The 57671-nt window shown below is 64.7% G+C and carries 46 protein-coding genes; 21 read left to right on the top strand and 25 right to left on the bottom strand.

All coding sequences use genetic code 11. The annotated features are described in order from the left end of the window. The coding region (locus tag ACX17K_RS19910) for a hypothetical protein (protein WP_493776120.1) at positions 1 to 186 on the top strand (186 nt) is incomplete at its 5' end. A 138-nt stretch (positions 187 to 324) separates the two neighbouring features. On the opposite strand, the gene ACX17K_RS19915 is transcribed toward ACX17K_RS19910, so the two are convergent. The 5 genes from ACX17K_RS19915 to ACX17K_RS19935 all read right to left on the bottom strand — a co-directional run bounded on the left by ACX17K_RS19915 (position 325) and on the right by ACX17K_RS19935 (position 5720). Next, on the bottom strand, positions 325 to 2637 hold the full coding sequence (locus ACX17K_RS19915) for a Tex family protein (RefSeq protein ID WP_493776121.1): 2313 nt from the start codon (positions 2635 to 2637) through the stop codon (positions 325 to 327). 59 nt (positions 2638 to 2696) lie between these two features. Then, the gene (locus ACX17K_RS19920) at positions 2697 to 3053 is read right to left on the bottom strand and encodes a SpoIIAA family protein (RefSeq protein ID WP_021478352.1); all 357 of its coding nucleotides are present in this window, start codon (positions 3051 to 3053) and stop codon (positions 2697 to 2699) included. Positions 3054 to 3100: 47 nt separating this feature from the next. Further along, complete coding sequence (locus ACX17K_RS19925; RefSeq protein WP_493776224.1) at positions 3101 to 3913, bottom strand: DMT family transporter; 813 nt, start codon at positions 3911 to 3913, stop codon at positions 3101 to 3103. A 96-nt stretch (positions 3914 to 4009) separates the two neighbouring features. Further along, positions 4010 to 4534: a hypothetical protein gene (locus ACX17K_RS19930; protein ID WP_493776122.1), complete on the bottom strand. Its 525-nt coding sequence runs from the start codon at positions 4532 to 4534 to the stop codon at positions 4010 to 4012. A gap of 76 nt (positions 4535 to 4610) precedes the next feature. Beyond that, positions 4611 to 5720, bottom strand: a complete 1110-nt coding sequence (locus tag ACX17K_RS19935; protein ID WP_493776123.1) for an aromatic ring-hydroxylating oxygenase subunit alpha — start codon at positions 5718 to 5720, stop codon at positions 4611 to 4613. 622 nt (positions 5721 to 6342) lie between these two features. Between ACX17K_RS19935 and ACX17K_RS19940 the strand changes: the two genes are divergently transcribed. Next, positions 6343 to 7536, top strand: a complete 1194-nt coding sequence (locus ACX17K_RS19940) for an acetate kinase (protein ID WP_493776124.1) — start codon at positions 6343 to 6345, stop codon at positions 7534 to 7536. A gap of 15 nt (positions 7537 to 7551) precedes the next feature. Next, entirely contained in the window at positions 7552 to 9633 is a 2082-nt protein-coding gene (pta, locus tag ACX17K_RS19945) for a phosphate acetyltransferase (protein ID WP_493776125.1), read from the top strand. A 117-nt stretch (positions 9634 to 9750) separates the two neighbouring features. Here the strand turns inward: pta and ACX17K_RS19950 are convergent, their stop codons facing one another. Continuing rightward, on the bottom strand, positions 9751 to 10515 hold the full coding sequence (locus ACX17K_RS19950; protein ID WP_493776126.1) for a hypothetical protein: 765 nt from the start codon (positions 10513 to 10515) through the stop codon (positions 9751 to 9753). A gap of 320 nt (positions 10516 to 10835) precedes the next feature. After that, complete coding sequence (locus ACX17K_RS19955; protein WP_493776127.1) at positions 10836 to 11615, bottom strand: Cof-type HAD-IIB family hydrolase; 780 nt, start codon at positions 11613 to 11615, stop codon at positions 10836 to 10838. Between the two features lie 155 nt (positions 11616 to 11770). Here ACX17K_RS19955 and ACX17K_RS19960 point away from each other — a divergent pair, with 155 nt between their 5' ends. Both ACX17K_RS19960 and ACX17K_RS19965 read left to right on the top strand, forming a co-directional pair. Beyond that, on the top strand, positions 11771 to 12553 hold the full coding sequence (locus ACX17K_RS19960) for a DeoR/GlpR family DNA-binding transcription regulator (protein WP_343481586.1): 783 nt from the start codon (positions 11771 to 11773) through the stop codon (positions 12551 to 12553). 132 nt (positions 12554 to 12685) lie between these two features. Further along, the gene (locus tag ACX17K_RS19965) at positions 12686 to 14191 is read left to right on the top strand and encodes a methyl-accepting chemotaxis protein (RefSeq protein WP_493776128.1); all 1506 of its coding nucleotides are present in this window, start codon (positions 12686 to 12688) and stop codon (positions 14189 to 14191) included. Between the two features lie 215 nt (positions 14192 to 14406). On the opposite strand, the gene ACX17K_RS19970 is transcribed toward ACX17K_RS19965, so the two are convergent. Next, positions 14407 to 14871: a carboxymuconolactone decarboxylase family protein gene (locus tag ACX17K_RS19970; protein WP_493776129.1), complete on the bottom strand. Its 465-nt coding sequence runs from the start codon at positions 14869 to 14871 to the stop codon at positions 14407 to 14409. Between the two features lie 39 nt (positions 14872 to 14910). Further along, positions 14911 to 15759 (bottom strand): isocitrate lyase/PEP mutase family protein, encoded by an 849-nt coding sequence (locus tag ACX17K_RS19975; RefSeq protein ID WP_493776130.1) that lies wholly within the window; start codon positions 15757 to 15759, stop codon positions 14911 to 14913. 95 nt (positions 15760 to 15854) lie between these two features. On the opposite strand from ACX17K_RS19975, the gene pdxR reads away from it, so the two are divergent. The 6 genes from pdxR to ACX17K_RS20005 all read left to right on the top strand — a co-directional run bounded on the left by pdxR (position 15855) and on the right by ACX17K_RS20005 (position 26130). After that, positions 15855 to 17288, top strand: coding sequence for a MocR-like pyridoxine biosynthesis transcription factor PdxR (gene pdxR / locus ACX17K_RS19980; protein WP_493776131.1), 1434 nt, complete (start codon positions 15855 to 15857; stop codon positions 17286 to 17288). A gap of 67 nt (positions 17289 to 17355) precedes the next feature. Continuing rightward, entirely contained in the window at positions 17356 to 21291 is a 3936-nt protein-coding gene (gene hrpA, locus ACX17K_RS19985; RefSeq protein ID WP_493776132.1) for an ATP-dependent RNA helicase HrpA, read from the top strand. Positions 21292 to 21365: 74 nt separating this feature from the next. Continuing rightward, positions 21366 to 22505, top strand: coding sequence for an HD-GYP domain-containing protein (locus tag ACX17K_RS19990; protein ID WP_493776133.1), 1140 nt, complete (start codon positions 21366 to 21368; stop codon positions 22503 to 22505). Positions 22506 to 22602: 97 nt separating this feature from the next. Further along, on the top strand, positions 22603 to 24063 hold the full coding sequence (locus ACX17K_RS19995; RefSeq protein WP_493776134.1) for an alkaline phosphatase: 1461 nt from the start codon (positions 22603 to 22605) through the stop codon (positions 24061 to 24063). 14 nt (positions 24064 to 24077) lie between these two features. After that, complete coding sequence (locus ACX17K_RS20000) at positions 24078 to 25436, top strand: alkaline phosphatase (protein WP_493776135.1); 1359 nt, start codon at positions 24078 to 24080, stop codon at positions 25434 to 25436. A gap of 52 nt (positions 25437 to 25488) precedes the next feature. Beyond that, on the top strand, positions 25489 to 26130 hold the full coding sequence (locus tag ACX17K_RS20005; protein ID WP_493776136.1) for a hypothetical protein: 642 nt from the start codon (positions 25489 to 25491) through the stop codon (positions 26128 to 26130). Here the strand turns inward: ACX17K_RS20005 and ACX17K_RS20010 are convergent. Then, positions 26127 to 26891 (bottom strand): AraC family transcriptional regulator, encoded by a 765-nt coding sequence (locus ACX17K_RS20010; RefSeq protein ID WP_046168464.1) that lies wholly within the window; start codon positions 26889 to 26891, stop codon positions 26127 to 26129. The two genes, ACX17K_RS20005 and ACX17K_RS20010, sit on opposite strands and share 4 nt — an antisense overlap. A gap of 95 nt (positions 26892 to 26986) precedes the next feature. Here ACX17K_RS20010 and ACX17K_RS20015 point away from each other — a divergent pair, with 95 nt between their 5' ends. Then, positions 26987 to 28111 (top strand): multidrug effflux MFS transporter, encoded by a 1125-nt coding sequence (locus ACX17K_RS20015; RefSeq protein WP_493776137.1) that lies wholly within the window; start codon positions 26987 to 26989, stop codon positions 28109 to 28111. A 203-nt stretch (positions 28112 to 28314) separates the two neighbouring features. Then, the gene (locus ACX17K_RS20020) at positions 28315 to 28575 is read left to right on the top strand and encodes a hypothetical protein (RefSeq protein ID WP_493776138.1); all 261 of its coding nucleotides are present in this window, start codon (positions 28315 to 28317) and stop codon (positions 28573 to 28575) included. A 122-nt stretch (positions 28576 to 28697) separates the two neighbouring features. On the opposite strand, the gene ACX17K_RS20025 is transcribed toward ACX17K_RS20020, so the two are convergent. Then, a complete protein-coding gene (locus tag ACX17K_RS20025; RefSeq protein WP_493776139.1) occupies positions 28698 to 29456 on the bottom strand; it encodes a YdcF family protein in 759 nt (252 codons plus the stop codon). Between the two features lie 53 nt (positions 29457 to 29509). Then, positions 29510 to 30280: a substrate-binding periplasmic protein gene (locus tag ACX17K_RS20030; RefSeq protein WP_021478330.1), complete on the bottom strand. Its 771-nt coding sequence runs from the start codon at positions 30278 to 30280 to the stop codon at positions 29510 to 29512. 445 nt (positions 30281 to 30725) lie between these two features. Between ACX17K_RS20030 and ACX17K_RS20035 the strand changes: the two genes are divergently transcribed. After that, complete coding sequence (locus tag ACX17K_RS20035; RefSeq protein WP_493776140.1) at positions 30726 to 31442, top strand: substrate-binding periplasmic protein; 717 nt, start codon at positions 30726 to 30728, stop codon at positions 31440 to 31442. Positions 31443 to 31563: 121 nt separating this feature from the next. On the opposite strand, the gene ACX17K_RS20040 is transcribed toward ACX17K_RS20035, so the two are convergent. The 9 genes from ACX17K_RS20040 to ACX17K_RS20080 form a co-directional block, all read right to left on the bottom strand. After that, positions 31564 to 32274: an ABC transporter ATP-binding protein gene (locus tag ACX17K_RS20040; protein ID WP_493776141.1), complete on the bottom strand. Its 711-nt coding sequence runs from the start codon at positions 32272 to 32274 to the stop codon at positions 31564 to 31566. Continuing rightward, positions 32271 to 33041: an ABC transporter ATP-binding protein gene (locus tag ACX17K_RS20045; RefSeq protein WP_493776142.1), complete on the bottom strand. Its 771-nt coding sequence runs from the start codon at positions 33039 to 33041 to the stop codon at positions 32271 to 32273. The genes ACX17K_RS20040 and ACX17K_RS20045 overlap by 4 nt, the downstream gene beginning before the upstream one ends. A 2-nt stretch (positions 33042 to 33043) precedes the next feature. Next, positions 33044 to 34135 (bottom strand): ABC transporter permease subunit, encoded by a 1092-nt coding sequence (locus ACX17K_RS20050; RefSeq protein WP_493776143.1) that lies wholly within the window; start codon positions 34133 to 34135, stop codon positions 33044 to 33046. A 16-nt stretch (positions 34136 to 34151) separates the two neighbouring features. Beyond that, complete coding sequence (locus ACX17K_RS20055; protein WP_493776144.1) at positions 34152 to 35081, bottom strand: branched-chain amino acid ABC transporter permease; 930 nt, start codon at positions 35079 to 35081, stop codon at positions 34152 to 34154. A gap of 661 nt (positions 35082 to 35742) precedes the next feature. Beyond that, positions 35743 to 37089: an N-succinylarginine dihydrolase gene (gene astB, locus ACX17K_RS20060; protein WP_493776145.1), complete on the bottom strand. Its 1347-nt coding sequence runs from the start codon at positions 37087 to 37089 to the stop codon at positions 35743 to 35745. Positions 37090 to 37099: 10 nt separating this feature from the next. After that, positions 37100 to 38560: a succinylglutamate-semialdehyde dehydrogenase gene (gene astD, locus ACX17K_RS20065; protein WP_493776146.1), complete on the bottom strand. Its 1461-nt coding sequence runs from the start codon at positions 38558 to 38560 to the stop codon at positions 37100 to 37102. After that, positions 38557 to 39603 (bottom strand): arginine N-succinyltransferase, encoded by a 1047-nt coding sequence (gene astA, locus ACX17K_RS20070; RefSeq protein WP_221665093.1) that lies wholly within the window; start codon positions 39601 to 39603, stop codon positions 38557 to 38559. Before astA ends, astD begins: the two co-directional genes overlap by 4 nt. Before the next feature lie 12 nt (positions 39604 to 39615). Then, positions 39616 to 40635: an arginine/ornithine succinyltransferase subunit alpha gene (gene aruF, locus ACX17K_RS20075; protein ID WP_493776147.1), complete on the bottom strand. Its 1020-nt coding sequence runs from the start codon at positions 40633 to 40635 to the stop codon at positions 39616 to 39618. 141 nt (positions 40636 to 40776) lie between these two features. Further along, the gene (locus tag ACX17K_RS20080) at positions 40777 to 41991 is read right to left on the bottom strand and encodes an aspartate aminotransferase family protein (RefSeq protein ID WP_493776148.1); all 1215 of its coding nucleotides are present in this window, start codon (positions 41989 to 41991) and stop codon (positions 40777 to 40779) included. Positions 41992 to 42399: 408 nt separating this feature from the next. On the opposite strand from ACX17K_RS20080, the gene ACX17K_RS20085 reads away from it, so the two are divergent. Genes ACX17K_RS20085 through ACX17K_RS20110 form a run of 6 tightly spaced genes read left to right on the top strand, consistent with a single transcriptional unit; the run spans position 42400 to position 50090 of the window. Continuing rightward, positions 42400 to 43893 (top strand): carbohydrate porin, encoded by a 1494-nt coding sequence (locus ACX17K_RS20085; protein WP_493776149.1) that lies wholly within the window; start codon positions 42400 to 42402, stop codon positions 43891 to 43893. A gap of 33 nt (positions 43894 to 43926) precedes the next feature. Then, positions 43927 to 45048 (top strand): NHL repeat-containing protein, encoded by a 1122-nt coding sequence (locus ACX17K_RS20090; RefSeq protein ID WP_493776150.1) that lies wholly within the window; start codon positions 43927 to 43929, stop codon positions 45046 to 45048. Then, complete coding sequence (gene efeB / locus ACX17K_RS20095; protein ID WP_493776151.1) at positions 45045 to 46343, top strand: iron uptake transporter deferrochelatase/peroxidase subunit; 1299 nt, start codon at positions 45045 to 45047, stop codon at positions 46341 to 46343. Before ACX17K_RS20090 ends, efeB begins: the two co-directional genes overlap by 4 nt. Positions 46344 to 46368: 25 nt before the next feature. Beyond that, entirely contained in the window at positions 46369 to 47373 is a 1005-nt protein-coding gene (locus ACX17K_RS20100; RefSeq protein WP_493776152.1) for an iron ABC transporter substrate-binding protein, read from the top strand. Continuing rightward, positions 47374 to 48993, top strand: coding sequence for an ABC transporter permease (locus ACX17K_RS20105; RefSeq protein WP_493776153.1), 1620 nt, complete (start codon positions 47374 to 47376; stop codon positions 48991 to 48993). Then, positions 48981 to 50090: an ABC transporter ATP-binding protein gene (locus ACX17K_RS20110; RefSeq protein ID WP_493776154.1), complete on the top strand. Its 1110-nt coding sequence runs from the start codon at positions 48981 to 48983 to the stop codon at positions 50088 to 50090. Before ACX17K_RS20105 ends, ACX17K_RS20110 begins: the two co-directional genes overlap by 13 nt. Positions 50091 to 50194: 104 nt before the next feature. On the opposite strand, the gene ACX17K_RS20115 is transcribed toward ACX17K_RS20110, so the two are convergent. The 4 genes from ACX17K_RS20115 to ACX17K_RS20130 all read right to left on the bottom strand — a co-directional run bounded on the left by ACX17K_RS20115 (position 50195) and on the right by ACX17K_RS20130 (position 55010). Further along, a complete protein-coding gene (locus ACX17K_RS20115) occupies positions 50195 to 50926 on the bottom strand; it encodes a substrate-binding periplasmic protein (RefSeq protein WP_347369633.1) in 732 nt (243 codons plus the stop codon). A 180-nt stretch (positions 50927 to 51106) separates the two neighbouring features. Beyond that, entirely contained in the window at positions 51107 to 51532 is a 426-nt protein-coding gene (locus ACX17K_RS20120) for a lipocalin-like domain-containing protein (RefSeq protein WP_493776155.1), read from the bottom strand. Positions 51533 to 51663: 131 nt separating this feature from the next. Next, positions 51664 to 52140 (bottom strand): c-type cytochrome, encoded by a 477-nt coding sequence (locus tag ACX17K_RS20125; protein WP_493776156.1) that lies wholly within the window; start codon positions 52138 to 52140, stop codon positions 51664 to 51666. A 233-nt stretch (positions 52141 to 52373) separates the two neighbouring features. After that, positions 52374 to 55010, bottom strand: coding sequence for a family 20 glycosylhydrolase (locus ACX17K_RS20130; RefSeq protein ID WP_493776157.1), 2637 nt, complete (start codon positions 55008 to 55010; stop codon positions 52374 to 52376). A 487-nt stretch (positions 55011 to 55497) separates the two neighbouring features. On the opposite strand from ACX17K_RS20130, the gene ACX17K_RS20135 reads away from it, so the two are divergent. Beyond that, a complete protein-coding gene (locus ACX17K_RS20135) occupies positions 55498 to 57600 on the top strand; it encodes a TonB-dependent receptor domain-containing protein (protein ID WP_493776158.1) in 2103 nt (700 codons plus the stop codon). Positions 57601 to 57671: the final 71 nt, after the last annotated feature.

Raw genomic sequence — 57671 nt, forward strand, 5'->3', positions numbered from 1 at the left:
TTAAAGAGCAGTGCCATCCGCTGCGTCGTCTTCACCGGAACCGTTTCGTTTCCGCTGTTTCGTTCGCTGCGTCAGCTGAGGAGGCGAACTATACGCCCGGGCCCCACACCCGTCAACACCTTTTGCGAGAAAAAGCAGGAAAATTCATCTCCAAACCACCCAGCCGCAGACAAGCCCATGATCTGACAGAAGATATGAACAAAGGGTATTTGAACCTGCCTGTAAAAAAGCGCATGCCTGCCCGCTTCCGCCGCGCTGGAGCACCGCAAAACAAACAGGCCGGCGTTCCCGCCGGCCTGTTCAAACACATCTATATAGTCAAACTCAGTTCTTGCGCAGCTTGGCGAAGGCCGCGGCCATCGCGGTATCGCCCTGCGGCGCGGAAGACTGGCCGCGCTGCTGGCGCGGACGGTTGTCAGCGCGGCTGTCGTTGCGGCCGCCGCGGCTATTGCCGGAGCCGATCTCGTCATCCAGCCGCATCGTCAACGCGATGCGCTTGCGCGCCACATCCACCTCCAGCACTTTCACCTTGACCACATCCCCGGCCTTGACCACCTTGCGCGGATCGTCGATGAACTTATTGGACAGCGCCGAGATGTGGACCAGGCCATCCTGGTGCACGCCGATGTCGACGAAAGCGCCGAAGTTGGCGACGTTGGTGACTACCCCCTCCAGCACCATGCCCGGCTGCAGGTGCTTGATGTCCTCGACGCCGTCCTGGAAGGTGGCGGTCTTGAATTCCGGACGCGGGTCGCGGCCCGGCTTGTCCAGTTCCTTGAGGATATCCATCACCGTTGGCAGGCCGAAGCGCTCGTCGGTGTAATCGGTGGCGCGAACCGACTTCAGGAAGGCGGAATCGCCGATCAGCGTTTTCACCTCGCGACCGGCCTTGGCCACGATCTTCTCCACCACCGGATAGGCCTCCGGGTGCACCGACGACGCGTCCAGCGGGTTGTCGCCGCCCGCGATGCGCAGGAAGCCGGCTGCCTGCTCGAAGGTCTTGTCGCCCAGGCGCGGCACTTTCAGCAGTTCCTTGCGGGTGCGGAAGGCGCCGTTCTGGTCGCGATAGGAAACGATATTTGACGCCAACGTGGCGTTAAGGCCGGAGATGCGGGTCAGCAGCGGCACCGAGGCGGTATTCACGTCGACGCCCACCGCATTCACGCAATCCTCCACCACGCCGTCCAGCGCGCGCGCCAGCTGGCTCTGATTGACGTCATGCTGGTACTGGCCGACGCCGATGGACTTCGGGTCGATCTTCACCAGCTCGGCCAGCGGATCTTGCAGGCGGCGGGCGATGGACACCGCGCCGCGCAGCGACACGTCCATGTCCGGGAATTCCCTGGCCGCCAGCTCGGACGCCGAATACACCGACGCGCCGGCTTCCGACACCACGATCTTGGTCATGCCCAATTGCGGGAAGGCCTTGATCAGGTCCTGGGCCAGCTTGTCGGTTTCGCGGCTGGCGGTGCCGTTGCCGATGGAAATCAGGTCCACCTTGTGGCGCACGCACAGCGCGCCGAGGATGGCGATGGACTTGTCCCATTCGCGGCGCGGCTCATGCGGATAGATGGCGGTGGTATCCAGCACCTTGCCGGTATCGTCGACCACGGCCACCTTGCAGCCGGTGCGCAGGCCCGGGTCCAGGCCCAGCGTCGCGCGACGGCCGGCCGGCGCGGCCAGCAGCAAGTCATGCAGGTTGGCGGCGAAAACCTTGATCGCCTCGCCGTCGGCGGCGTCCTTCAGCCTCGACACCAGTTCCAGCTCCAGCGACAGGAAGATCTTGGCGCGCCAGCACAGGCGCACGCCATCCAGCAGCCATTTGTCGGCGGCGCGGCCGGCATCCTTGACGCCGAAGCGGGCGGCGATCAGTTGTTCATAAGCCGAACGCTCGGTGATCGGCGTCTCGTCCGGCTGGTATTTCAGCGCGACGCTCAGCACGCCTTCGTTGCGGCCGCGCAAGAGCGCCAGCGCCCGGTGCGACGGCATCGCCTTGATATGTTCGCGATGGTCGAAGTAGTCGGAGAACTTGGCGCCCTCGTTCTCCTTGCCCGCCACCACGGCGGCGGCCAGCTCGCCCTCGTTCCACAGCTTTTCGCGCAACTGGCCCAGCAGCTCCGCGTCCTCGGCGAAGCGCTCGATCAGGATGGCGCGCGCGCCGTCCAACGCCGCCTTGGCGTCGGCGATGCCGGCTTCGGCATTGATATAGGTTTCGGCCAGCGCGTTCGGGTCTTGCGACGGATCGGCCAACAGGCTGTCGGCCAGCGGCTCCAGGCCGGCTTCGCGGGCGATCTGCGCCTTGGTGCGGCGCTTGGGCTTGTAGGGGAGATACAGGTCTTCCAGCGTGGTCTTGTTGTCGCTGGCGTAGAGCGCCGCTTCCAGTTCCGGGGTGAGCTTGCCTTGCTCGGCGATGCTCTTGAGGATGCTGTCGCGGCGCTCGTCCATCTCGCGCAGATAGACCAGACGCTCGGCCAGCATGCGCAGTTGGGTATCGTCCAGACCGCCGGTGACTTCCTTGCGGTAACGGGCGATGAAGGGAACGGTGGCGCCGCCGTCGATCAGTTCGATGGTGGACGCCACCTGGGATTCGCGGACGGCAAGCTCAGCCGCCAGGCGGCTGGAAAGGCTTTTCAGCATCGGCTTTTATTCTTTCGCGTCGAACAAAAACCGCTACTGTACCGCCATCCGCCGCAAAATCAAGCCGCGACCGGACGCGCCAGCCAGGCCTGCGCTTCTTCTATCAGGTCGAAATACTGGACATGAGTATGGGACAGCAGGCCGGCGATGTGGGTGGCCAAGCGTATCCATACGTCGCCGACGACGATGGCGACGCGGCCCAGCTTCTCCTCATGCGCGCGCATGAAGCGCACCTCCTCCATCGCCATGTCCAGCGTGAAGTCTTTCAGTTCGGTCAGGTCCAGCAACATGTCCGGTTTGTCGCGCTCCTCCAGCCGCTTGAGCAAGGCCTGCTCCAGCAGCTGGAAATCAGCCAGCGTGAACTCGTTGAACAAGGCCACGTCCAGGCCATAATCCTGCTCACGGATCGAGATCATTTGCTTCTCCACTCCTGTTTGATTGTCGCAAGCGCTTTGACTGTATTCTAGCGCCGCCCAGCCAACATGCCGCTGACCACGATCAAGCCCATCGCCAGCAACGAATCCGCCGTCAGCGCATCGCCCCACACCAGCGCGCCCAGCAGGCAGGAAAACACCACGGTCAGATAGGACAGATTGGCCGCGGTCAGCTTGCGCCCCACCTTGTAGGCGCGGGTCATCGCCAGTTGCGCCAGCGTGGCGGTGGCGCCGACGCCCAGCAGCAGGCCCACGGTGTCCAGCGTCACCGGGTGCCAGCGCTCGAAACACATCAGCAACAGGCCGCCGACGGTGGAAATCAGCGCGAAATAGAACACCACCCGCCATTCAGCCTCGCCCTGCCGCCCCAGTTCCCGCACATGCAGATAGGACCAGCCGGCCAGAAAACCGGAAGCCAGCCCCAGCAGACCCGCGAACCAGACGTCGCCGGACAAGGTCGGCTTCAGCAGCAACACCACGCCGACGAAGCCCAGCGCCAGCCCGCCCAGCGCCTGCGCCGGCAGCCGCTCGCGCAACAGCGCGACGGACAGCAAGGCCAGAAACATCGGCGAGGTGTAGGTCAACGTCGACGCCGTCGCCAACGGCAGGTGAGCGATGGCGTAAAACGACATCAGCAGCGAGCTGTAGCCGATCAGGCCGCGCTGCAGGTGGTAGCGCAGCAAGGGCGTGGCGAAACGCTCCCGCCGCCACAAGGCCGCGCCGCCCAGCGTCAGCACGCCGATCAAGGTGCGCCAGAACACCAGCTCCGTCGACGAGAAATGCTCAGCGCCCAGTTTGACGAACAAGCCCATCAGGGCAAAGAACACTGCGGCCACCACCATCCAGCCGGAACCCAGGCGGAAACCCGCCAACCTGCCACGCACAAGCACTTTCTTGCCTTCCCTGCCAAGCGGCCCTCGGGCCGCGATTGCATACTCTTATTTCTTGGCCAAAGCCACACTCAGACAAATCGACTCCATCTGCCGGCGATAGGTCTTGAACTCCGACGCGTTGGCGGTGCAGCGCGCCTCCAGCAGCCGATTCTTGTCCACCAACTGGATCACATGCAGATTATGGCGCACGATCCACAGCCGGTTGGACACGAAGCGGCCATCGCGATACTCGGTGATCAGGCGGCCCGTCTTCTGATTGACGCGGACGAAGTTGGCCGCCTCGCGGTCGCCATCCTCCTGGCGGAACATCGCCGCCAATCGCGGCAGCGTATCGCTGCGTCCCGGCTTGCGCACGCCGATCTGCACCTCGATAGCGGCGCGCTCGCGCTGGTCGGCCTTGGGCGGAATCACCTTCAACACCCGGATCCGATTGGCGACGCTGGCGCGCACCTTCCAGCCAGGTGGCAGCGTGAAGCGCGCCTTGCTCACCGGATCGGCGTAAGTAGCCGCCAGCGCGAGCGGGCTGGCCAGCAGCGCGCCCAGCACCAGCATGCGGAAAATTGCGGACATGATCTTGGCCGATGGAAGGATAAAAAAAGGCGCGGAATATCCCGCGCCCCTGCATTATGGCATTTAACTTGCCTATTCAGCCAGCCAATGCCGCCCCCATCAGGCGTCGATAATACTCGTGGAAGTGCAGCATGCCTTCCTCGGTCGGGGACTGGTACGGGCCCACCTCGTTGACGCCGACCATCCACAGCGCCTTGCGGCCTTCGTGCATGCGGATGCAGATCTCGTCGTCCTCCTTGGCGGTTTCGAAGTAGGCGGCCTGCTCGGCCTCGATGAACTCCGGCTCGAACCACACCACGTCTTCCGGGTAGTAGAACTCGGTGATCACCGTGCACTTCTCCGGACCGCGCGGAATCACCACGCTGACCACCAGCACGTGCGGATACCACTCCACCATGATGTTGGGGTAGTAGGTCAGCCAGATGGCGCCGAACTCGGGTTGCTGCTCCTCGTAGCGGCGGCGCACTTCCTCGTGCCACTTGCCGTACACCCTGGAGCCGGCGCGCGCCAGGCGGTTCTTCACGCCCACGGTCTGCACGTGGTAGCTGTCGCCCCACTCCCATTTCAGGTCGCCGCAATCAACGAAATTGCCGAGGCCCGGATGGAAGGGATCAACGTGGTAGTCCTCCGAATACACCTCAATGAAGGTTTTCCAGTTGAAGTCGTAATCGGTGCTGTGCATCGAGTGGAAAGCATAACCGTCGAAGGTCATGTGCTTGGCGACGCCCAGCGTTTCCAGATCTGCAGCCACATTGCGGCGCGCGTCGAACAGCAGGCCGTTCCAGCGGGCCAGCTCGGTCTGGCCCAGATTCAGGCATGGCGTTTCCGGAAAATGCGGCGCGCCCACCAGCTTGCCGCCGGCGTCGTAGGTCCAGCCGTGCAGATTGCAGACGATGTGATTGCCATTGCCGCGGCCTTTATAGATGACGGCTTGGCGATGGCGGCAGACGTTGGAGATCAGCTTGATCTCGCCGTCCACGTTCTTGAGCATCTTGCCGTGGCCCAGCCACTCCAGCGTGTGATAGTCGCCGGGATTGGGCGCCATCAGCTCATGGCCATAGTACTGCGGAGCGTCTGCGAACAGCAGTTCCTGCTCCTTGGCGTAGAACGCGGGATCGAAATAGGTATAAACGGGTAGCTGGGCTGCGGATGCTTGAAGCAGTTGAGCAGAAGCCAGATCAGACATTATTCCCACACCTCCGTGGAAGAAGATATAAGACCAGCCGAATCTCGCTCGGGACGAGTTTGCGGGACTATCAAAAACAATCAATCAAAACAAGGGGAACCCTGTCTTACGAGGGCGGAATTATGCCCTCCCCCCTCCCCCGGGGCAAGCGTTAATTCTTTGTGACAATTCTGTTCAGACACGGACTTGTCGAGGGATATGCCTCTCCCCCCCTTCAGCGGCAAACAATCTGCATGGCGGTTAATTAAAATCAAAGACTTGCCAATTTTCGTGCGCCGCAACATTAGAAGCCGTTAATTTATAGTGATATACTAGCCCCGACTTTGTTGCCACATCGACTGTCTGATTTTCGCCTCCGCCAGGCCCGGCCGCTTGCCGACCTGCCGCCCGGCCAAGCTAAAGCCTTGATATGGCGAAGCGGATGGATCGATCCGCCCCGGGATGCCCGGGCGCAACAACAGGCTGGCTAAACCGCCCGCCATGCGCTACCACACGGTAAGGAAACCGGCCGCGCGGCCCACCGGCCGCCGCCTCCGCTCCGGCAGCAAATTGGCTGCAAGCGCATCGCAGTGGATTATTTCACCGATTTCATCCTTTTTTTTCAAATTACATGTTCAAAGCTATGAATTCCAGCATCCTCGTCATCAATTGCGGCAGCTCCTCCCTGAAATTCGCGCTGATCGACAGCGCCACCCATGAAGCGGTCATGACCGGCCTGGCCGAGAAGCTGGGCCTGGCCGACGCCTGCATCACCTTCAAGCACGACGGCGGCAAGCAGACCGCCCAGCTGTCGGCCCCGGACCACGCCGCGGCCATGCACGCCATCATCGAGAAACTGCAGCAAGTGTCGCTGCTGGACAGCGTGAAGGCCATCGGCCACCGCGTGGTGCACGGCGGCGAGCACTTCAAGCAATCCGCGCTGCTGGACGAAAACGCCATCGACGAAATCGAGCGCTGCATCAAGCTGGCGCCGCTGCACAACCCGGCGCACATCCTGGGCATCCGCACCGCGATCAAGGAATTCCCGAGCCTGCCGCAAGTGGCCGTGTTCGACACCTCCTTCCACCAGACCATGCCGGAGAAGGCCTACCTGTACGCGGTGCCGATGAAGCTGTACCGCGAAAACAGCCTGCGCCGCTACGGCATGCACGGCACCAGCTACCGCTTCGTGGCCGAAGAAGCCGCCAAGATGCTGGGCAAGCCGGCCGATGAAACCAGCCTGGTGATCGCCCACCTGGGCAACGGCGCGTCCATCTCCGCCATCCGCAACGGCAAGTGCGCCGACACCTCGATGGGCCTGACCCCGCTGGAAGGCCTGGTGATGGGCACCCGCTCCGGCGACATCGACCCCAGCGTGTTCGGCTACCTGGCCACCGAGCGCGGCATGGACATCACGTCCATCACCAATATGCTGAACAAGGAATCGGGCCTGTTGGGCCTGTCCGAGCTGTCCAACGACTGCCGCGAACTGGAAGAAGCCGCCGCCAAGGGCCACGAAGGCGCCAAGCGAGCGCTGGAAGTGTTCGCCTACCGCCTGGCCAAGTACGTGGCCTCGATGAGCGTGGGCGCGGGCCGCCTGGACGCCGTGGTGTTCACCGGCGGCATCGGCGAGAACTCGTCCTTCCTGCGCGCCGAAGTGATCAACCAGCTGGGCTTCCTGGGCCTGAAACTGGACGTCGCCGCCAACGAAGCGTGCATCCGCGGCAACGCCGGCCGCATCACCGCCGCCGATTCCGTGCCGGCGCTGGTGATCAACACCAACGAAGAACTGATGATCGCCATGGACACCGCCGAACTGGCCGGTCTGGCCAAGTAAGGAAGGCAAGCGATCATGCAGACATTCTTTCTTGCCCCCACCGGCTTCAACGCCGGCCTGACCTCGGTCACGCTGGGCGCGATCCGCTCGCTGGAGCAGGCCGGCCTGCGCGTCGGCTTCGTCAAGCCCATCGCCCAGGACACCAAGGACGGCGAAGCCGAGCGCTCCACCCACTTCGCCCAGGCCATCTGCCGCCTGAACCCGCCGCAGCCGATCAGCATGGACCGCGTCGAGCACCTGCTGTCGCAAGGCCAGGTTGACCAGTTGATGGAAGAGGTGGTGAGCCTGTTCCAGCAAGCCTCGCAAAACGTGGACGTGGTGATCGTGGAAGGCCTGGTGCCCGACCAGAAGCAGGTGTTCTCCACCTTCCTCAACACCAAGATCGCCCGCAACCTGCAGGCCCAGACCATTCTGGTGAGCTCGGTCAAGGCGCTGAACGCGACCGAAATCGCCGAACAGCTGGAAATGAACATCCAGGCCTTCGGCGCGCAAACCGTGTCCGGCTACATCCTCAACCACGTGCTGCCCGGCGCCGACCGCGCCGAGCTGGCGCGCGAAGTGCAGGAGTCCGGCAATCTGAAGAAAGCCGGCCTGCCGCTGCTGGGCGTGATCCCGTACCAGCAGGAACTGCTGGCGCCGCGCACCCAGGATGTGGCCCGCTATCTGAACGCCAATGTGGTGCACGCCGGCCAGCAGGCCAACCGCCGCGTGCGCAATATGGTGGTGGCCGCCCGCACCGCGCCGAACATCGTCAACCTGCTGAAGCCGGGCGCGCTGATCATCACCCCGGGCGAGCGCGAAGACGTGGTGATGGCCACCTCGATGGCCGCGATGAACGGCGTGCCGCTGGCCGGCCTGCTGCTGACCTGCGACTCCGAGCCCGATCCGCGCATCCAGCAGCTGTGCCAGCAAGCCTTCACCGGCGGCCTGCCGGTGCTGGCCACCTCGCTGAACTCGATGGAAACCGCCAGCGCGCTGAACGCGATGAGCCACCAGGTGCCGTCCGACGACCTGGAGCGGATGGAAAAGGTGATCGAGCACGTCGCCGAATTCCTGGACGTGTCCACGCTGAAGCAAAGCGTCGGCGAGCCGCGCGAAATCCGCCTGCCGCCGCCGGCCTTCCGCTTCCAGCTGATGGAAAAGGCCCGCAAAGCCAACAAGCGCATCGTGCTGCCGGAAGGCAACGAGCCGCGCACCATCCAGGCCGCCGCCATCTGCCAGGAAAAAGGCATCGCCCGCTGCGTGCTGCTGGGCAACCGCGCCGAGATCCTGCAAGTGGCCGAAACCCAGGGCGTGTCGCTGCCGGCATCGGTCGAGATCCTGGATCCGAACGAAATCCGCGGCCAGTACGTGGGACCGATGGTCGAGCTGCGCAAGGGCAAGGGCCTGAACGAGCCGATGGCGCTAGCCCAGCTGGAAGACACCGTGGTGCTGGGCACCATGATGCTGGCGATGAACGAAGTGGACGGCCTGGTTTCCGGCGCCGTGCACACCACCGCCAACACCATCCGTCCGGCGCTGCAGCTGATCAAGACCGCTCCGGGCTCCAGCATCGTTTCGTCCGTCTTCTTCATGCTGATGCCGGAACAAGTCTACGTGTACGGCGACTGCGCGGTGAATCCGGACCCGACCGCCGAACAGCTGGCCGACATCGCCATCCAGTCCGCCGACTCGGCAGTGGCCTTCGGCATCACCCCGCGCGTGGCGATGATCTCCTACTCCACCGGCTCGTCCGGCAGCGGCACCGACGTGGAGAAGGTGCGCGAAGCCACCCGCATCGCCCAGGAAAAACGCCCTGACCTGCTGATCGACGGCCCGATGCAGTACGACGCCGCCTCGGTGGAGTCCGTCGGCCGCCAGAAGGCCCCGGACAGCCAGGTCGCCGGCCGCGCCACCGTGTTCGTGTTCCCGGACCTGAACACCGGCAACACCACCTACAAGGCGGTGCAGCGCTCCGCCAACGTGGTGTCGGTGGGTCCGATGCTGCAAGGCCTGCGCAAGCCGGTCAACGATCTGTCCCGCGGCGCGCTGGTGGACGACATCGTCTACACCATCGCCCTGACCGCACTTCAGGCGGAGCAGACGCCGGCGAATTGATCTAAAACTTGATCACGCAAAAAAATGCCGCGTACCTTTACAGGTGCGCGGCATTTTCTGAATCAAGACAACAACCGTCAGCAAAACAATCCTTCAGCAAACCATAAAACGACAAGATCACATTGCATCAAACGCATTCTTGAATTTGCTATTCAAAATAAGCGCAGTCGATCTGAACCCAACAATTTCGCCATCATGCTGCTTGATGAATGTCGACACATCCCCATACTCGCCATCATCAACAAGCTCCGCATATTCAGCATAAAAAACCGAATTATTCTTGCTCAGCAAAATCATTGACAAAAGGTAATTATCCCTTCCACCATAGCTGCCGCCTAAATACTTCAAGCCAACTTTTCCGCTGTTCACCAAGAAATCATTCCATGAAAAAATCTTGGCATAACTAATAGCCCTACAATCAAGAGACCTTTGATCCAGACTTAGAAGCTCCCTATCAATTATACTTTTCCCACCCCAGTCAGGATTACATAAATTAGGAACCGATGCCAACCAGGTTCTGTTCTTAAAGCCTCCCAAAGGCATTCTCAAAATCAATAATTTCCTTGGCCGATTCTCTCCAATTATATCAGCCGAAACCAGCATCACTCGCCCATGAGGCACTGATTCAGATTTACTATCTTTGGATAAATCATTCAGAACGGGAATATCAGCAGATGCCGCAACAAACACCCATTCACCAGCGGGCAAAGGTATATTCATACTGCCAATAGACATTGCTTCAGAAAAGCGAGAACCAACAGGAAAAGACGACTTGAACTTCTCCACTCGTTGCGATGGAGATTCAAAAAAACCAAACTTGACTTCAGCGGCCATCGAAGACAAAGAGAATAGGCTTAGAAAAATGATTACGATAACATTCATGATTTAATCCTCAATATAGATTAATTTATACATGAAGAAATTTTCGCACCATTTAAGCACACACTACCGACCTTAAGGATCACCGTCAACAAACAGCAAATCAGATGACCCATAACATTGAGCACTGCCAGCAGCGCCACTCAAAAGTTCAACATAGCCCATCATCATCAAACAGTCATCCAAGACACATCGCTCGGATCACTCCCTATTTTCCACATTTAACTTTTAGAAATTTTAATTAGTATTTTCATTGAGCAATTTCCAAATCCGTGAACAAACCCAAGATACCAGCCTAATTGATATAAAGGAGTCACACGCCTCTATTCCAATAGGGCTCTCAACTGCCGCGCCACGCCGGCCTGATCGTGGTCGCCGATCACCGGCGCGTCCGGCAAGCGGCGCTTCAGCTCCGGATGCGCGTTGGCCATCACGTGCGGCAGGCCGGCCAGCGCCAGCATTTCCGCGTCGTTGAGATTGTCGCCGAAGGCGGCGCAGTCTTCCGCCGCGATGTCCAGGTGATCAAGCAGGCGGCGCAGCGCGCTGCCCTTGTGCACGCCGGGCGCCATCACTTCCAGATAACAGATGTGGGAATAGGTCATGGACACTTCGTCGCCCAGCTCGCGGGCGATGTCGGCCTCCACCTCCTTCAGCTGCGCCGGCGCGCCGCAGAAGATCACCTTGGACACGTCGTCGGCCTTGAAACCCGCCAGGTCCTCGATTTCCGTCACCTCACCGGTGTAATGGCTGAACTCGCGCTTGCTGTGGTAGGCCATGATGCAGTCGTCGCGGTAGACGCCCAGCTCGGTTTCCCGGATCAGCTCCGGCCGCAGCAGCCTGGCCAGCAAGGCCGGCGACAACCGGCTTTGATAGAGAAGCTCGCCGTCCGCCAGGTGAATGCGCGCGCCGTTGGCGCTGATCACCGGCACCGACGGCAGATCCCGCGGCCACAGTTTCCGCACCTGGCGCTCGTGCCGGCCAGTGGCGACGGCCAGGGCGATGCCGCGTTCCACCGCCGCCTGCAAAGCGGCGCGCGTCTCGTCGGCCAGCCTAGAATCCTTGTCCAGCAGGGTGCCGTCCAGATCGGAAACAATCAGTCGCATATCGGAATCTCCGTGTTCGCATCGCTGAATTGTGCACGATCACGCAAAAACAGGCAAATAATCATGCACGATTCCGCGTAAATCCTGCCATTTCTTTGACTGGGCCTGCACGATCGTGCAACACTTCCGCCATTCCGTCTGACTTCAACTCCGCCATGTCCAAAGAACGCGCAAGCGCCAGCCAGCCCTCCGGCCGCCATCAATACATCCGCGAGCAGCTGCGGCTGCACGGCCGGGTTTACGCCGGCGAGCTGGCGGCATCGCTCGGCGTGTCCGAGGACTCGATACGCCGCGACCTGCGTGAACTGGCGGCGGACGGCGCCTGCCAACGCGTGTACGGCGGCGCCATCGCGCTGACGCCGAATCGCCACGGCTTCCTGCAACGCCGCCACGAGAACACCGAGCGCAAGGCCAGACTGGCCGCGGCGGCGGTGCGGCTGCTCAAGCCCGGCCAATTCGTGTTTCTGGACGGCGGCACCACCAATCTGGAAATCGCCCGCGCGCTGCCGGAACAGCTGCCGCTGACGGTGGCCACCAATTCCATCCCGATCGCCGCCGCGCTGTTCGGCCAGAAACAGCTGTCGGTGCTGGTGCTGGGCGGCAGCCTCAATCATCAGAGCGGCGACGCGCTGGGCACCACCGCCACCCGGATGCTGGACACGATGCGGCCGGACATCTGCTTTCTCGGCACGTGCTCGGTGGACGGCGAACTGGGCGTGGGCACGGTGATGGCCGACGAAGCCGCATTCAAGCGCCATCTGGTCGAGCAATGCGGCCACACCGTGCTGGCCGTCACCAACGAGAAGCTGGACACCGCCTCGCCCTTCATCGTCGCCCCGCTGTCCGACATCGGCACCCTGATCATCGAACCCGACGCCGACCCCATCCGCCGCGCCCACCTGGAAGCGGGCGGCGCGCCTTTGCTGATCGCCGGCTGACGCCAGCCAGCCCATCGGCATATTGCCTCCAATCAAACATTTGTTTTAAAGTTCTGCACGGCGCGCGTCCTCGATAAAACCATTACAAATCAGCGTGCTTTTGCAAACGGAACATCCTTTGGAGGGGAATCCATGTCGATACAGGCCATCACCGAATGGTTCATCCCGGACCACGTCCGGCAGATTCCGGAACAGGCGATACGCGCGCGCACCGTGGTCGGCGTCGGCCTGCTGGCCGGCCTGATGGCGCCGCTGTTCGCCGTCGAATACCTGATGCTGGGCCACTATCCGATGGCCGAGGGCATCGCGCTGGGCGGATTGGGCCTGCTATGCGGCCCGCTATTGCTGCGGCTCAGCGGCGCGGTGCGCGCCACCGCCGAATTCATCACCAGCTGCATGTACGCGATGGTGTGCTGGATGGTGTTCGTCAATGGCGGCATCCTGTCCACCAGCCTGATGTGGTTCGCCGCCATCCCGTTCACCGCCGTCTTCATCGCCACCCGCCGCTCCGGCATGTTCTGGCTGGCGATGTCGCTGGCCGCCGTCGGCGTCATCATGTGGCTGTCCGGCATCGACGCGCTGCCCAAGAGCCCGCTGCCGCATGAGGAGCTGCCCAAGCTGCAGGCCAAGTCGCTGGCCGGCCTGTCGCTGGTGGTGCTGGTGCTGGCGCTGGCCTTCGACAAGGCCAAGAGCAAGAGCTTCGAGAAGCTGGAAACCGCGCGCGCCGAAGCCGAGCGCGCCGGCGAAGCGCTGGCGCGGATGATGGAGCAGATCGGCCACTCGATCCGCGACGCCTCCGGCGCCAGCCGCCAGATCGCCGACAGCACCGGCAGCATGGCGCGCACCATGGCCGAGCAACGCGAACGTTCCGAAGACATGGTCGTCGTCGCCCAGCAGATGGCGGTGGTCACCAGCCAGAACGCCGAACAATCAACCACCGCCACGCTGCTGGCGCAAAACTCCGGCGAAGCCGCGCGCGAGGGCGGCAAGGCGATGAACCAGGCGGTGGAGCAGCTTGGCCGCGCCGGCGAAGTGATAGGCCACGCCTCGAACCGGCTGGAAGACTTGGGCCAGCGTAGCGCCGAAGTCAGCGGCATCGTGCAGCTGATACGTGACATCGCCGACCAGACCAATCTGCTGGCGCTGAACGCCGCGATCGAGGCGGCGCGCGCCGGCGAAACCGGCCGCGGCTTCGCCGTGGTGGCGGACGAGGTGAGAAAACTGGCCGAGCGCACCCAGAACGCCACCAAGGACATCGAAAGCAAGATCCGGGTGATCGTCGACGGCACCAATGAGGCGCTGGTGGCGATGCGCGACGGCAACCAGCAGATGCAGGCGGGACGCGGGCACGCCAAGGAAGCCCAACTCAAGCTGTCCGGCATCATAGACGGCGCCGGCGAGCTGGCCGGCCTGCTGCAGCAGGTGTCCCAGGCCGAAGCCAGCCAGAACCAGGGCTTCTCGCAGTTCGCCGGCGACATCGTCGCCGTCGGCGAGTCCAGCCGCAGCCTGTCCGGCGAAACCCACAATATCGCCGAAGCGGTGCGCCGGCTCGACGAGCAAATGGACAAGCTGCACCAGGCGGTGAGCCGGCAGGAGACGCCTTCGGCCGACGCCAGGCCCGAACCCGCCTGGCGCTGAGACGGGCTCGGCTCAGCGCCTGTTTACGATCCAAGGCGGACTAGGCGCGGGCTGGGATTTCATGCTGCCGGAGGCGCCACGCTGGCGCGCCGCCACCAGCCTGGGCGGCACCCGCTTCCAACTCGGCGGGGCGTGGGCCTGAGCTACGCGTTCTGACGCGGAAAAGGCCTGCGCCGCCGATGGCGCAGGCCTCTTTAACTCCGGACAGACGGGCTTTAGAGCGCGTACTGGCCCGGCTGATACCCTCCCGCCGGCGTGCTGCAGCCGATGGACACGCGGTTCCAGCCGTTGATCGCGACGATGGCCCAGGTCAGATCGACGGCTTCCTTGTCGTCGAAGTGCCGCGCCAGCTCGGTACGCAACGCTTCTTCCGGATGCCCCGACGCCACCCGCGTCAGCGCCTCGGCCCAGGCCAGCGCGGCACGCTCGCGTTCGGTGTAGCACGGCGCTTCGCGCCAGGCCGACAGCAGGTACAAGCGCTGCTCGGTCTCGCCTGCGGCGCGCGCGTCCTTGGTATGCATGTCGATGCAGAAGGCGCAGCCGTTCAGCTGCGACACGCGGGTCTTCACCAGCTCGAGCAAGGCGTGGTCGAGGCCGCAGCCACGGATGTAGCGCTCCAGCCCCGCCTGGGCCTGGTAGCCTTGCGGCGCGAGCGTCGGGTAATCGATGAAACGGGACATATTCAAGGCTCCTGTAAAAATCTTGAGTGACAGTTGTCTTTATCCGCGCGGCGCGAACAGCATCTGGGCGTCTGCATAAGAAAGCGAAGTGCTCAACGCCGACAGGTCGCCCGCGTCCCGCAGCGCCGCCGCTGTCCGGCCCAAGGCTTGCATCGCCACCAGCGCCGGGCCGATGGCGGTGCTGACGCGCGCCACGCCCAGCGCGGAAAGCTCGGCCAGGCCGGGCAAACCGGGCATCGCGGCGGCATTGACCGGCGCCGGCACCGCCGCGCACAGCTTCGCCAGCAGCGCGGGATCGGACAGACCGATGGGAAAGACGCCGTCGGCCCCGCTGCCCAGATACAGCCGCGCCCGCGCCAGCGTCTCGTCGAAACGGGCTTCAGCCGGACCCTCGCCATGCAGGAACAGATCGCTGCGGGCATTAATGAAGATGGGGACGTCCAGCGCATCCGCGGCGGCGCGCGCGGCCTGCAGACGCTCGCGCATCTCGTCCGCGCCGCGCAGCGAGAAGCGGCCTGCGGCGTCATAGCGGCCATCTTCCAAATTAATGCCGGCCGCGCCGGCGCGGATCACCGCGGCGACGGTGTCCGCCACCTTGTCCGGCGTATCGCCGAAACCGTCTTCCAGGTCCACGCTCAGCGGCGCCTTCAGCACCCTGGCGATGCGGGAGACGGCGGCCAGCAGCTCCTCGCGCGGCAGTTCGCCGCCGTCGCGGTAGCCAAGCGACCACGCCACGGCGGCGCTGCTGGTGGCCAAGGCGGGAAAGCCGGCCTGTTCGAACACGCGGGCGCTCAAGGCGTCCCAGACATTGGGCAGCAGCAGCGGCCGCGGGCCTTGATGCAGGCGGCGGAACGCCTGGGCGCGGGATGCGGCGTCTTGATGATTCATCGTCATTCCTTGTCGGTCGGCGTTTTGGCTTCCCGACAAGATACTGTCGCCATGGCACAATGATGAGTGCCAAAACTCGTCAAAACCAATAGGCCATGATTCCCGCTGCCTTCCAGTTCGAACTGCTGCGCGGCCACGCGTCGCCGCTGCATCGCCAGCTCTATCTGCGCATCCGCGAGGCCATCCTGGCCGGCCAGCTGCCGCCGGGCGCCCGCCTGCCGGCCACGCGGGTGCTGGCCGCCGACCTCGGCATCTCGCGCGGCACCGTCGACCAGGCCTACGGCCAATTGCTGGCGGAAGGCTTTTTGCTCAGCCGCGCCGCCGCCGGCACGGTGGTCCACCCCTTGTTGGAGGCGCGCCGCCCCGATCCATCGCCCCCCTCGGCCGCCGGTCCGAAGCCTGTCCTGGCCAACTCGCCCGAGCCCGCCCCGCCGCTGCCCTTCCAGCTAGGGCTGCCCGCGCTGGACGCCTTCCCGCGCAAGCTGTGGGCGCGGCTTGCCGGCCGCCGCGCCAGGGCCTTGTCGCTGGCGCGGCTGAATTATCCCGACCCCGCAGGCTATCCGCCGCTGCGCGAGGCCATCGCCCGCCATCTGGCCCTGTTCCGCGGCATCCATTGCTCCGCAGATCAGATATTCATCACCAGCGGCTTCCAGGCCGCGCTGGGGTTGGCGGTGCATACCCTGCTGCGTCCCGGCGACCCGGTCTGGATGGAAGATCCCGGCTACTTCCGCGCCAGCGGCGCGCTGAGGCTGGCCGGCGCCAGGCTTGCGCCTGCGCCGGTGGATAGCGATGGATTACAAGTGGACGAGGCCATCCGACGCGAACCCAGCGCGCGGATGGCCTACTGCACGCCGTCGCACCATGCGCCGCTGGGCGTCACGCTGTCGCTGCCGCGCCGGCTGGAGCTGCTGGCCTGGGCCGAGCGGCAACAAGCCTGGATCGTCGAGGACGACTACGACGGCGAATTCCGCTACGACGGCCCGCCGCTTCCCGCGCTCAGCAGCCTGGACCGCTCCGGCCGGGCGCTCTACATCGGCAGCTTCAGCAAGACCCTGTTTCCCGGTCTGCGTCTGGGTTATCTGGTGGCGCCGCCCGCCGAGGCGGCGCGTTTCGCCGAGGCCTGCAATCTGCTCTCCCCCGCGCCGTCCATCCTGGATCAGGCGACAACCGCCGACTTCCTGGATCAGGGCCACTTCGCCCGCCACATCAAGCGGATGCGCGCGCTCTACGCCCAGCGCCGCGCCGCGCTGGCAGCCGCCTTGCAAGCCGAATGCGGCGCGCGGCTGCGATTGGATGGCCAAGCCGTCGGCCTGCAATTGACCGCCTGGCTGCCCGACGGCGAAGACGACCGCGCCGCGGCGGCGCGCCTGAGCGCCAGCGGATTGGCGGGCCAGCCGCTGTCCGCCTTCAGCCTGGAAGGCGGCCAACCGCCGGCGCTGCTGCTGGGCTTCGCCAACGTGCCGGCCGAGCGCTCGCCCGAACTGACGCGGCGGCTGCGGGAGGCGCTGGACCGCCCGCAGCCGAAATAAGCGCCCCGGCGTTTGAGGTCCGCTCTGTTATAATCCGCGGTTTACGCAATCCTCCGTTCTTTAGCCGATGACACCTGCCGCCAGCCTCGCCGACCTGAAATCCGCCCTGTCCTCCTGCCTGATCCGCGACCGCCACATCCTGCGCCGCAAGCTCGCCGACGCTGGCGACCGGCTGAAGAAGAACCAGCCCGCCGACAAGCTGCTGGCTGACATCGCCGGCCAGGTGGAACGCTCGCGCAGCCGCGCCGACGCGCGCCGCGCGCATCTGCCCAAACCCCAGTTCGACGACGCGCTGCCGGTCAACCAGAAGCTCCCCGACATCAAGAGCGCGATCGACAAGAACCAGGTGGTGATCATCTGCGGCGAGACCGGCTCCGGCAAAACCACCCAGTTGCCCAAGATCTGCCTGGAGCTGGGCCGCGGCGTGTTCGGCCTGATCGGCCACACCCAGCCGCGCCGGCTGGCCGCGCGCTCGGTGGCGACGCGGATCGCGCAAGAGCTGGGTTCGCAGCTGGGCGAACACGTCGGCTTCAAGGTGCGCTTCACCGACAAGCTGTCGGAAAAGTCGGTGATCAAGCTGATGACCGACGGCATCATGCTGGCGGAGACGCAGACCGACCGTTACCTGGAAGCGTACGACACCATCATCATCGATGAGGCGCACGAGCGCAGCCTGAACATCGACTTTCTGCTCGGCTACCTGAAACAGCTGCTGCCGCGCCGGCCAGACCTGAAGATCATCATCACCTCCGCCACCATCGACGCCGACCGCTTCTCCAAGCACTTCGACGGCGCGCCGGTGATCGAGGTGTCCGGCCGCACTTACCCGGTGGAAGTGCGTTACCGGCCGCTGAAACAGCGCGACGAGGACGAGCGCGAGATGGAGATGGAGGACGCCATCGTCGACGCGGCCGACGAGCTGTCGCGCCAAGGGCCCGGCGACATGCTGGTCTTCCTGCCCGGCGAGCGCGAAATCCGCGAAACCGCGGAAAAACTGCGCAAGTCCGGCATCCGCGGCTACGAGATCCTGCCGCTGTTCGCCCGGCTGTCCAATGAGGACCAGCAGAAGATCTTCAAGCCGTCCGGCGGCCGCCGCATCGTGCTGGCAACCAACGTGGCCGAGACTTCGCTGACCGTTCCCGGCATCAAATACGTGATCGACACCGGCCTGGCGCGCATCAACCGCTACAGCCCGCGCGCCAAGGTCGAGCAGCTGCAGGTGGAAAAAGTGTCGCAGGCCGCCGCCCGCCAGCGCGCCGGCCGTTGCGGCCGCGTCGAGTCCGGCATTTGCGTGCGCCTGTACGCCGAGGACGACTTCAACGCCCGCCCGGCCTTCACCGACCCGGAAATCGTCCGCTCCAATCTGGCGGCGGTGATCCTGCGCATGGCGGCGCTGCGGCTGGGCAAGGTGGACGAATTCCCCTTCCTGGAGGCGCCGTCCAGCCGCCTGGTGGCCGACGGCTACCAGGTGTTGACCGAGCTGGGCGCCGTCAATGAGCTGGGCGAGCTCACTCCGGTGGGCAAGGAGCTGGCGCGCATCCCGGTGGACCCGAAAGTGGGCCGCCTGCTGCTCGCCGGCCGCGACTTCCACTGCGCGCGCGAAGTGCTGATCATCGCCGCCGCGCTGTCGATACAGGACCCGCGCGAGCGGCCGTTCGAAGCCCGCGATGCCGCCGAAAAAGCCCAGGCGCGCTTCAATGACGAAAAGTCGGACTTCCTGTCCTTCCTGCACCTGTGGGACTTCTTCGCCGACGCGCTGAAGAACAAGAAGACCAACCGCCAGCTGGTCAACGCCTGCCACGACCACTTCCTGTCGTATATGCGGATGCGCGAGTGGCGCGAGCTGCACGCGCAGTTGGCCGAAATCGCCAGCGAGCTGGGCCTGATCACCCGCGACGAAGCCCATGCCGACGCCGAACAGCCGGACGCGCAGATGTCGGTCAAGAAACGCCAGCAAGTGGACGCCGTCGCCTATGAAAACCTGCACAAGGCGCTGGTGACCGGCCTGATCGGCAATATCGGCATGAAAAACCAGGAAGGCGACGACTACCAGGGCGCGCGCGGCGTCGCCTTCCACGTCTTCCCCGGCTCCGGCCTGAAGAAAGCCAAGCCCAAGTGGCTGGTGGCGGCCGAGCTGGTGGAAACCACCCGCCTCTACGCCCGCTGCGTGGCCAAGATCGAGCCGGAGTGGGTGGAAAAGCTGGCGCCGCATCTGGTGAAGTACCACTACTTCGAACCGCATTGGGAAAAGAGCCGCGGCGAAGTGGTGGCCAGCGAGCGCGTCACGCTGTACAGCCTGACGCTGATCCCGCGCCGAGCCGTCAGCTACGGCCGCATCGCGCCGGAAGAAGCGCGCGAGCTGTTCATCCGCGGCGCGCTGGTGAATATGGAATACGTCAGCAACGCGCCCTTCTTCCAACGCAACCAGCAGTTGATCCGCGAGGTGGAGCAACTGGAGCACAAGGCGCGCCGCCAGGACGTGCTGGTGGACGAGGAAGCGCTGTACGCCTTCTACAGCGAACGCATCCCGGCCGAGGTAGTGGACGCCGCCAGCTTCGAGGCCTGGCGCAAGGAGGCGGAAAAAACCGAGCCCAAGCTCTTGCACCTGACCCGCGACGAGCTGATGCGCCACGCCGCCCAGCACGTGACCGAAAACCAGTTCCCGGAATGGCTGGACCTGGACGACGGCAAGCTGAGGCTGCGCTACCGCTTCGAGCCGAAACACCCGCTGGACGGCGTCACCATCGACGTGCCGCTGGCCATCCTGAACCGCCTGCAGCCGGGACCGTTCGAATGGCTGGTGCCCGGCATGATCCGCGACAAGCTGCAGCAGCTGATCAAGGGCCTGCCCAAGCAGATCCGCCGCTGCTGCGTGCCGGTGCCGGATTTCATCACCCGCTTCCTGCTGACCAATCCGGACCTGCAGCAGCCGATCGCGCCGCAACTGGCGCGCTTCATCCTGCGCGAGACCGGCGGCGTCAAGGTGGACATCGACGAGTTCAACAAGCAGGAATTGCCGGAGCACATGCTGTTCAATTTCCGCGTGATCGACGACGGCAAACAGGAAATCGGCATGGGCCGCGACCTGGCCGCGCTGCAGAAACAGTTCGGCCAGGCGGCGCAGCTGACCTTCCGCGACACCAGCGCCGAGTTCGAGCGCGATGACGTCAAGACCTGGGACTTCGGCGAGCTGCCGGAAAGCATACAGTTCGCCCGCGGCCGCCAGCAGCTGACCGGCTATCCGGCGCTGACACTGGAGGAGGATCGCGTCGCCATCCGCCTGTTCGACACCCAGGCCGTGGCGGAAAAACATCACCGCCAGGGCGTGGTGAAGCTGCTGCAGCTGCAATTGAAAGAGCAGATGAAGCAGCTGGGCAAAGGCCTGCCGGGCATGACGCAAATCGGCCTGCAACTGCGCGCGGTGGCCAACGCCGACGATCTGCTCGCCGACGCCATCGCCGCCATCTGCGACCGCGCCTTCATCGGCGAGGACGCGCTGCCGCGCAATGAAAAAGCCTTCAATGACCAGAAGAACCGCGCCCGCACCCGCTTGCCGGCGGTGATCCAGGCGGTGGCGCAATACCTGCAGCAGATCGCCGCCGAATATGTTCCGCTGGGCAATAAAATGCAGAAGCACAAGCTGGGCCATGAGCTAAAACAACAAATGGATAAGCTGGTCTACAAGGGCTTCCTGGCCGCCACGCCGTGGAGCCAGCTGCCCCAGCTGCCGCGCTACATGAAGGCGATGAGCATGCGGATGGACAAACAGCCGGCCAATCCGCAGCGGGACGGCCAGCGCGGCGCGGAAATCCGCGAGCTGTGGCAACAGTGGGAACAGCGCGTGGCGGAACAGCAGGAACAGGGCGAGCCGGCGCCGGCGGTGCTGGATTTCCGCTGGATGCTGGAGGAATTGCGCGTCAGCCTGTTCGCCCAGGAGTTGAAAACGCCGTACCCGGTTTCGGTCAAGCGGCTGCAAAAAGTCTGGAACGAGTTGCCGCGATAGTCGAGATTGAGTACAGCTTGCAATGACATTGAATTATCATGCTGTGAATTTTCACGTCGCAAGCGACTATCGACATGACCGTTGACTCAGGCAAGAAACCAACCAAGGTTTCTTCATCGATGTTGTCCATCGGCAAGGAATTGCCGGTGGACGTCTATTCCAAGAGCGGCTTCCTGCTGCTCAAGCGCGGCCATTACGTGCTGACGCCGGAACAAAAGCAAAAACTGGTCAGCCTGGGCTTCGCCGAAGCCAAGGCCGAGGCCAAGCCCACTGAAAAGCCCAATCTGAACGACGACAAGAAGCAATCGCTGTTCGAGGACATCGCTTTCCTGCAACAGCGCGTGCGCAGCGTGCTGCACCATGCGCTGGTCACCCGCAACTTCGAAGCCAAGGTGATGGAGATCGCCCAGTCGCTGATCCAGCTGGCTGAGAAATACCCGGACGCGCTGATCGCCTCCATCTTCCTGGTGCCGTTTTCCGAGTACAGCGTCGCCCACTCGCTGCACGCGGCGGCGCTGCTGTCCATCTTCACCCGCCACATCACGCTGCCGCCCAAGCATCGCGAAACGCTGATCTGCGCGGCGCTGACGATGAACATCTCGCAGGTGGAATTGCAGAACGAGCTGTTCGGCCAGGCCTCCCGCCTCGATGACGACCAGCGCCGGGCGGTGCTAGACCACCCGATCATGAGTTCGGCCATCCTGCGCGAAGCCGGAGTGGAAGACCAGCTGTGGCACACGCTGGTGCAGACCCACCACGAATCCTGGCGCGGCAACGGCTACCCCTTCGGCCTGCCCAGGGAACAGATCCTGCCGCCGGCGCACATGCTGCATCTGGCTGACATCACTTGCGCCAAGCTGCTGCCGCGCCGCTACCGCCTGGCGCTGTTGCCGGCCACCGCGCTGGGGCAGATCTTCCAGCGCAAGGACAACGAGTTCGACCAGGCCTTCATCACCATGCTGGTCAAGGAACTGGGCATCTACCCGCCCGGCAGCTTCGTGCGCATCGCCAGCGAGGAAATCTGCGTGGTGATCTCGGCCGGCGCCAAGCCCAGCGAGCCGCTGGTGGCGGCGATACGCCGCGCCGACGGCCCGCCCTTCGGAGAGCCGCTGCTGCGGGACACCAGCAAGCCGGCGCATAAAGTCATGGCGCCCTGCCACGCCAGCGAGGCCAAGGTGCGGGTGTCCTTCCTCGCCCACCTGTGGAAAAGCTGACCCCCTTCGTCATCCAATCTTAATATTTTGGTATTTTGGCAGAAATACCTTAAAAATATCATCTGTGCGCATTTTTACTAAAATAAGGTATTCCGTGATGCGCACTTTCACTCTCGGCGCCGGCCTGCTGGCCGCGCTGGTCCTTGCCGCCTGCAGCAGCGGAGGCGGCGGCAGCGCCGCCCGCTCCCAGGACAACGCAGAAGCCCAGCCCCCGGCTGCGGCCGCCGCCAAAAACGTCATCTTCTTCCTCGGCGACGGCATGGGCATCGCCACCACCACCGCCGCCCGCATCTACGCCGCCGGCGAGGACGGCCAGCTGACGATGGACACGCTGCCGGAGTCCGGCTTCGTCAAGACCTTCTCCAACGATGCCCAGGTCACCGACAGCGCGCCGTCGATGTCGGCCTACATGACCGGCGTCAAGATGAACAACGAAGTCATCTCGATGTCCACCGACACCGTGGCCAAATCGCCGACCGCCGACCTGACGTCAAACTGCGGCGCCGGCAACGGCAAGCCGGTGTCCACGCTGCTGGAGCTGGCCAAGGCCGGCAACCGCGCCACCGGCGTGGTCACCACCACCCGCGTCACCCACGCCACCCCGGCCGCCACCTATTCCCACGTCTGCCACCGCGACGCCGAATCCGACATCGCCGCCCAGCTGGTGCCCGGCGGCGCGCAATACAACGCCGCGCTGCAGGACGGCGTGGACGTGGTATTCGGCGGCGGCCGCCAGTTCTTCCTGCCCAAGACGGCCGGCGGCAAACGCGCCGACGGCCGCGACCTGGTGGCGGAACTGAAGGCCAAGGGCTACGGCTACGCCGCCGACAAAACCGCGTTCAGCGCCATCGATCCGGCCAAGACCCAGCGCGCCGTCGGCCTGTTCACCAGCAGCCACATGAGCTACGACCTTGACCGCGACCCGAACAAGGAGCCCAGCCTGGCGGAGATGACCACCAAAGCCATCGACCTGCTGGCGAACCGCAGCGGCAAGCAAGGCATGTTCCTGATGGTGGAAGGCGGCCGCATCGACCACGCCCTGCACGAAACCACCGCCAAGAAGGCGCTGCAGGACACTGTGGCCTTCGATCAGGCCATCCAGGCCGCGATAAGCGCGATGCAGCAGAAAGACCCCGGTCTGAAGAACACGCTGATCGTCGTCACCGCCGATCACGACCACACCCTGGTGCTGAACGGCTACGCCAAGCGCACCGGCAAGACCGCGCCGGGCAATCCGGGCGTGCTGGGCCTGGCCAAGGATTACGTCAGCGGCAAGAACCTGACTGACGCCGACGGCATGCCCTACTCCATCATCGGCTTCGGCAACGGCGAAAACCGCGTCGCCGGCGCCCGCAACGCAGCGGCCGCGCTGACCGACGACGCCGTCTCGGCCAACGACTACCACCAGGAAGCGGCGATACGGATGCCGGCCGGCGGCGAAACCCACGGCGGCACCGATGTCTACATCGGCGCCATCGGCCTGGGCGCCGACAGCATCCACGGCTTCCTGGAAAACATAGAAGTGTTCGGCCTGGTCAAGAAGGCCGCCGGCCTGTGATGGAGAACAATAAAATGAAAACCGCGATGAAAACCCTGCTGGCCGCCGCCGTGCTGGCCGCGCTGCCAACTCTCCCCGCCCACGCCGCCGGCGAGGCCAAGAACGTGATCTTCTTTCTCGGCGACGGCATGGGGCCGGCCACCGTCACCGCTGCCCGCATCTACCAGTACGGCGAGGGCGGCAAGCTCAATATGGAGAAGCTTGATCGCACCGCGCGCATCAAGACCTTCTCCAACGACGCGCAGACCACCGACAGCGCGCCGTCGATGTCGGCCTATATGACCGGCGTCAAGATGAACAACGAGGTGATCTCGATGTCGTCCGACACCCGCGCCATCGAGCCCAACAGCGACGGCACCGGCAACTGCGGCAGCAATAACGGCACGCCGGCCGCCACGCTGCTGGAGCTGGCCAAGGCCAAAGGCAAGGCCATCGGCGCGGTCACCACCACCCGCGTCACCCACGCCACCCCGGCCGCCACCTATTCCCACGTCTGCCACCGCGACGCCGAATCCGACATCATCGCCCAGGCGGTGCCCGGCGGCGCCGGCTACAACGCCAAGCTGGGCAACGGCCTCGACGTGCTGATGGGCGGCGGCAGCAAATTCCTGCTGCCCAAGACCAGCGGCGGCAAGCGCGGCGACGGCCGCAACCTGTTGCAGGAGTTCGCAGCCAAGGGCTATCCAGTGCTGCAGACCGGCGCCGATCTGGCCGCCTTCGACGCCAAATCCGCCAGCCGCGTGGTGGGCATCTTCGGCAAGGACCACCTGGAATACGAGCTGGACCGCGTCAAGAACAAGGTGGACCAGCCCAGCCTGGCGCAGATGACCGCGGCGGCGATAGACGTGCTGGCCAAGAACGGCAACGGCTACGTGCTGATGGTGGAAGGCGGCCGCATCGACCACGCGCTGCACGGCACCAACGCCAAGCGCGCGCTGGTGGACGCCGTCGCCTTCGACGATGCGATCAAGACCGCATTGGCCAAGGTGGACCTGAGCAACACCCTGGTGGTCGTCACCGCCGACCACGACCACACCATGACCATCAACGGCTACTCCAAACGCGGCAACCCCATCCACGACATCTCGCGCAGCTATGTCGACGGCCAGCCGGCCAAAGACGCCGACGGCGCGGTCTACACCACGCTGGTGTTCGGCAATGGCCCGAATCGCAAGCCGACCCGCGTGTCGGTGGATTCGGCCGCCGCCACCGCCGACGACTACCAGCAGGAAACCGGCATCCGCCTGTCCAGCGAAACCCACGGCGGCGGCGATGTGATGCTGATGTCCGGCGGCGCCGGCAGCAAGGGCTTCAAGGGCGTGATGGACAACACCAAGGTGTTCGGCCTGGTGAAATCCGCGCTCGGCCTGTAATCCCCTCCCGCGCGCGGCCGCCCGGCCGCGCGCTCCGCTTTGAAAGATATCGATGAAAGTCTTGTCTCTCGCCGCGCTGGCGCTCGCCGCCCAGCAGGCGCTCGCCGCCCCGCCCGATCTGCAGGCCGTCGTCCGCTACGAAACCATCAGCCAGGGCGCCGACGGCGTCGAGAAAACCATCCGCTACAGCGAACGGTGGGTACGCCAGAACGGACATGCCTGGCGCGAACGTCTGAACGCCGGCGCGCCGCACCGCCACGACGACGACGGCCACCAGCACCTGGATTTCGCCGCCGCCCCGCGCCACGTCTGGCGCGACGCCAAGGGCGAGCTGAAAGTGGAATTCATCCATGCGGCCAAGAAGGAAAGAATCGTCGTCGAGCCGCGCGAATGGCGCGACGCCGGCTTCGACGGCTCCTGGGAGCGAGCCAGCCAGCTGGTGGACATGGCCAAGATGCGCGGCTTCGCCAGGAAAGCCGGCGGCGCGGACGCCGTGGTCTACAGCAAGGCCGGCAAGACCTTGCGCTGGAGCGAGCGCTGGCAGATGCCGCTGCAGGTGTCGCTGCGCTCGGCCGACGGCCGCCAGCGCGAAACCATCACCGTGGAGCCGCAACCGCTGCCGGCCGGTTTCGTCCCTCCCTGGCGGCGCAGCGCCGGCTGGCCGGCGCGCGACTACCTGGATACGCTGGATTAGGCTTGGGCGTAACGCGCCGGCGTCTCGCCGGTGTGTTGGCGGAAAAAGGCGATGAAGGCGCTGTCGCTGGCGAACTCCAGCCGCTGCGCCGTCTCGCCGGCGCTTGTCCCGTCGGCCAGCAGCTCCATCGCCCGCAACAGGCGCCACTGCTGGCGCCAGGCCTGGTAGCTCATGCCGGTGTCGCGGATGAAGATGCGGCTGATGGTGCGCTCGCTGGCCCCCACCTGCTCCACCAGCTGGTTCAGCCGCGGCGGCAGCTCGCCGCGATGCACGCTGTCCAGCCAAGCCGCCAGCCTGGCGTCGGTGGGAAACGGCAGCCGCCAGTTCTCCCCCCGCGCCGCCTGCAATTCTTCGCCGAACACCGCCAGCAGGCCGGCCTGTTTTTCGACGGGCCAATCCCACGGCCAGAACGCCATTCGCTCTATCACCTCGCGCAATAATGGATTGACCTCCACCACCTGCAAGGGCGGCGCGGGAAACGGCAGCTCGGCGGCGAAATACAGCGAACGGTAGGCGACCACCCCGCGCATCAGCACCCGGTGCGCGGTGCCGGCCGGAATCCAGGCCGCGCGGCTGGGCGGCAGCAGGCACAGCGTGTCCGCCAGCTCGATGGTGATGCAGCCTGCGGCGGCGAACAACAGCTGGTGGCGGCGGTGGCAGTGGCGGCCGGAATCGTGCAGGCCCATGTCGGCGGCGATGCCTATCACCGGCGCGTCGAAACCGTCGGCGTCGAATTTCTGTTCGGCCAGAATCAAAGCCATATGTCCGATTTTCAATAGATAAAGTCCTTATCATTGTAATCAGACACACTTCCTTTCTCTAGACTGGCGGCCGTCAAGAAAGAAAGGAAAAAGCAATGAAAACGACGACCCGTCCGGCGCTGTGGCTGCTGACGGCGCTGATCACCTTCCCGCAGCTGGTGGAAACCATTTACAGCCCGGCGCTGACCGACATCGCCTCCGCCTTCGGCGTCAGCCAGACGCGCGCTTCGCAAACGCTGTCGGTCTACTTCCTGGCCTTCGCCGCCGGCGTCGCGCTGTGGGGCTGGCTCAGCGACGCGCTGGGCCGCCGTCCGGCGATGCTGCTGGGACTGGCCTGCTACGGCGCCGGCTGCGCGCTGGCGCTGGCCGCCCCCGATTTCGACACCCTGCTGCTGGCGCGGATGATTTCCGCCCTCGGCGCGGCGGCCGGCTCGGTGGTGGTGCAGACCATGCTGCGCGACAGCTACGACTCGATCCGGCTGGCGCGCGTATTCTCGCTGCTGGGCGCGGCGCTGGCCTTGAGCCCGGTGCTGGGCCTGGTCAGCGGCGGCTGGCTGGCCGGCCATTTCGGCCACCAAGGCGTGTTCGCCGCCCTGCTGCTGCTCGCCTTCGCGCTGTTGGCGCTGGCGGCGCTGCGGCTGCCGGAAACCCGCCCGCTCGAAACGATCCGCCCCGACATGGCGCGGCTGGCCGGCCGGATGCTGCGCGACGCCGAACTGTGGCGCAACGCGATGCTGGTGGCGCTGTTCAACGCGATGCTGTTCAGCTACTACAGCCTGGCGCCGTTTCTGTTCGAGCGCCAGGGCTGGAGTACCAGCCAGTTCGGCGGGTCCGGCGCGGCGCTGGCCGCCGCCTCGCTGCTGGGCAGCCTGCTGAACCGCAGGCTGCTGGGAAGCGGACGGCAGCCGGCGCAGCTGGTGCGGGCCGCCTGCCGGCTGGCGCTGCTGTCCGGCCTGGCCGCCTGGCTGCTTGGAGATTCGGCATGGATACTGCTGCCGGTCACCGGCGTGGTGATCGCCTTCGGCATCGCCATTCCCAATGTGCTGAGCCAGGCGCTGCGCCATTACCGCGAACAGGCCGGCGCCGCCGGCGCCTTGTTCGGCCTCAGCTATTATCTGTTGCTGAGCATGATGCTGGGCCTGGCCGGCCTGGCGCAAAACCTCGGCCTGGCGCTGAGCGTCTGCGCCGCCGCCACGCTGCTGTGCCGGTCGCCGAAGTAGCTCGAACGCGCCCCGGCTGAAACGCAAGCCAGGCCTGAGCGCCGCCGCATCCAGGATCCCGGGCGGAAAGCCCATATGCTCTCCGCCCGTTCGTCGCGCCTATCGCCACTCCATGCCCAGCGCGGCGCATTCCGTCGCAATCCCGTATCGCGGCGCCAAGCGGCAACCTAAAGTCAGGCTACACACAGACTCAGGAGAATCGCATGAACCGGCACAATCACTCGGAAGCGTTGGCGGACCTCAACGCCGCCTGCCACAAGATAGCCATCTACTGGCGGCTGTATGTGGATTGGCTGATGGAAGTCGGCTGGGGGCGGCTGGCGCTGTTAGCCCTGCTCACCCTCATCCTGTGCGGCATGCTGATGCTGCCGGGCCTGGCGACACTGCTGATACTGGTTTCCATCTTCGTAAAGATCTTTGCCGGCCCACGCCGCCCTACACAGGCGCTGCCGGACAAATCATAGGAATGTCCGAACACGCTATCCTCCGCAGCCCTGCATCGTTGTTGAGTTGAAATGGGAAAAGCCTTGCCTCGCCAGGCAAGGCCTTTACATTTACGCCGGCGACCCGCCATTGCCGGGAAAGCTCAGGCGCCGGGCCTCATGCGGTAGTAAAGCAAACCGATATATTCGCGCAGCAAGGCATGGCACTCTTCCATCGCCTTGCCGCTGGGAATGTAGCGCCGGAACGCCGGGCCTTCATAACGGATGAAGCCAGTCGGGGCCGGCAGCACTTGCAGGCCCTGGCGCTGGAAGAACGGCACCGCGCGCGCCAGATGCCAGCCCTGGCTGACCAGCGCGACGCGCGTCGCGCCATCCGCCTTCAACATCGCCGCAGACAAGCGCGCGTTGTCCAGCGTCGTGTCGGAACGGTCCTCCACCCAGCGCGCGCGGATGCCATAATCGTCGCGCAGCGCGCGCGCCATCACCGCTCCCTCGGGTTCGCCGCCCAAGGGCGCGCCGCCGGTCACCAGCACCGGCTTGCCGCTATTCCGCGCAAGATAGGCGGCGTAGCGCAGCCTCGCCAGCGTGTCGCCGCTGGGCGCGTTGCCGCCGAATTCCGGTCCTGCCCGCTTGCCGCCGCCCAGCACCACGATGGCGTCCACCGCCGATAAATCAGCCGGACGGATGGGCGGATAGCGCTCCACGCCCTGCGCCAGCCACACCACCGTCTGCGGAATCGACAGCAGATAAGTCAGCGCCACGCCGAAGGCCAGCAATAGCCGGCCGACATGCTGCCAGCGCCGAATCAGCATCCCGCCGGCGACGATGGGCAGCAGATTGAGCACCGGCGGCAGCAGCAAGGCCCCCAGCAGGCCGTGCCAAAAAACGGTTTGGCTGAACATGGTTTTCCCTTGTCGAAATCGAACGGCGTCCCGCGCCGCGGGCGCGCCTTGCATTATTTTTCGCCGGTCAGCCCCGGTACAGGCTCGCCGGGCAGCCAGCGGCGATAGATGGCGGCGAAGCTGCCATCCCGCTTCATATCGTCCAGCGCCTGCTGCCAGGCCCTGACCACCGCATCGGAAGTCTTGGGCGAAAACGCGATATAGCCCGAAGTATGAATGAAGGTGTAGGCCTTGCGCACGTCGGCGGGTTGATAGCCCAGCTGCTTCAGCTGCGTGGGCATGGTGGTGTTCTCGCTGGCGATGACGTCTGCCCGGCCATGCATCAGCATCGACACCATCTGATTGGGCGTGACGATGGCGTTCAGATTGGAAAACCCCTGCGCCGACAACATCAGCTGCAGATACCAGTCGCGCACCACCAGAATCTGGCCGAGCTTTCTGGCATCGTCCAGCGAAACCAGCTTGAGCTTGCTGTCGCGCCGGACGAAGAAGCTGCCGAGCGTGGTGGTGACCGGCCCCACCCATTTGAACAGACGCTCGCGCTCGGCAATCCGGTTGGTGTTGAACAGCGCCGTGTTTTCCTGGGTTTGCGCCAGCCGGTAGCCCCGCGCCCAGGGCATGACGGTAATGGGATCATGGCTGCCGACACGGCGCTGGATCTCCTGCACCACCTCGACCACCAGTCCGGCGGGCTTGCCGTTCTGGCTGAAAGTGAGCGGCGGATCATCTTCGGTCAGGATGTCCAGCGCAGGCAATCCGCCAGCCTTCGCCGATAGCGCCAATACGGTGGACAGCGCGGCGAACAGCAGGCGGAAGCGGCTCATGGCGGTCTGCGCGATAGGAGGGTATGTCTTGAATTTAGCGAAGGAAGGCTCTTTACTCAATCCGCAACGGATGCGCGGCTCCGGCCGCCAGCAAACATCAGCATTTGATCATGTGCGCGGCCGCCACACCCGAGCGAGGGCCATGCCGCTGTCGCGGCCAGGGAGGATCGATACAAACGCCGGCGCGCCGTGCCTGGCCATCCGCAAAAAATCATGGGCTTGGCCCCGTGTCCGCCTGGTTGCCGACAGCCAGCCGGACAGCATGCCCGTCCGCCGCCGCAGGCCGTCGCGATGCCGGGCGGATACCGCTCGCGCGCGCCATGCAAGGCCCTCTGGCCCGGCGCGCGCTTCCATGGTTTGTCGTTATACTCGAATCACGCAGACCAAGCCGCTTGCGCGGCGGCAACCATGGAGGGAGGCGATGGCCAGCTGGAAATACACGCTCATGCTTGTGGTTTCCCTATCCCTCCTAGCCGGCTCTGCGCGAAGCGCCGATAGCCTGACGCTGGCCGCCTCCGAATATCCGCCCTATATGTCGTCGCACATGGCGAACGGCGGCGTGGCGGTGGCCATCGTCCGCGAAGCCTTCCGCCGCGCCGGCTATTCCGCCAAAACCATTTACCTGCCTTGGGCCCGCGCGGTCAGCGAGGCGCGCGACAGCCATCTGGACGGCATCGTCGGGCTGTGGGTCACGCCGGAGCGGCAACGCGCCTTCCTGTTCACCCAAGCCTTCCTCGACAACCACATCGGCTTCTTCAAGCGCCGCGACGACGGCATCCGCTACCGTGCGCTGGCCGACCTCAAGCCTTACACCATAGGCATCGTGCGCGGCTACGCCAATTCCGAGACCTTCGACGCCGCCCGGCTGAAAACCGACGAAACGCTGAGCGACGCCAGCAATCTAGCCAAGCTGGCCGCGCATCACATCGACCTGGCGCTGATAGACCGCGGCGTCGCCAATTACCTGCTGGACGGCAATCTGGCCGCTCTCGCGCCCAAGCTGGAGTGGCTGCCGCCCGCCGTCGTCGTCTACCCGATGCGCCTGGGCATCGCCAAGCGGCAGCCGCAGGCGGCAAAACGCATCCAGGACTTCAACCGCGGACTGGATGCGATGCGGCAGGACGGCACGCTGGACAAGATGCTGAAACAGGCAAATATCTAGATAGTATTGCGATGCCGAATCCACCGCGCGGATAGCGGATTCCAGGGACCCCGGCTTCGAAAACAAAAATCCCCCGCCGGCAAGCCGGAGGGGGATGGGCAACGCGGGCTGGCGAAGCGCCTTATTCGCCCAGATAGGCGTTGCGCACGCGTTCGTCGTTGAGCAGTTCCTTGGCGTCGCCGCTCATTGTGATGCGGCCGCTTTCCATCACGTAGCCGCGCTGCGACACCTCCAGCGCCAGCTTGGCGTTCTGCTCCACCAGCAGCATGGTCACGCCCTGCTTGGACACCATCTGGATGATCTCGAAGATCTTCTCGACGATGATGGGCGCGAGGCCCATCGACGGCTCGTCCAGCAGCAGCAGCTTGGGCTTGGACAGCATCGCCCGCCCCATCGCCACCATCTGCTGCTCGCCGCCGGACAGGGTGCCGGCCAGCTGCAGGCGGCGCTCCTTCAGGCGCGGGAACAGCTCGTACACGTGCTCGATCTCGCTCTGGATGGCGGCCTTGTCGTTGCGGTAGTAAGCGCCCATCTGCAGGTTTTCTTCCACCGTCAGCTTGGCGAACACGCCGCGGCCTTCCGGTACCATGGCCAAGCCATGGCGGACGAAATCATGCGACGGAATCGACGCCACGTCCTTGCCGTCGTAGACGATGCTGCCGCCGGACTTCTTCACCATGCCCACCAGCGTCTTCAGCGTGGTGGTCTTGCCGGCGCCGTTGGCGCCGATCAGCGTCACCAGCTCGCCCTGATCGATGTGAAAATCGACCCCCTTGACCGCCTGAATGCCGCCATAGGCCACTTGCAGGTTTTTGACTTCCAGAATGCTCATGCGTGGGCCGCTCCCAGGTAGGCTTCGATCACTTTCGGATTGCGGCGCACTTCTTCCGGCACGCCCTCGGCGATCTTCTTGCCGTAATCCAGCACCGCGATGCGGTCGCACAGACCCATCATCAGCTTGACGTCGTGCTCGATCAGCAGCACGGTGACGCCGCCGTCGCGGATCTTGCTCATCAAGGCCTTCAACTCTTCGGTTTCGCGCGGGTTCATGCCGGCGGCCGGCTCGTCCAGCGCCAGCAGCTTGGGCTCGGTGGCCAGCGCGCGGGCGATCTCCAGACGGCGCTGGTGGCCATAGGACAGGTTGCGGGCGCGCTCCTCGGCCACGTCGGCGATGCCCACGTATTCCAGCAGCTCCCAGGCCTTGGCCTCGATCGAACGCTCCTCGGCCATCGTGCCCTTGTCGCGCAGCACCGCGCCCAGCGCGCCCGCCTTGGAGCGGATGTGGCGGCCCACCATCACGTTCTCCAGCGCCGTCATCTCGGCGAACAGGCGAATGTTCTGGAAGGTGCGGGCGATGCCGGCGGCCACCACCACGTGCGGCTTCTGCTGGAACAGATCGTGGCCGTCGAACGCGAACTTGCCCTCGTCCGGCACGTACAGGCCGGTCAATACATTGAACAAGGTGGTTTTCCCGGCGCCGTTCGGACCGATCAAACCGTAGATCTCACCCTTGTTGATCGTCAGACCCACATCGTTCAGCGCATGCAGACCGCCGAAACGCTTATGGATGCCTTCGATTTTCAGCAAAACTTCAGCCATGATTAACCTTTCTGCGCAGCCGCTTCTTCTTTGGCGTGCTGGAACTCAGCCTTGCGGCGCTTGGATGGCCACATCCCTTCCGGACGGACCAGCATCATCACCACCATCGCCAAGCCGAACAGCAGCATGCGGGCGTTCTCGGGGTCGATCAGCATGCGGCCTACGGTCTTCATCTGCAGCGGACCGATCACGTCGCGCAGGATTTCCGGAGCGATGGTCAACACCACCGCGCCCAGAATCACGCCCGGGATGTGGCCCATGCCGCCCAGCACGATCATGGCCAGGATCATGATGGACTCAAGCAGGCTGAACGACTCCGGCGACACGAAGCCCTGGAAGGAGGCGAACAGGCCGCCGGCCACGCCGCCGGACAAGGCGCCCAGGCCGAAGGCCAGCAGCTTGATGTTGCGGATATTGATGCCCATCGCCGCGGCGGCGATATCGTCCTCGCGCAGCGCCACCCAGGCGCGGCCGATGCGGGAGTGCTGCAGGCGCCAGGCCATGATCACCACCAGCACGGTCAACGCCAGGAACAGGTAGTAGTACAGGTAGACGTTGTGGAAGCTCAGGCCGAACAGCTCGATGGACTGGCCCAGCGACGCGCCGCCGATGTGGATCGGGTCGATCAGGTTGATGCCCTGCGGACCGTTGGTGATGTTGATCGGCGAGTTCAGGTTGTTCATGAAGATGCGCACGATCTCGCCGAAACCCAGGGTCACGATGGCCAGGTAGTCGCCCTTCAGCTTCAGCACCGGCGTGCCCAGCAACACCCCGCCCAGCGAGGCGCAGGCCGCGCCCAAGGGGATGGTCAGGAAGAACAGCCAATGGATGTCGAAGTGCGGCGAGCTCAACAGCGCGTAGGTATACGCGCCGATCGCGTAGAAGGCGATGAAGCCCAGGTCCAGCAGGCCGGCGAAACCCACCACGATATTCAGGCCCAGCGCCAGCATCACGTACAGCAGCGCGAAGTCGATGATGCGCACCCAGGAATTGCCCAGCGTGCCGCCGACCAGAAAAGGCAGCACGGCGAGGAGGACGGCGCAGGCGGCGAAGACCGCCATTTTCTTGCCGGTGCTCAGATGGTTCAGATCCATGTCTCTCTCCTCCGGATCAGGCGCGGTCGGCCATTTTTTCGCCCAGCAAGCCGGACGGACGGAAGATCAACACCGCGATCAGCACCATGAAGGCGATGATGTCCTGGTAGTTGGAGCCGAGGAAGCCGCCGGTCAGCGTGCCGATGTAGCCGGCGCCCAGGCTTTCGATGATGCCCAGCAGAAGGCCGCCGGCCACCGCGCCGCCCAGATTGCCGATGCCGCCCAGCACCGCGGCGGTGAACGCCTTCAGGCCGATCATGAAGCCCATGTAGTAGTGGGCCTGCTCGTAGTTGGTGGCCACCATCACGCCGGCGATTGCGCCCAGACCGGAGCCGATGACGAAGGTGGTGGAAATGATGGTGTTGACGTTGACCCCCATCAGGCCGGCCACGGCCGGGTTCTGGCTGGTGGCGCGCATCGCGCGGCCAAGCTTGGTCCTCTCCACCATCAGCAGCAGGCCGGCCATGATGGCCAGGCACATCACGATGATCACGATCTGCAGCTTGGTGATGCTGGCGCCGAAGATGGTCACCACGTCATGGTCCAGAATCTGCGGGAAGGGGATGTAATTGCGGCCCCAGATCAGGATGGCGACCTGTTGCAGCACGATGGATACGCCGATGGCGGTGATCAGCGGCGCCAGGCGCTGCTTGCCCCGCAACGGGCGGTAGGCGATGCGCTCGATGGTGAAGCCGAGCAGCATGCAGGCCGGAATGGCCACCAGCAGGCCGATCAGCACCAGCGCCGGCCCCGGAAGGTTGATGCCCATGCCCATCAGGGTGGTGATGACGGTGATGGTGACCATGGCGCCGAACATCACCACTTCGCCATGGGCGAAGTTGATCAGGCCCATGATGCCGTACACCATGGTGTAGCCCAGCGCGATCAGCGCATAGATGCTGCCCAGAACGAGTCCGTTCAGGATTTGCTGCAGAAAAATGTCCACGTTTGGAGATCTCCTCTGATTGTCTACCCGGCAGCTTTGCGGGATGTCTCCTCTTATTGACTGCTGCCTGTTTTACCGCCTGGGACGCGCCATTTCTTTGGCTTCTGTCCGACAGGCGAACCGATTATCACCATGTATCCAATCGACTGTCAATTGCGAATAGTCGTCTCAAAAACAGGCCATGAAACAGTCTTTTAAAATCAATTTATCCATTTGATTTCAAAAGGATTTTTATCATTTTCTTCATGTGGAAATTTACTATAGACCCTACTTGGCAAAACTCTTTCCCTTTTACCGCCGATTTTACATTTCGGTCATATTTGCCATTCTTTTTATTCACATTCGAACAGGCTCCTCGCGTTCCGTGCACCCATTGCGAACATACATGCATGAGCATCATTCATTTGCATACAATCTACAGTACCACTTGCTATCCATTTTCCCGCCGTCGCCGGCAAACAGAAAATTTCTTGCGAAACAGCTCGCCCCTCTGCGACTTCCTGCCGGCGTCGATTCAAATATGCAACATCCATGCCAATTCTCACCATAGTCCCGCATTTGGAATAGCCGGCAAGCAATTTGTTAACAGCCGCTAAATCCGCGGACGAGAAAAAACCCGCGCCGGCGCTGCCGGGGCGGGTTGCGATGCGTAAAGCGCGGCTCAAGCCAGCTGGAAAGGATAGACGCTGCCCAGGCCCAGGATGCGGGTCAGTTCGTCCAGCGCGCCGCGGCATTCGGCCAGCAGCTGCGGATCGGCCAGATCCTCGGGCGCCAGCCGGTCGCGGTAGTGGCGGTCCACCCAGTCGTTGAGCGTCGCGAACAGCGCGTCGCTCATCAGCACACGGGGATTCACCGCCGCCAGCTCGGCCTCGGTCAACGCCACGCGCAAGCGCAGGCAGGCCGGGCCGCCGCCGTTCTGCATGCTCTGTTTCAGGTCGAACGCCCTGACCTCGTCGATCGGTCCGCCGCCGGCGATGAGCTTTTGCAGATAGCTCCACACTCGCTCGCTGTTGCGGCACTCTTCCGGCACCACGATCAGCATCTTGCCGTTAGGCTTGGACAGCAGCTGGCTGTTGAACAGATAGCTCTTCACCGCCTCCTCCACCGTCACCTCGGCGCGCGGCACCTCGATGGCGGTGAAGCGGCCGCCGCGGGCCGCCAGCTTGCGGGCGATCTCGTCCAGCACGTCGGCCTGGTTGAGGAAGGCCTGCTGATGGTGGAACAGCACCTCGCCGTTGCCGACCGAGATCACGTCGTTGTGGAACACGCCGGCGTCGATGGTGTCCGGGTCCTGCTGCGCGTACACCACGCCGGCCTCGGCCAGGCCGTGCAGCCTGGCCACCGCCTGGCTGGCCTCCAGCGTCTGCCGCGCCGGAAACTTGGCCGGCTTCGGGTAGCGCATGTCGAAAGCCGCCGCGCCGAACACGAAGAACTCGACGCCCGCTTGGCCGTAGCCAGCGCAGAAGCGGGTGTGGTTGGCCGCGCCCTCGTCGCCGAAGTGCATCTGCGCCGGCAGCGCCTCATGCACAGCGAAGCGCGCCTCGTCGGCGAACATCGCCCGCAGCACGCGGCCGGTGGTCGGATGCTCGATCGAGCGGTGGAATTTGTTGTTCAAATTGGCCGGCGTGAAATGCACGCGTCCGTCGGCGGTGTCGGCCGACGGGCTGACCGTGGCCGCGTTGGCCGTCCACATGCTGGACGCGGACGTCGCCGCCGCCAGCATCGCCGGCGCCTCCTTGGCCGCGCGGGCGATCACCTCGGCGTCGCTGCCGGCGAAGCCCAGCCGGCGCAAGGACGCCACATCGGGCCGCTCCTGCGGCGCCAGCACGCCTTGCTTGAAGCCCAGGTCATGCAGCGCCTTCATCTTCTGCAGGCCCTGCTTGGCCGCCAACTTGGGGTTGGACGCCGCGCTGACGTTGCTGGTGGAGGCGACATTGCCGAAGGACAGGCCGCTGTAGTTGTGCGTCGGGCCGACCAGTCCGTCGAAATTCACTTCATACGCGTTCATCGTCTTCCCCTCACAGCACGATGCCGGGCGACAGCTGCGCCGGCAGCGCCAGGCTGTCGCATTCCAAGGACGCCACCGGGTAGGCGCAGTAATCGGCCGCGTAGTAGGCGCTGGGGCGGTGATTGCCGGACGCGCCGATGCCGCCGAACGGCGCGGCGCTGGAGGCGCCGGTCAAGGGCTTGTTCCAGTTGACCACGCCCGCGCGCGATTCCAGCCAATAGCGGTCGTACAGCTCGCGGCTGTCGGACAGCACGCCGCCGGCCAGGCCGAAGCGGGTATCGTTGGCGATGGCGATGGCCTCGTCGAAATCGGCGTAGCGGATCACTTGCAGCAGCGGGCCGAAGAATTCCTCGTCCGGACGGACGACGGCCGTGGTGTCGATGATGCCCGGCGTCAACATCGCCGCGCCCTCTTCCACGCGGCGCATCGTCAGCAGCGGCTTGCCGCCGGCGGCGAGCAGCGCGTCCTGCGCCTTGAGCAGCGCGTCGGCGGCGGCGTTGGAGATCACCGCGCCCAGGAACGGCGCCGGCTCGGCGTCGAACTTGCCGACGCGCAGCTTGCCGGCCACCTCGACCAGGCGGGCGATGAAGGCGTCGCCCCACTGGCCCTGCGGCACAAGCAGGCGACGCGCGCAGGTGCAGCGCTGGCCGGCGGAGACGAAGGCGGACTGGATCACATGGTGCACCGCGCCGTCGACGTCGGCCACCTCACCTACGATCAGCGGATTGTTGCCGCCCATTTCCAGCGCCAGGATCTTGTCCGGGCGGCCGGAAAACTGCTTGTGCAGCAGCGCGCCGGTGGCGGAGCTGCCGGTGAAGAACAGACCGTCCAGGCCCTCATGGCCGGCCAGCGCCACGCCGGTGTCCTTGGCGCCCTGGACCAGGCCGATGATACCGGCCGGCAAGCCGGCCTCAGCCCACAGCTTGACGGTTGCCTCGGCGGTCCACGGCGTCAGCTCCGACGGCTTGAAGATCACCGCGTTGCCGGCCAGCAGCGCCGGCACGATGTGGCCGTTGGGCAGGTGGCCGGGGAAGTTGTACGGACCGAACACCGCCACCACGCCGTGGGGCTTGTGGCGCAGCACCGCCTGGGCGTCGCCCATCGCCGCGGCGCGCTCGCCGGTGCGTTCGGCCAGCGCCTTCAGCGAGATGTCGATCTTGCCGACCATGGTGGTCACTTCGGTGGTCGCTTCCCACAGCGGCTTGCCGGTTTCCTGGGCGATGACGCGGGCCAGCTCGGCCTTGCGTTCGGTCAGCAGCTCGCCGAAGCGGCGCACCACGGCGGCACGCGCGTCGACGCCGATGCGGGCCCAGGCCGGGAAGGCGGCGCGGGCGGCGCGCACGGCGGCATCCACCTGGGCGCCGCTGGCTGCGCGGCCCTGCCACAGAGGCGCGTTGTCGGCCGGATTGGTCTTGGCCATGGACTCGCCGTCGCCGGCCAGCCACTTGCCATCGATGAACAGACTGCTCATTGCGCTGCCTCCTTCGGCGTCAGCGTCACGCAGCGGACGTGATCGCCGTCTTTAATCTTGAGCGCCCGCGCCAGTTCCGGCGTCAGGCAGAATTCGCCCTGCGGCCGAGCCGACTCCACCAGCACCGCGCGGTAGTCCTGCAAGGCGTCGTTGCAGACCAGGTAGCATTCCTTGTCGCCATCCGGCAGCGGATCGACGACGCGCGCCGGCAGGCGCTGGCTTTCCTTCACCGCGCGGATGTCGCCGGTGTAGGCCTGGACGGTCGGGCCGGCATCGAAGATGTCGACATAGCCCTCGTAGCGGAAACCTTCCGACTCCAGCATCGCCACCGCCGGGCGGGTGGCCTCGTGGGTGAGGCCGATCACCGCCTGCGCCTCCGGCTCCAGAAAGTCGACGTAGACCGGATGTTTGGGCATCAGCTCGGCGACGAAGGCCTTCTGGCCGATGCCGGTCAGGTAGTCGGCCTCGGCGAAATCGATGGAGAAGAAGTGGCGGCCCAACGCCTCCCAGAACGGCGAGCGGCCGGTTTCGTCGGACACGCCGCGCATCTCGGCCACCACCATCTTGCCGAACAGCTGCGGGAACTGCGCCAGGAACAGGAAGCGGCTCTTGGACAGCAGGCCGCCGTTGCGCTTGACGCGGTAATCCGGGTGCAGATACAGCGTGCACAGCTCGGAATAGCCGGTATGGTCGTTGGACAGGAACAAGGTCTCATGGCGGCTGTACACGCCCAGCTCTTCCGACGCGTGGACGATGGTGCCGATGCGATAGTTGTACCAGGGCTCCTTCAGGCCGACGGCGGCTTCCACCGCGCAGATGCCGGCCACCTTGCCGTTTTCCGAATCCTCCAGCACGAAAACGTAGCCGTGGTCGGCGCGGTCCAGCTCGCCGGAGAAAGACAACACCGAGCGGGCGATGCGCTTCTGCAGCCGGTCTTCGTTGATCGGCAGCGAGGTCAGGCCCACGCCGCCGCTGGCGGCGCTCCTGGCCAGCTCCATCAAGCCCGGCAGGTCCTTGTGTTCAACGGGACGGATAAACATCATGGCCAGGCCTCCTTAGTCTTGCTGCAAACCGGCGACGCGCACCCTGTCGCCGCTGGATACGCCCAGCGCCTTGGCCGCGTCGGGATTGATGAAGGCCACGCCGTCCACCACCGCCACACGGGCGGCGGTGGCGGCGAAACCGGCCAGGCGCTGGTTGCTGACCAACTGCAGGCTGGCCTGCGCCGGCAGGCTGGCCTGGATTTCCACCGGGTAAGCCCGGCTGTGCTCCACCGTCTTCAGGCGATCCAGCTCGGCGGTCAGCACCGCGCCGCCGTCGAAGATGTCCAGATAGTTGTCGGCCTCGAAGCCTTCCTTGCACAGCAATTGGCAAACGCGCTCGAAGTGCGGGTGGATCTGGCCGATGGCCTGCTGCGCCTCGTCGGGCAGCAGCGGCACGTAGATCGGGTAGCTGGGCATCAGCTCGGCGATGAAGGTCTTGCTGTGGCTGACGAAGGCCTGCTCCACCTGCAGGAAATCCAGGTTGAAGAAGCGGCGGCCGATGGCGTTCCAGAACGGCGACTGGCCGGCGTCGTCATGCACGCCCTGCATCTCGGCGATGATGCGGCGGCCGAAGCGCTCGCGCTCGCCGGCGATGAACAGCAGCCGGGCGCGCGACATCAGCTCGGCGGCGATGGCCTCCAGCCCGCTGTCGACAAAGAAGCCGCACAGCTGCACGGTGCCGGTCAGATCGTGGCAGATGTTGAGCACGTGGACGCGGTTGTTGACCTTCAGCGCGCGGGAGGCGTGGACGGCGGTTTCGCTGCGGTAGCTGTAGAACGGCTCGTCGAAGCCGGCCGACGCGCAGATCGACGCGGTGCCCACCACCGCGCCGCCCTGCTCCAGCGCGAACATATAGTAGTCGCGGCTGGCTTCGCCGGTGGCTTCGTGCTCGAAGGCGCTGACCGATTGCTGGATGCGTTCGAACAGCTTCTCGCGGTTGCTCGGCAAGCTGGTCACGCCGATGCCGCTGGCCTGGGCCAGCCGCTCGATCGCCGGCAGGTCCGAGGTGCGGACGGGACGCACGGTAAACATGGGACTACCTCCCTGGGTTGGGGGCGGCCGCGCGTATCGCGGGCGCAGCCGCAGCCGCGACCCGGCCGAAGCGGGGTCGTGGCGGTTGAGTCTGGGTCTAGAGGGCCGGACGGCGCTGCCGCCCGGCTGGCCTTGCCTGGCTTACTTGGCGGACTGCAGATCGGCGATGGCGGCGTCGAGGCGCTTCAGGCCCTCGTCGATGTCGGCATCGCTGATCACCAGCGACGGCGCCAGGCGCAGCACGCTCAGGCCCGCCACCAGAATCATCAGCTGCTGCTTCTCGGCGGCCTTCAGGAATTCACGCGCGCGGCCGTTGTATTCGTCAGTCAGCACGCAGCCGATCAACAGCCCCTTGCCGCGCACCAGCTTGAACACATTGTATTTGGCGTTGATCGCCTCCAGGCCGGCCGCCAGGCGGTTATGGCGCGCCTCGACGCCGGCGAGCACCTCGGGAGAGCTGACGATGGACACCACCTTGTGGGCCACCGCACAGGCCAGCGGATTGCCGCCGTAGGTGGAGCCGTGGCTGCCGATGCCGAAGCTCTTGGCCACTTTCTCGGTGGTCAGCATCGCGCCGATCGGGAAGCCGCCGCCGATGCCCTTGGCGGAGGACAGGATGTCAGGGGTCACGCCGTATTGCTGGTAGGCGTACAGCGCGCCGGTGCGGCCCATGCCGCTTTGCACTTCGTCGAAGATCAGCAGCGCGTTGTGCGCATCGCACAGCTCGCGCGCGGCCTTGAGGAATTCCGGATCGGCCGGCAGCACGCCGCTTTCACCCTGGATGGGCTCGATCACCACCGCGCAGGTCTTGTCGGAGATGGCCGCCTTCAGCGACTCGATATCGTTGAATTCGAAGTGGCCGATGCCGCCCGGCACCGGGCCGAAGCCTTCGGTGTACTTGGGCTGGCCGCCTACGCTGACGGTGAACAGCGTGCGGCCATGGAAAGAATTGACGCAGGACAGGATCTGGTTCTTGTCCGCGCCGAAGTTGTCATGAGCGTATTTGCGCGCCAGCTTGAACGCGGCCTCATTGGCCTCGGCGCCGGAGTTGCAGAAGAACACGCGCTCGGCGAAGGTTTTTTCCACCAGCAGGCTGGCCAGCTTCAGCGCCGGCTCGTTGGTGAACACATTGGACACGTGCCACAGCTTGTTCGCCTGCTCGGTCAGCGCGGACACCAGCTCGGGGTGGCAGTGGCCCAGCGAGTTGACGGCGATGCCGCCGGCCAGATCGACGAATTCGCGGCCGTCCTGGTCCCAAACGCGGGAGCCTTCGCCGCGAACCGGGATGAAACCGGCCGGGCCGTAGTTGGGCACCATGACCTGGTCGAAATCAGCGCGGGTTACCGAATTGCTCATTGATGGTTTTCCTTCCTTGTTCTGTCGTGCGCCAACGCTTTTTCCGCGCGGCTGTTTTTACATGCTCGATCGATTCTAAAGGAAGCGGACGAGAAGTCACTATCCTGTTTGCGACACCGCCGTACAAAAAGCATTCGTTAAAACATGGTTTCATGTTTGACAATCAGCAATATCCATTTTTTATGCCGCTCTTGCCCCTCATCCGCCGCCCCGATGGCTGTCTGACAAAAAAATCAAGAAATGCAGTCAACCATTGAGAATGATTTTCGTTTTTCTATGCTGAAACAGTCCACTGCCGTACAACGGCGACGGTCATGGCTTCGCGGCCGGCGCGCTCCGGCCGAATAACGAGAACGATACGCATTAATTCAGGATGCAATGGAACCCCTCTTAGGGAGATGTGACACTGTGAAACGATACGCACCACCCCGCCGCCGGCTGCTGGCCTGCGCCGTAGCCTCCAGCCTGCTGCTGGCCGGCCTGGCCCGCGCCACCGACAACGCCGACGCCGACGTCAATCCCGCCGACCTGCCCGAAGCCGACCAGGCGATCAAGGCCAAGCCCGACAGCCAGTGGACCGGCTGGTGGAACCGCTCCACCCTGCTGGGCGACATGGGCGGCCTGCGCTCCGCGCTAGGCCGCAACGGCGTCACCCTGGGCCTGACGGAAAGCAGCGAATACCTGCGCAACGTCAGCGGCGGCACGCAATACGGCGGCGCCTATCAGGGCCTCTCCACGCTGACGCTGGGCCTGGACACCCAACGCGCAGGCTGGTGGAACGGCGGCAGCTTCAACGTCAGCGTGCTGGACATCCACGGCAAGCCGTTCAGCGCCGACCACGTCGGCAGCATCCAGAGCGCCAGCGGCATCGAGGCCGACCGCGCCACCCGGCTGTGGGAGGCCTGGTTCCAGCAGCAGCTGAACGGCGAGCGGCTGGACGTGAAGATCGGCCAGCAGAGCCTGGACCAGGAATTCATGGTCACCCAATACGGCGGCGCCTTCATCGGCACCATGTTCGGCTGGCCGGCAGTGCCGTCCGCCGACCTGCCGGCCGGCGGCCCGGCCTACCCGTTGTCCGGCCTGGGCGTGCGGCTGCGCGGCAAGATAGGCGACAACCTCACCTGGCTGGGCGGCGCCTTCGCCGGCGACCCCACCCGCGACGTCAGCCAGAATCCGGACGACCCGCAGCAGCTGAACAAGCACGGCACCACCTTCAGCCGCCACGGCGGCACGCTGTTCATCGGCGAGCTGCAGTATGGCCGCAACCTGCCGTCCAACGGCGCGCTGGAAACTCCGCGCCCGCTGAACGGCATCGGCGGCCTGCCCGGCACCTACAAGATCGGCTTCTGGTATCTGAACCAGAAAACCGCCGATACCCGCTGGGACGTCAACGGCCAGCCGCTGGCGCTCAACCTGGCCAACCCTCAGCTGCACAGCGGCAACTACAGCGTTTACGCGGTGGCCGACCAGACCGTGTGGCGGCCGGCGGAGGACAGCACGCAGACGCTGAACGTGTTCACCCGCCTGATGGGCGCGCCCGGCGACCGCAACCTGGTCAGTTTCTCCGCCAACGCCGGCGTGACGCTGACCGCGCCGTTCGCCGGCCGCGACAACGACACCGTCGGCCTGGCTTTCGGCTACGTCAAGGTGGGCAACCACGCCGCCGGCAACGACGCCGACACCGGCATCGCCAACGGCAACCTGGCCTATCCGGTGCGCAGCGATGAAACCCAGGTCGAGGCCACCTATATCTATCAATTGACCCCGTGGTGGCAGTGGCAGGCCGACGTGCAGTACGTGCGCAACGTCGGCGCGGGCGTGGTGTCGCCGAATGATCCGACTCAGACCCAGCGCATCCCCAACAGCTGGGTGGTGGGCCTGAAGACCAACATCACCTTCTGAGCGCGGGCCTCTGCCCCATTGGAGAATGCAACGATGAAACTGGAATTTCCGCAGCGCAAGCTGCTCGCCGCCGCAGCCGCCCTGCTGGCGCTGGCAGGCGGCGCCCACGCCGGCGACGCCTTCCTGGCCGGCATCAAGCGCCATACCGTATTGACCAACACCGTGCCGGACAACGGCGACCAGAACCCGTACGCCATCGTCGTCTCGCCCATCACCTCGGGCAAGATCAAGGCCGGCGACGTGCTGGTGGACAACTTCAACAACGCCGCCAACCTGCAAGGCATGGGCAGCACCATCGTCAACTACCACCCGGACAGCAAGAACCTGACGCTGTTCGCGGAAATACCGCGCACGCTGGCGCAGTGCCCGGGCGGGGTCGGCCTGTCCACCGCGATGACGGTGCTGAAGAGCGGCTGGGTCATCGTCGGCAGCACGCCCAGCAACGACGGCACCACCGACACCAAGGGCGCCGGCTGCCTGATGGTGCTGGACACCGAAGGCAAGCTGGTGGACGTGTGGTCCGGCCCGGACATCAACGACCCCTGGGGCAATATGGCGGTGATCGACAACGGCGACAAAGCCACGCTGTTCGTCAGCAACGCTGGCTTCGGCGTCGGCAGCGCCAAAGGCACGCCGCCGGTGATCAACCAGGCCACCGTGCTTCGGTTGGATCTGGAAATCCCGGCCGGCAAACCGCCAAAGATCGCCAATCGCACCGTCGTCGCCAGCGGCTTCGGCGAACAGGCCGACAAGGGCGTGTTCCTGGTCGGCCCCACCGGCCTGGTCTACGGCAAGGACGACAAGCTCTACGTGTCCGACGCGCTGGGCAACCGCATCAGCGAAATCTGGGACGCCGCCACCCGCACCACCAGCGCCGGCGTCGGCCGCACGCTGACCCACGACGGCCTGCTGCTGCGTCCGCTGGCGCTGACCGCCACGCCGCAGGGCCACCTGTTGGCCACCAACGGCTCCAACGGCAAGGTGGTGGAGATCGACCCGGCCAATGGCGACCAACTGGGCGCGCGATGGATAGACGCCAACAAGGCGCAGACCCCGCCGGGCAACGGCGACTTGTTCGGCATCGCCTTGACGCCGGAGGGCGACGGCTTCTACTACGTCACCGACGACAACAATAATCTGGTGCTGGCGAAATGAGCGATAGCCAAGCTCCGAAGCAGCCGTCCCGGCGGGGATTCCTAGCCGGAGGCGGCGCGCTGGCGCTGGCCGGCTGGCTGGGCGGCGCGCCGGGCATCGCCCGGGCGGCGGCCGGCCATGCCAAGGCCGTCAAGCCGCCAGTCCCGAAGGACCAGGAACCGTTCTACGGCCCGCACCAAGGCGGCATCCTCACCCCGCAGCAGCAGAACAGCTATTTCGCCGCCTTCAACCTGGCCGACACCGCCAAGCGCGACGACGTGATCGCGCTCTTGAAAGCCTGGACCGACGCCGCCGGCCGGCTGACCCGCGGCCAGCCGGCGCGCGCGTTGAGCGGCCAGGCCGACAAGGCGCCGCTGGACTCCGGCGAAGCGGTCGGCCTCGCCACCGCGCGGTTGACGATCACCTTCGGCTTCGGCCCCGGCCTGTTCAGCAAGAACGGCGTGGATCGCTACGGCCTGGCCGCGCGCCGGCCGGAAGCGCTGGTGGACCTGCCCAAGTTCAACGGCGACCAGCTGGTGCCGGAAAAGAGCGGCGGCGACTTGTCGATCCAGGCCTGCGCCGACGATCCGCAAGTGGCCTTCCACGCGGTGCGGCAGCTGGCCGCGCTGGCCGACGGCGTCGCCAACGTGCGCTGGGTGCAGACCGGCTTCGCCAGCGGCGCGCCCGGCGGCGGCACCCCGCGCAACCTGATGGGCTTCAAGGACGGCACCAACAATCCGTCGCCCAAGGACCCGGCGTTGATGAACCAGTTCATCTGGGTCGGCGACGAAGGCGGCTGGATGAAGGGCGGCAGCTATCTCGTGGCGCGCCGCATCCGCATCGCGCTGGAACACTGGGACAAGACCGAGCTGGGCTTCCAGCAAGAAGTGGTGGGCCGCTACAAAGACAGCGGCGCGCCGCTGGGCCAAAAGCACGAGTTCGAGCCGCTGAAGCTGGACGCGGTGGACAAGGACGGCAATCCGGTGATCCCGGACACCGCCCACTCCCGCGTGGCCTCGCCGCAGGAGAACGACGGCGCGCGCATCCTGCGCCGCGCATACTCGTACAACGACGGCGCCAACTTCACCGCCGAGCGCTGGCCGCCATGGCGCCAGGGCATCGAATACGATGCCGGCTTGTTCTTCCTCGCCTACCAGCGCGACCCGCGCACCGGCTTCATCCGCATCAACAAGAAGCTGGCGGCGATGGACATGATGAACCAGTACATCACCCATGTGGCCAGCGCCGTCTTCGCCTGCCCGCCCGGCGCGCGTCCCGGCGGCTATATCGGCGAGACGCTGTTCGCCGGCCAGTGATCCCCGCTTGCAAAGGAAAGACAATATGAAAACGAAGAAACTGATCGCCGCGCTGCTCGCCGGCGGCCTGCTGGCGGCCAGCCAGCTCTCGCTCGCCGCCAGCCTGGTGCTGTACAACGCCCAGCACCCGCAAACCATCAAGCTGTTGACCGAAGACTTCGAGAAAATGAGCGGCATCGGCGTCAAGATCCGCTCCGGCGAAGGCCCGGAACTGTCGGCTCAGTTGCTGGCCGAAGGCAAGGCCTCGCCGGCCGATGTCTACTTCGCCTCCAACTCTCCTGAGCTAATGCTGCTGGAAGGCAAGCAGATGCTGGCCAGGCTGCCGGCCGCCACGCTGTCGCCGATCCCGGCGCGCTACAGCTCGCCGCAAGGCGAATGGGTGGGCGTGATGGCGCGCGAGAACGTGCTGGTCTTCAACAACAAGCTGGCCGCCGGCGCCCAGATGCCGGCCTCGATGATGGATCTGGCCAAGCCGCAATGGAAAGGCAAGCTGGCCATCGCCCCGTCCGACGGCGACTTCCTGCCGCTGGTCAGCGCCGTGCGCGCGCTGAAGGGCGAGCCGGCGACGCTGGCCTGGCTGAAGGGCCTGCGCGACAACGCCCAGACCTTCGACGACAACGAGGGCGTGGTGGCGGCGGTGAACCGCGGCGGCGTGGCCGTCGGCATCATCAACAACTACTACTGGACCCGCCTGCAGGTGGAGCTGGGCAGCAAGGGCATGCACAGCCAGCTCTACCACTTCGGCAACGCCGACGTCGGCGCGCTGATCAACGTGTCCGGCGCCGGCATCCTGAAAACCGCGCGCAACGCCGACGCGGCGCACAAGTTCCTGGCCTATCTGGTCAGCCCACGCGCCCAGCAGCTGATCGCCAAGAGCAACATCACCTTCGAATACCCGCTGCTGCCCAGCGTGGCCCCGGCTCCGCAGCTGAAGCCCTTCAACCAGCTGAATCCGCCGCCGCTGGACATGCAGAAGCTGGGCGACGACAGCCAGTCGGCCAAGCTGCTGCGCCAGGCGGGACTGCTGTAAATGAACGGAGCGGTCTTGCGCCTGGCCGCCGGCGCCCGCCGGCGGCCGCTGGGCCTCACCGCCTGCGCCGCGCTGGTGGCGGCGCTGGTGCTGCTGCCGCTGGGCTTCACGCTGTGGCAGGCGATCAGCTACGGTGGCGGCGACGCCGCCGAGCTGCTGTTCCGTCCCATCGTCGCCCGGCTGGCCGGCAACACCGCGCTGATCGTCTTGGCCAGCACCGCCAGCTGCGCCGTCGCCGGCACCGCCTCCGCCTGGCTGGTCGAGCGCACCCGCCTGCCCGGCCACAAGCTGTGGGCGCTGTTGTGCGTCGCGCCGCTGGCCATCCCGCCGTTCATCACCAGCTTCGCCTGGGTGTCGATCAGCCCGGAGCTGCAGGGTTTCTGGGGCGCCTGGCTGGTGCTGACCACCGCCTACACGCCGCTGGTCTACCTGCCGGTGTCGGCGGTGCTGCGCAATATGGACCCGGCGCTGGAGGAAACCGCCCGCGCGCTGGGCCTGACGCCGTGGTCCTGTTTCCTGCGGGTGACGCTGCCGCAGCTGAAACCGGCGCTGTTGGGCGGCATGCTGCTGGTGGCGCTGTCCACCTTGTCCGAGTTCGGCGCTTTCATGCTGCTGCACTTCCACACCTTCACCACCGAGATCTACGCCGAATACCGCGCCAGCTTCGACAGCGCCGGCGCCTCGCTGCTGGCCAGCGTGCTGATGGCGGCCGGCGTGCTGATCCTGCTGGCCGAGCTGCGCGTGCGCGGCCAAGGCCGCTACCAACGGCTGGACCGCGGCGCGCGGCGCGCCGCCGGCCGGCTGGAGCTGGGCTGGAAGCGCTGGCCGGCGCTGGCCTGGCTGCTGCTGCAAGCATCGGCCACGCTGCTGGCGCCGATCGCCACCATCCTGTACTGGACGCTGCAGCCGGGCGCGGACGCGGTGACGCCGGCCGAGGTGTCGCCGCAGTTGCTGCTGTCCGCCGCCGCCTCTTCGCTGGGCCTGGGCCTGTCCGCCGCCGCGCTGACCACGCTGCTGGCGCTGCCTCTGGGCTATCTGCTGGCGCGCCATCCGGGCCGGCTGGCCCATCTGCTGGAACGGGTGGTGTATCTGGCCCAGGGCGTGCCCGGCATCGTCATCGCGCTGGCGCTGGTCAATCTGGCCATCCAGTGGCTGAAACCCTTGTACCAGACCGCGGCCATGCTGGCCTTGGCCTACGCCATCATGTTCCTGCCGCTGGCGCTGGTCAGCGTGAGGAGCGCGTTGTTGCAGGCGGAAAGCCGGCTGGAGGAACTGGCGCGCTCGCTGGGGCTCAACTGGTGGCAATCGCTGTGGCGGGTGGTGCTGCCGCTGGCCGCCCCCGGCCTGGGCGCCGCCGCCAGCCTGGTGTTCATCTCGGTGATCACCGAACTGACCGCCACGCTGCTGCTGGCGCCGATAGGCACCGAGACGCTGGCCACCCAGGTATGGGCCGACACCGCAGCGCTGGCCTTCGCCGCCGCCGCGCCGTACGCGGCCATCCTGATCGCGCTGTCGCTGTCCGCCACCTGGCTGCTGATGTCCTGCCTGGGACGCGGCGCGGTGCTGGGCGGCCAGGCGCAACCATGGAATCAACAGGAAGATCCGCCATGTCGGAACTGAAAATAGAAAACCTGGGCAAGCGCTTCGGCGCGCATCGGGTGCTGGACGACATCTGCCTCACCGTCGAGCAAGGCTCGCTGCTGGCGCTGCTGGGCCCGTCCGGCAGCGGCAAGACCACACTGCTGCGGCTGTTGTGCGGCTTCGAGCGCTGCGACGAAGGCAGCATCGTCATCGGCGGCAAGCTGGTCAGCAGCCCGCAAATCCATCTGCCGCCGGAAAAACGCCAGATCGGCTACGTGCCGCAGGAAGGCGCGCTGTTTCCGCATCTATCGGTAGCGGACAACATCGTCTTCGGCCTGCCGCGCGCCGAGCGCCGAGAACGCCGCCGCGTGGCAGAACTGCTCGACATGGTGGGCCTGCCGGCCGACTTCGCCGGCCGCGCGCCGCAGCAGCTATCCGGCGGCCAGCAACAACGAGTCGCCTTGGCCCGCGCGCTGGCGCCCAAGCCGGCGCTGGTGCTGCTGGACGAGCCCTTCTCCGCGCTGGACGCCGCGCTGCGCGCCGAAACGCGCCAGGCGGTGGCCGACGCGCTGGCCGCCAGCGGCACTACCGCGCTGATGGTCACCCACGACCAGGCCGAGGCGCTGACCATGGGCCGCCGAGTGGCGGTGCTGTGGCAAGGCCGGCTGCTGCAGGTGGCCGCGCCGCTGGCGCTGTACCAGCGCCCGGCCAGCCCGGAGCTGGCGGACTTCGTCGGCGACGCGGTGCTGCTTCCCGGCCGTGCCCACGGCAGCGAAGCGCAATGCGCGCTGGGACGGCTGCCGCTGCTGGACGGCATGCCGCAGGGAGACGTGACCGTGCTGCTGCGCCCGGAACAAATCCGCCTGCTGCCGGCCGGCGAAGCCGGCGTCCAGGCCAGGGTGCTGGACATCAGCTTCTACGGCCACGACGCCAGCGTGCGGCTGGCGTTGGACGATGGCGGCCTGCTCGCCGCCCGCGTCCCCGGCCACCGCTGCCCGCAACCGGGCGAAGCTGTCGCCTTGCGGGTGGAAGGCGCGGCGGCCTGTTTCGCGGCGGCCGGCGGTTCAAGCAGCGGCGGCGGCATCGCCACCACCCGGCTGCAACACAGCCCGGCCTTGTTTCGGCAGAGGGAGTGAGCTTTCACCCTCCATTGAGAACAAAGCCTGTGCCCGTAAAAAAGCCTTCCCGAAATGGGAAGGCTTTTTTTTACTCTCACTCACAACTGTAGACTGGACTGAACTCATTGAGCCGCTTTGTCAGTCAGCCTGTACTTTCTCTTGAGCTCCATAACCAAAGACTGGTTTTTGGCAAGAAATTCATTGAATTGCTTGATTACATCGCCTTGCCGGATGCTGGAGAGAGAAAAATCACTGCTTTCAAAGGGAAGCTTTCTATCGAAGACTAGCGCGCCCGGCTTGTGGACAATCTCATCAAGGTAATAATTGATGACTATCGGGCTGGCATAAACGGCGTCGTAGTGTCCAGTCATGCCCAAACTGATCACCTTGCTGAATGAATCCTCTTGATAGACCCGAATGGTTCCATTATTGATCTTTTGCCGCATGGCTTGCTCAAAAGGCCAAGGCGTGAACCCCCTCATGGTCACGATGGCTTTAAGGGAAGCCGGCGATAGCTGGTCCACTTTCTCCGGCTTCACCAGCAACCCTTCAATCACATTCACAACTGGGTCGCTATAGAGAACGGATTTCCCTTTCTTCAGATCAGCTTGCCAATGCGGGTTGTCTGGATATTTGAAATCAATCGAACTGTCATTCAGAAATGTATGGAATAGCCTTGAAACCGGAAGTGGCGTATAAGTAAATGAATGGCCGGATTGCTTTGCAAATGCATCAAGCAAATCCCTGCCATACCCGGCAAATTTCCCATTGATGCAGCTATGCAGCGGATAATAGTCAATCTCTTCTACGCCCACGACGAATGAGCTGGCAGCAGCGGTGCCAATGAATGCCATACAAAGGAGTGCCATTGATATTGATGTCAATTTCATTTTCACACCGCACAGTCACATCCATTTGCATTAGACAACGCGAGCAACCCCGCCTGCTTAGAGCTTGCTTATTGTTTATTACTTTAGAGCAAACGGCCAAACTCTGGCCTAGAAAATAGCTGGCTGCCGGCTCAGCGCAGCCAGCTACTCACGCGCAAACCCAAGCACGCCTCTGCCCATCGCATTCCCCGCCGCCAAGGGGTTCGGCATCCAGGCGGTGAAGACTTCCAGCATGTCGCCGTCGAGCTGGTAGAAACGCTGCTGCTCGGTGCCGTTCCAGACCTCGTTCCAGGAGGCATCCACCTTGACGATGAAGCTGTCCCCCTCCATCCGATACCGTCCGGTATAGGCCATCAAGGTACGGAACAGCGCCGCCTGTTGCGCGTCGGTGCCTCCCGGTCCCCGCTCCCTGGCAGTGACCAGCGCCATCATCCGTCCATCGGCGCCGAAAATAAGGTGGCCATTCGGGTCCGCGCCCCATGGCTGGGTACGTTCCTTGGACTCCTGCAGCTCCATCTCGAAAGAAACCAACCGCCAGCTGCCATGTAACTTGGCACCGAGCTCAGACATATTATTTCCCCCTCGCCGTTCGCCTGAACGTGCCCATCCGTCGACCGTCCCTCAACATCTGCAATCCCCCAGCCGCCATTCAATGATGCGGGCGCTCAAACTTGAGGCTAGTCCAAAGCGCCTTGAACGCCTCATCTCTTTGCAATCAAGGCCGCCATGTATTCATTCAAGTCGCGCAGATCATTAATCGTCCAAGCGTGCGGCGGCAGCCTGACGCCATTTTCGTGCAAAGTCCTTGGAATCAAGTCGCCGTTTGGACGGAGTATGATTGATGAAACGATAACGCCAGGGTAGTCATTCAGCCGTTTTCTGAAAGCGGGCGTGGCAAGATTGGGTGTGGGAGGATTGCTCTTGTTGGCCAACGGCCCTGTGCCCTTCGCGCTCTCTCCATGGCACATCGCGCATCTCGCCAAATAAATGTTCTTCCCATTATTGGCGTTCGCAAAAGATAACGATGTCTGGAAAAACAAAAAGCCTGATAAAGCAATAAGGATTATTTTCGCCTTCACGTCTAATTTTCTCTGGCAGTTTGTAAAGTGCTTCCAGCCATGGGCCTGCGCACTGGAAGCCCCATTCAGAGCGCAGCCATGGAACGATTTCCATCTCATGAACCCTATCCTCATCTCGCTTCCGACTGAACGCCGCCCATGTTAGCACAAAGGCATAACCAGCTTCTTTCACCCGAAACCCCTGCCCGACAGCCCGGCCAAGCCAATGCTGAACGCCCATGCCAATGAAAACGGCGAGCCAGAGGCCCGCCGTTTCTTTCCAAACCGCCCAAGCATTCAAACCGCATCGGCGCGAAAACCCTCCGCCTTCAAATGCCCGAGTCCGATGCCGCTCACTGCCCGGACAGAATCTCCGCTCTGCCGGCCCGCCGGCCATCCTGGCTGATGCCGCGCCAGTAACGCGCCTGCACTTGCAGGCCGGGCAAATAGTTCTGCCAGCTATGGCCATCGGGCGAATACTGCAGGCGCGCGCCCGGCCACTCGGTCGTCACCGAAATGCCGTTGGCGTCCGGCAGCACGGCCGACATCGATACCCGGTAGCCGATGCCGGCGCGCTCCAGCTTGCCGGCCTCCCTCCAGCCCAGCACCGCGGCGAATTGCTGCCAGTCTGCGTTCAGCGCCGCCTTGTCCACCAGATGGGTGACGCCCAGCTGGTAGGTCTCGCCCACCTTGTATGGCCGCTCCCACCCGGCCTTGTGCCAGGCTCGTTCGGCCAACGCCAGCAGGCGCGGGTAGACCATGGTTTCGAACTCGGCGTCGGTGCGCATCACCTCGGTCCAGGCCTGGCCCTGGATGCCGGCGTACTGCGCCGGCGCGGCGGAACTGGTCACCGCGAACGGCTGGCCTTGGCGGTCCGGCATCACTTCGGCGTTCTGCGGCAGGTTGTCCGGCGCGAAGCTGAACACTTTGTAGCTGTCGGTGTCGCGCGAGGCCCAGTAATAGCCGTGCTCGCGCGGGTTCAGCTCGTAGGGGAAGTCGAAGTACAGGTAGTCCGGCAAGGCCAGCACGGTCTTGAAGCCCTTGGCGGCATAGCCGTTCACCGCCTGCGCCGCACCCCAGTACAGCGTGTCCCATTCGGTGACCATGGTGTTGCGGGTGGCGAAATCGGACGCGCCGCTGGAGCCGGCCACCCCGTCCTGCCACGCCGCCATTGTCGGGATGCCCTGCTGGGAAACGATGCGGCTGGCCTCGCGCGCAAAGCGCAGCGGCAGGTCATCCACGCTCTTCAATTTACCCCTGGCGATCTGCGCCTGGCAGGCTGGCGAGCGGCCCCACGGCTTGTCCTGCTGCGCCATATTGACCTTGCCCTTGGACGGGTCGCTGCCGCTGGCGTCCTGGAAGCCGGAACCCAGCAGAATGTTCTTGGCCTCGTCGCCGCCAAAATGCCAGGTCTGCAACGGCTGGCCGGCCTCGCGGTGCATCTGCGCCACCTCGGCCACCAGCTTGGAGACGAAGCGGTTGCTGCCCGGCACGCAAGGGTTGAAATAGGTGCGGCGGTCGTAGAACTGCACCGACAACGTGTTGGACTGGTCCTGCGGGTCCAGCAGCCTGTATTCGGCCGCCGCCTGCGGCTGGCCCTGGGCCATCAGCTTGCGATAGCGCGCCTCCATAGCCACCACCGCGGCGCGGGCGTGCGCCGGCATGTCGAACTCCGGAATCACCTCGATGAAACGGGCCTGGGCGTAGCTCACCAGCGCGATGTAGTCGGCGCGGCTGAGGTAGCCGCCACCGGACTGGTTGGCCGGGCCGGAGCCCAGTTGCGGCACCAGGCACTGGGTTTCGCTCAAGTCATGGCAGCGGCGCGCGCCGACATCGGTCAACTCCGGCAAGCCGGGAATCTGCAAGCGCCAACCTTCGTCGTCGGACAGATGCAGATGCAGCTTGTTGAGCTTGTAGGCGGCCATCTGGTCTATCAGGCGGCGGACGGTGGCCGGCTGCTTGAAGTTGCGCGCCAGGTCGGCCATGAAGCCGCGATGGACATAGCGCGGCGCGTCCTCCACCGTCATCCAGCGCACCTGTCCGCCGCCCTGCGGCAGCAGGCCCAGCAGGGTCTGCACGCCGTAGAACACGCCGGCGGCGTCAAAGCCTTCCACCTTCACGCCCTGCTGGCCGATCAGCAGCCGGTAGCCGCCGGACACGGCGATATCGGCCGGCAAGCGGGCGCCGGCCACGCCGCCGCTGACATTGACGCCCTCGTTGCGCAGCCCCAGCTGCGCCGCGCGCAGCGCCAGCGCGTCCCGCTGCGCCGGGCTGACGCCGGACAGATTCAGGTTAAGGCCGCGAACCAGCAGCTCGCCGCCGCCCAGCTGCTGGCGCAATGTGGCCGGGATGACGCGGTTGGCCGCCTGGGCGGCCGACAGTTGCGGCCCGCGCTGGCTGAAGGCGCGGTAACGCTGCTCCGGCGTGGCCAGCGGCCGCAGCTCGCCGGCCGGATTTTTCCAGTTGTCGCCGGTCAGCGGCAGCAGATAGCTGGTTTCGTCGCTGCTGTCGTGCTGCAGCAGCGCCGGCTGCTGGCCGTCCACCGTCACATAGGGGCGGGGCAGCACATCGCTTTCCTGCAGGATCCAGTATTCGTCGATCAGAGGCAGTTCCAGCTTCTGGCCGGGCGCCAGGCCCTGGAAAGCGGCGGTCGGGGTGACTTGGTACAGGTCGCCGGTGATGTGGCGGAGGGAGAACTGCGGCGTGTCCAGCTTCAAAATGCGGCGGATGCTGTGCAAATACAGATTCCAGCCGCCGCCGGGCGCCACCGCCTGCCCGCCCTTGTTCTCCAGGATCAGCCTCCCCTTCAGGCAGGACGCCCAGTCCGCCCCCAGGTCGGAACACGGCGCGCCGGCAGCCGCGCCCTTATTGGTATCCACCGCAATTTTCAGCGACAGGCTCTGCCCCAGCGCCGCCGCATCCGGCGCGGCCCACGCCCATGCCGACATGGCGGCCAGCACGGCCGCGCCCAGTAATCGCTTCACGCTCATCGTCCACTCCCTCGCTATCCACCATGGCGTTCCGGGCGCGCGCGTCCGGAGCTCTCGCCGCTGCCCGGCCATGCGCGATGCAAACGGCATTGGTATTTAATTGGTATTCTGAATGGCGCGCAAGCGGTACTGCCAATTAGGACTGGCGCAATACAAACTTTGCGCAATGGACTTGCGCGGATTCAGCAAAAACACCGTTGCGATGTCATCTTCTTGCAACACGGTGAAATTTCACGCCAATCCCCAACAAATTCATACCCTTGCGCTCGCGCGGCGCGCCTCCCGACCGGGTCATGCACGCTCTTTATGAGAATAAAAACGATTCCTATTTGTGTTCAAAATAAGTCGATGTGATAATGGTCCGCTCAATTGACATTCATTGCGCAAATCTAATCCGGCGTCATGATCGGAACGGCTTGCGATGCGCCAGCCGGCTTGCCAATTGGATATGCGTTCCGTGATGAACACTCTGGGTATGACCAATACAATGAAAAACAAGCGCTCCCCGCACCTCGCGCGCCCGGCATTCCGCCTGGCCATGCTGTCCGCCGCCGTCGGCGCCCTCTACCTGCCCGCCGCGCACGCCGCCGAAACGGTGCTGCCCTCGGTGGTGGTGACCGCCACCGGCTACGAGCAGAAAATCAAGGAAGCCCCGGCCAGCATCTCGGTGATTACCCGCGAAGATCTGGAAAAGAAACCGTTCACCAACCTGGCCGACGCGATCAGCGATCTGGAAGGCGTGAACATCAACGGTTCCGGCCCTGGGGACAAAGACATTTCCATCCGCGGCCTGCCCGGCGAATACACGCTGATTCTGGTGGATGGCCGCCGCCAGAACACTCGCGAAGCCCGCAGCCGCGGCACCGGCGGCTTCCAGCAATTCCAGATTCCGCCGATGGAGGCGATCGAGCGCATCGAAGTGGTGCGCGGCCCGATGTCGTCTCTGTACGGCTCCGACGCGATGGGCGGCGTGGTCAACATCATCACCCGCAAGTCGCCCAAAGAATGGCACGGCTCCATGACGCTGGGCGGCACCATCACCGAGCACTCCGCTGAAGGCAACACCGGCCAGAGCAGCTTCTGGGTCGGCGGCCCGCTGGTGAAGGACCTGCTGTCGCTGCAACTGTACGGCGCGCTGAGCAACCAAGCCGAAGACAACATTTTTTACGCCAAGAGCGGCGACGGCGGCAAAGTGGGTACCCACCTGTCCGACATCAATGCCAAGCTGAGCTTCACCCCCAATAAAGATCACGAGATCACTTTTGAAGCCGGCCACAACAAACTGCGCCAGACCACCACACCGGGCAAGAGCGTTGCATTCGATGACACCAAGGACGATTACTTTGATGTCCGCGATCACTGGAGCCTGAGCCATAACGGCAAGTACGGCATCGTGCGATCCAATCTGGCGCTGTACCAGGAAATCGAAAAACCCAACCACAGCGTCAACAATGTCGATGATGGCAAGAGCATCAAGCTAACGAACACCACGCTGGATGGACAACTCACCTTCCTGTTTGATCGCCATACTTTCAAAGTGGGCAGCCAGATCGGCCAGCAGGTTGGCGATAACATGGCTGCGCAGGAAGCGTTGCAGCCGCCTCTCAAATACACCGGCGCGCCCAATCCGAACAAAGTCACGGTCAACACCTGGGCGTTGTTCGCCGAGGATACCTACGACATCACCGACAGCCTGAAATTGACCGGCGGCGGCCGCCTTGACCATCACAGCGTGTTTGGCAGCCACTTCACGCCGCGCATGTATCTGGTCGAGCAACTGAACTCGCAATGGACTTTGAAGGGCGGCGTCGGCAAAGGCTTCAAAGCACCAACCATCCGCCAGAGCACCGACGGTTACTGCATGCGCACCGGCAGCCAGGTCGAAACTGGCCTGCTATGCGGCAATTCCAAGCTGAAGCCGGAAGAAAGCACCTCCTACGAGGCCAGCCTGCATTTCGACAACAACCAAAATCTAAGCGCCAACGCCACGCTGTTTTACAACCAGTTCAAGAACAAGGTTGTCAGCTACGGCACGGACCAGTTCTCGACAGAGCTGATCGGCAAAGGCGGCAAGCCTGCTCGAATTTATGTCTACGACAACGTGGACAACGTTAACATCCGCGGTCTGGAGCTCTCCGGCAACTGGACATTCGCTCCTCGCTGGACCGTATCGGGCAACTACACCTATACCAAGTCGAAACGCCACGGCGGCAAGGAAACCAGCTACGCCGGCCAGTCGCTGGAAGGCATGCCGCTGGACAAGACGCCGGAACACGCCGGCAACGTCAAGCTGGCCTGGAACCCGGTAGAGAAGCTAGATCTGTACACTCGCCTGAACTTCGAAGGCAAGCAGTACTACACCGGCTTCCGCAACGGCGCCAACGTCGCCCGCACCCGCGGCGGCTCCAGCACCTGGGATCTCGGCGGCACTTACCGCATCAACAAGACCTTCGACGTCAATTTCGCCGTGTTCAACGTCGGCGACCGCAAGGTGGCCATCGACGACCGCGCCCGCAACAATGGCCTGGACGGCAACTGGATGGTCGACGAGGGCCGCCGCTATTGGCTGACCCTGACCGGCAAGTTCTAAACCCCGCGCTCCCCGTCCGCCCCGCAAAAGCGGGCGGGAAGCTACGCACGGCAGTTGCCGGACCCCATCGG

The organism is Chromobacterium sp. INPA-IVC (assembly GCF_059047085.1).

Bases quoted from the DNA above. Each gene is read 5' to 3' on its own strand.
- ACX17K_RS20030 (WP_021478330.1), bottom strand. From the start codon at position 30,280: ATGAGCCGCTTCCGCCTGCTGTTCGCCGCGCTGTCCACCGTATTGGCG.
- ACX17K_RS20130 (WP_493776157.1), bottom strand. From the start codon at position 55,010: ATGAGCGTGAAGCGATTACTGGGCGCGGCCGTGCTGGCCGCCATGTCG.
- ACX17K_RS19950 (WP_493776126.1), bottom strand. From the start codon at position 10,515: ATGAATGTTATCGTAATCATTTTTCTAAGCCTATTCTCTTTGTCTTCG.
- ACX17K_RS19965 (WP_493776128.1), top strand. From the start codon at position 12,686: ATGTCGATACAGGCCATCACCGAATGGTTCATCCCGGACCACGTCCGG.
- ACX17K_RS19995 (WP_493776134.1), top strand. From the start codon at position 22,603: ATGCGCACTTTCACTCTCGGCGCCGGCCTGCTGGCCGCGCTGGTCCTT.
- ACX17K_RS20080 (WP_493776148.1), bottom strand. From the start codon at position 41,991: ATGAGCAATTCGGTAACCCGCGCTGATTTCGACCAGGTCATGGTGCCC.
- ACX17K_RS20010 (WP_046168464.1), bottom strand. From the start codon at position 26,891: ATGGCTTTGATTCTGGCCGAACAGAAATTCGACGCCGACGGTTTCGAC.
- ACX17K_RS20025 (WP_493776139.1), bottom strand. From the start codon at position 29,456: ATGTTCAGCCAAACCGTTTTTTGGCACGGCCTGCTGGGGGCCTTGCTG.
- ACX17K_RS20135 (WP_493776158.1), top strand. From the start codon at position 55,498: ATGAAAAACAAGCGCTCCCCGCACCTCGCGCGCCCGGCATTCCGCCTG.
- ACX17K_RS20105 (WP_493776153.1), top strand. From the start codon at position 47,374: ATGAACGGAGCGGTCTTGCGCCTGGCCGCCGGCGCCCGCCGGCGGCCG.
- ACX17K_RS19915 (WP_493776121.1), bottom strand. From the start codon at position 2,637: ATGCTGAAAAGCCTTTCCAGCCGCCTGGCGGCTGAGCTTGCCGTCCGC.
- ACX17K_RS19935 (WP_493776123.1), bottom strand. From the start codon at position 5,720: ATGTCTGATCTGGCTTCTGCTCAACTGCTTCAAGCATCCGCAGCCCAG.
- ACX17K_RS19940 (WP_493776124.1), top strand. From the start codon at position 6,343: ATGAATTCCAGCATCCTCGTCATCAATTGCGGCAGCTCCTCCCTGAAA.
- astD (WP_493776146.1), bottom strand. From the start codon at position 38,560: ATGAGCAGTCTGTTCATCGATGGCAAGTGGCTGGCCGGCGACGGCGAG.
- pta (WP_493776125.1), top strand. From the start codon at position 7,552: ATGCAGACATTCTTTCTTGCCCCCACCGGCTTCAACGCCGGCCTGACC.
- ACX17K_RS20015 (WP_493776137.1), top strand. From the start codon at position 26,987: ATGAAAACGACGACCCGTCCGGCGCTGTGGCTGCTGACGGCGCTGATC.
- ACX17K_RS20090 (WP_493776150.1), top strand. From the start codon at position 43,927: ATGAAACTGGAATTTCCGCAGCGCAAGCTGCTCGCCGCCGCAGCCGCC.
- ACX17K_RS20050 (WP_493776143.1), bottom strand. From the start codon at position 34,135: ATGGATCTGAACCATCTGAGCACCGGCAAGAAAATGGCGGTCTTCGCC.
- ACX17K_RS20045 (WP_493776142.1), bottom strand. From the start codon at position 33,041: ATGGCTGAAGTTTTGCTGAAAATCGAAGGCATCCATAAGCGTTTCGGC.
- ACX17K_RS19930 (WP_493776122.1), bottom strand. From the start codon at position 4,534: ATGTCCGCAATTTTCCGCATGCTGGTGCTGGGCGCGCTGCTGGCCAGC.
- ACX17K_RS19970 (WP_493776129.1), bottom strand. From the start codon at position 14,871: ATGTCCCGTTTCATCGATTACCCGACGCTCGCGCCGCAAGGCTACCAG.
- ACX17K_RS20120 (WP_493776155.1), bottom strand. From the start codon at position 51,532: ATGTCTGAGCTCGGTGCCAAGTTACATGGCAGCTGGCGGTTGGTTTCT.
- ACX17K_RS20040 (WP_493776141.1), bottom strand. From the start codon at position 32,274: ATGAGCATTCTGGAAGTCAAAAACCTGCAAGTGGCCTATGGCGGCATT.
- pdxR (WP_493776131.1), top strand. From the start codon at position 15,855: ATGATTCCCGCTGCCTTCCAGTTCGAACTGCTGCGCGGCCACGCGTCG.
- ACX17K_RS19990 (WP_493776133.1), top strand. From the start codon at position 21,366: ATGACCGTTGACTCAGGCAAGAAACCAACCAAGGTTTCTTCATCGATG.
- astB (WP_493776145.1), bottom strand. From the start codon at position 37,089: ATGAACGCGTATGAAGTGAATTTCGACGGACTGGTCGGCCCGACGCAC.
- ACX17K_RS20110 (WP_493776154.1), top strand. From the start codon at position 48,981: ATGTCGGAACTGAAAATAGAAAACCTGGGCAAGCGCTTCGGCGCGCAT.
- hrpA (WP_493776132.1), top strand. From the start codon at position 17,356: ATGACACCTGCCGCCAGCCTCGCCGACCTGAAATCCGCCCTGTCCTCC.
- ACX17K_RS20000 (WP_493776135.1), top strand. From the start codon at position 24,078: ATGAAAACCGCGATGAAAACCCTGCTGGCCGCCGCCGTGCTGGCCGCG.
- ACX17K_RS20125 (WP_493776156.1), bottom strand. From the start codon at position 52,140: ATGAGATGGAAATCGTTCCATGGCTGCGCTCTGAATGGGGCTTCCAGT.
- ACX17K_RS20035 (WP_493776140.1), top strand. From the start codon at position 30,726: ATGCTTGTGGTTTCCCTATCCCTCCTAGCCGGCTCTGCGCGAAGCGCC.
- efeB (WP_493776151.1), top strand. From the start codon at position 45,045: ATGAGCGATAGCCAAGCTCCGAAGCAGCCGTCCCGGCGGGGATTCCTA.
- ACX17K_RS19955 (WP_493776127.1), bottom strand. From the start codon at position 11,615: ATGCGACTGATTGTTTCCGATCTGGACGGCACCCTGCTGGACAAGGAT.
- ACX17K_RS20100 (WP_493776152.1), top strand. From the start codon at position 46,369: ATGAAAACGAAGAAACTGATCGCCGCGCTGCTCGCCGGCGGCCTGCTG.
- ACX17K_RS19920 (WP_021478352.1), bottom strand. From the start codon at position 3,053: ATGATCTCGATCCGTGAGCAGGATTATGGCCTGGACGTGGCCTTGTTC.
- ACX17K_RS19975 (WP_493776130.1), bottom strand. From the start codon at position 15,759: ATGAATCATCAAGACGCCGCATCCCGCGCCCAGGCGTTCCGCCGCCTG.
- ACX17K_RS20005 (WP_493776136.1), top strand. From the start codon at position 25,489: ATGAAAGTCTTGTCTCTCGCCGCGCTGGCGCTCGCCGCCCAGCAGGCG.
- astA (WP_221665093.1), bottom strand. From the start codon at position 39,603: ATGATGTTTATCCGTCCCGTTGAACACAAGGACCTGCCGGGCTTGATG.
- ACX17K_RS19925 (WP_493776224.1), bottom strand. From the start codon at position 3,913: ATGGTGGTGGCCGCAGTGTTCTTTGCCCTGATGGGCTTGTTCGTCAAA.
- ACX17K_RS20115 (WP_347369633.1), bottom strand. From the start codon at position 50,926: ATGGCATTCATTGGCACCGCTGCTGCCAGCTCATTCGTCGTGGGCGTA.
- ACX17K_RS19960 (WP_343481586.1), top strand. From the start codon at position 11,771: ATGTCCAAAGAACGCGCAAGCGCCAGCCAGCCCTCCGGCCGCCATCAA.
- ACX17K_RS20020 (WP_493776138.1), top strand. From the start codon at position 28,315: ATGAACCGGCACAATCACTCGGAAGCGTTGGCGGACCTCAACGCCGCC.
- aruF (WP_493776147.1), bottom strand. From the start codon at position 40,635: ATGTTTACCGTGCGTCCCGTCCGCACCTCGGACCTGCCGGCGATCGAG.